Below are 57,671 nucleotides of genomic sequence, written 5' to 3' on the forward strand. Positions count from 1 at the left end.
ATATGCAGGGAAGGGGTATCACGAACGCGACCGTAGTGATCAACCACCGTGGTGGGCCGTGTACCGGTGCCTTCTCCTGCACAAGTGCAGTGGCCGCCATCCTGCCCGTGGGCTCGACGTTGACGGTAATGTTCCCGGATGGACAAGGCGGTGTGACTCGTACTCCACTGCACGGCAGACGGCGTTGACGCCGCATCGAGCATGGGAGTGAATACGGTGATCCTGAGTGTTGGCATCGGCGGTGCGTGGCGCTATGCCGGGACATCGGAGGAGAAGAGCCGACTGGTCGGAGAAGTTATGGAGAGCCTCGAGGGAGAGGCGGGAGAAGGCCGCGACTGGTCTCCTGGCCAGGACGCCTGGCTCAGCCTTGCCGAGGAGCGGCACAGCGGTGACAATCCGGTTGCGGACAACTTTCTCCGACTAGCGGTGAATCGAGCGACGGGCTTTGGCGCACTGATCTGGTTCGTCGCGGATGACAGCCCGCGCCTCGGGGGCGTCTACGAGCAGGTCTGGGTGTCGGACAATCCTGAACCGCCAGGGGCCGACCCCCGGGTGGTCTCGGACCCCGGCTACCCGCTCTTCCACGACTCCAGCAGCGCTCTGCCTCTAGCGCGAGTCCGTGCCGCCGTTGAGGAATTCTGGCGAATCGGAACGGGGGACAGGCCCGAGTGCATCGATTGGGTGCCTGGCCACATGAACGGTCAGCGACTTGACAGGCCTTCTGTCGTGGAGACGGTGGGGGCGGTGGATCCATTCGCCTAGCAAATCGGCTCAGGCGCTCCCGGGACAGTCGAGTGGTGACCGCCCAGTCCGGTGCAGTTGCGGCGACCACGTCCTGTTCTCGGCCACCACGTGGCCGTGGACGTCCAATGTCCCTTCCGTTCCCTCGGGGGCGCAGGCATAGGCGCGCGGCACGGCCCCCGAGGGAGGAAGCGCGGGGCGCCGTCAGTCGAAGATGAACGGGCCCGGGGACTGGGGGCCGGTGGCCGTGCAGGTGATGGTGATGAAGCCGAAGACGGTCATCTTCAGGGAGCCGCCGTACGCCTCCAGCGAGTCGCCGGGGGCGACCGTGCCGGTGAGCGGGCCGACCGTGACGGGGTCGCCGGCCGCCATCGCCGGGTTCTTGGTGCCGGTGAACGACGTGGTGCCGCCGCCCGCCTTGACCAGGGTGAGGTTCGAGGCGATCGAGTCCGCGCCCAGGGCGAGCGGTGCGGTCATCGCGTTCGTGGTGAGGGTGACGGTGGCGGTGGTGCCGTCCTGCGTCGCGGTGAGCGTGCTCGGGCCGCCTCCGTAGCTGCCGCAGTCGGCGGTGATGGTCGCCGTCTCGGGGGTGACGGCATGGGCCGTGGGGGCGAGGGCGAGCCCGGCGACCGCGAGGGTCCCGGCCGCCAGTGCCGCACCTGTTCCTATCCGCTTGCCTCTCATGGGATCCGGCTCCCTTCCCGTGGGGGGAATGTGGGGATGGTCGGGAGGTAGGCGTCCCCGGGCCGTCCGCCGCGCGTGCGTGGTGCGGAACGCGACGCGAGGCCGGATTCTGACGGCCCGTCGGAACTACCGGTTCCATTGATGCGCGGGGGGCACGGGGCGGCAAGGGCGAAATCCAGCCTTCAACAAACCGCCTCGCCGGCCCACCACGCCCCCAGGACACTCAACGCTCCTCGGCAGCCCCCCGCTCCTCGGCAGCCCCCCGCTCCTCGGCAGCCGCCTCCGTCAGCCCGCGGTCACCGTCCCGCGCACCGTGCCGTCCGGACCGGCCACCAGGACCGGAGTCTCGGGGCCGCCCAGATCCCGGACCGCCGCCCGGTCCTCCGGTGCCGCCTCCTCCGCCTCCGTCACCACGGCCGCGGCCTCCAGCGACGTCGCCCCCGACGCCACCGCCATCGCCACCGCCGTCCGCAGGGCACTGAGCTTGAGCGAGTCCAGGGCGACCGTCCCGGCGACATAGGTGCGGCCGGTCTCGTCGCGTACCGCGGCGCCCTCGGGCACGGCGTTGCGGGCCCGCGCGGAACGGGCCAGGGTGACGATCTTGCGGTCCTCGGGGTCGAGGCCGGCGGTGTTGTCGGTCATAAGATCCGAGCATACGGCGCGCGCGGCGGCGGGTGCTGGTGGCCGCCGGTCTGCGCACCGGGCGCCGGAAGGGCTCAGGGGCGGTCGAGGCGGAGCCGGTCGGCCCGCGGTAGACCGGCCACCACCAGGTCGTACGAGTCCTCGACGAGCTCCCGGACCAGCCCCTCCGGGAGCTCGGGGCCGACGGTCACCGTGTTCCAGTGCCGCTTGTTCATGTGCCAGCCGGGCACGATCAGCCCCGCGTACTCGCGGCGCAGCCGGATCGCGTCGTCCGGGTCGCACTTGAGGTTGACGGTGAGCGGGCGCGCGTCCAGCGCGGTCAGCGCGAACATCCTGCCCAGCACCTTGAAGACCGACGTCTCCGGGTTGAACGGGAAGTCCTCCACCGCCGCGCCGAAGGACAGGCAGAACGCGCGCAGCTCCTCGGGTGTCACTCCGGTCCCGTCTCCTCGGGCCGGTCCGCCGGCGCCACCGGCTCCGCCAGCACGGTCACGATCTTGTTCCGGCGGCCGGCCGCCGCCTCCGCGGTCAGCCGCAGCGCCCGCCCGTCGGGCAGGTCGACGACCGACGACGCACCGGCGATCGGCACCCGGCCCAGCGCCTTCGCCAGCAGCCCGCCGACGGTCTCCACGTCCTCGTCGTCGAATGCCTCCAGGCCGTACAGCTCCCCGAGGTCGCCGATGTCGAGCCGGGCGGTGACCCGGAACCGGTCCGCGCCGAGCTCCTGCACGGGCGGCAGCTCCCGGTCGTACTCGTCGGTGATCTCACCGACGATCTCCTCCAGGATGTCCTCGATGGTGACGATGCCGGCCGTACCGCCGTACTCGTCGATCACCACGGCGACGTGGTTGCGCTGCTTCTGCATCTCGCGCAGCAGATCACCGGCGTTCTTGGTGTCGGGCACGAAGTGGACCGGCCGCATCGCCGTCGACGCCAGCTCGTTCTCCGCGTCCCTGCTGATGTGCGTCTTGCGGGCCAGATCCTTCAGGTACACGATCCCGACGACGTCGTCCTCGCTGTCCCCGGTCACCGGGATCCGGGAGAAACCGGAGCGCAGCGCGAGGGACAGTGCCTGCCGGACGGTCTTGTACCGCTCGATGGCGACCAGGTCGGTGCGCGGCACCATCACCTCCCGCACCAGGGTGTCGCCCAGCTCGAACACCGAGTGCACCATGCGGCGCTCCTCGGCCTCGATGAGGGACTCCTTCTCGGCCAGGTCGACCAGCGCCCGCAGCTCGGCCTCGGAGGCGAACGGGCCGCGCCGGAAGCCCTTTCCAGGGGTGAGCGCATTGCCGATGAGGATGAGCAGGGACGGGATCGGGCCCATGACCCGGGCCAGCGGCACCAGCACGTACGCCGCCACCGTCGCCGTGTTCATCGGGTGCTGCCGGCCGATGGTGCGCGGCGAGACCCCGACGGCGACGTACGACACCAGCACCATCACCGCGATGGCGATCAGCAGCGCCTCGGTGGTGCTGGAGAACTCCTGCAGACAGGCGTAGGTGACCATTGCCGCCGCCGCCATCTCGCAGGCGACGCGGACCAGCAGCGCCACGTTCAGATAGCGGGTCGGGTCCCCGGCGACCTTGGCGAGCTTCTCGCCACCGCGCCGCCCGGACCGTACGGCCTCCTCCGCCCGGAAGCTGGAGACCCGCGCCAGGCCCGCCTCCGCGCAGGCGGCGAGCCAGGCGACGACGACCAGGGCGACGGCACCGAGGATCAGCGGCAGGCTCATGAGACGGTCGGGGCCGGGGACGGGCCGGTCCGGCCCTTCTCCGCACGCCAGCCGTCCACGATGGCCGACTGCAGGCCGAACATCTCGGCCTTCTCGTCCGGCTGCTCGTGGTCGTAGCCGAGCAGGTGCAGCACACCGTGGACGGTCAGCAGTTGCAGCTCCTCGTCCATGGTGTGCTGCGTCGGGGCCTCCTTGCCCTGCCGTTCGGCGACCTCCGGGCAGAGCACGATGTCGCCGAGCAGGCCCTGCGGCGCCTCGTCCTCGTCCTTGGCCGGCGGCCGCAGCTCGTCCATCGGGAAGGACATGACATCCGTGGGGCCCGGCAGGTCCATCCACTGGATGTGCAGCTGCTCCATGGCATCGGCGTCCACGACGATCACCGAGAGCTCGGAGAGCGGGTGGATGCGCATCCGCGCGAGCGCGTAGCGGGCGATGTCGAGGATCGCCTGCTCGTCGACCTCGGTGCCGGACTCGTTGTTGACGTCGATCGACATGGTCGTGCTGGTCTACTTCCCCTTGGAACGCTTGGCGCCGGACGGTTTGCCGTGGTGCTTGTGGCCGACGTTCTCGGTGCCGTGCTGGTTGTCGAACTGCTCGTACGCGTCGACGATACGGCCCACCAGCTTGTGCCGTACGACGTCGTGGGACGACAGCCGGGAGAAGTGGACGTCCTCCACACCCTCCAGGATCTCCTGCACCTGCCGCAGACCCGACTTCTGCCCGCCGGGCAGGTCGACCTGCGTCACATCGCCCGTGATCACGATCTTCGAGTCGAAGCCGAGCCGGGTGAGGAACATCTTCATCTGCTCGGGGCTGGTGTTCTGCGCCTCGTCCAGAATGATGAAGGCGTCGTTGAGGGTTCTGCCACGCATGTACGCCAGCGGGGCCACCTCGATGGTCCCGGCTGCCATCAGCCGCGGGATCGAGTCCGGGTCGATCATGTCGTGCAGCGCGTCGTAGAGCGGGCGCAGATACGGGTCGATCTTCTCGTAGAGCGTGCCGGGCAGGAAGCCCAGGCGCTCGCCGGCCTCGACCGCCGGGCGGGTCAGGATGATGCGGTTGACCTGCTTGGACTGCAGGGCCTGCACCGCCTTGGCCATCGCCAGATAGGTCTTGCCGGTGCCCGCGGGGCCGATGCCGAAGACGACCGTGTGCTTGTCGATCGCGTCCACGTAACGCTTCTGGTTGAGTGTCTTGGGGCGGATCGTGCGCCCGCGCGAGGAGAGGATGTTCTGGGTGAGGACCTGGGCCGGGGTCTCCTCCGGGCCTTCGCCGTTCTCGCTCGCCTTGAGCATGGCGATCGAGCGTTCCACTGCGTCCTCCGTCATCGGCTGTCCGGTGCGGAGCACCAGCATCATCTCGTCGAACACGCGCTGGATGAGGGCGACGTCGTGGGTGTCGCCGACCGCGCTGATCTCATTGCCCCGGACATGGATGTCGGCCGCCGGGAAGGCCTTCTCTATCACGCGCAGGAGGGAGTCTCCGGACCCCAGCACGGTGACCATGGGGTGCTGGGCGGGGACGGTGATCTGTGCTCTCGACTGCCCCTGCGCGGAGGTGTGAGCTGTGGGTGTCTGAGTCATGGGCCGGCGCTTGAGGCCTGCAGGTCCTCCTCTGCGGCTGTGCCGCGTGACAGGCGTGGTCTGACGCCTCCAGCGTACGACTCCCCGCCGACGGCGCCGAGGGCTTTTCCGTCCCCGCCTGCCGGCGGACCCAAGGCGTTCACCTCACCCGGCGGACCCGGGCCGTCACCTGGTATCGGACCGTCACCATGTGCCACGGAACGCATCCGCGTGACACGGGTCGTACCCGCGTGGCACGGAACACATCCGCGTGACACGGGTCGTACCCGAGCGCCGCGGACCGTCACCGCACGCCCCGGATCCGCACCACCAGCACCGCCCCCGCCAGCCCGATCCCCGCCGCCACCAGGTACAGCACCCGGTAGCCGCCGAGGTGGGTCACGATCGGCGCGGCCAGCGCGGGCGCCGCGACCTGCGGCAGCGCGTTGGCGATATTGATCATCCCGAGATCCTTGCCACGGTCCAGCGCCGTCGGCAGTACATCGGTCATCAGCGCGAAGTCCACGGAGGTGAACACCCCGAAGCCGATGCCCAGCACCGCCGCCGCGACGATCGCCCCGGGCCAGGTCTGCCAGCCCGACAGCAGCGCCGTCGCGGTCGCCATCAGCACACCCGCACCGATCACGAACGGCTTGCGCCGGCCCACCCGGTCCGACCAGACACCGCCGACCACGACGGTGGCCAGCAGCGTCGCCCCGTTCACCGCGGTCAGGATCAGCACACCCGTCTCCGGGTCGTCGTGGTGGAGACGGTCCCGCAGGTAGTAGAGGAGGTACAGCAGCACCAGCGCGTTGCTGAGGTTGATCAGGAACCGGGTCAGCCAGGCCCACCCCAGGTCCGGAAAGCGGCGCGGGCTCAGCCAGAAGCCGCGCGCGAACGCCCGCCAGGACCAGGGCGGCCGGTGCGCCCGCTCCAGCCGCAGATCCCTGTGCCGCAGCACGTACGGCAGTACGCCCAGCACCACGAACACGGCGCACGCCGTGTAGCCCGCCGTGATCCCGCCGGCCGCCGTGGCCAGCCCGGTCCCGCCGACCACTCCCAGCAGCTGCGCCGCCCCCAGCCACCCGCCCACCGCGCCGCGCTGCAATCGCGGCACCCGGTCCGGGACCGCCGCCGTCACCGCCGCGAAGGCCGCGTTCAGCGTCAGCTGCACCAGCCCCCAGCCCACCGCCATCAGCACCGGCCCGCCCGCCCCCGCGAGCAGCAGCAGGGCCAGCGCGCCGCCCGCCGCGCCCGCCACGATCCACGGCGTACGCCGGCCGGAGCGGGCCGTGGTGCGGTCGGACAGCGCGCCGAAGAACGGGTTGGCCAGCAGCGACACCGCCGCGCCCACGCCGGTCACCCAGGCCAGCAGCGTCTCCTTCGACATGCCGGTGCCGGGCGCGAAGTCCTCCGCCTGCGAGGCGAGCAGGATCTGCAGCGGCCCGTACCAGCCGACCCAGATCGCCCCGTTGGCCAGCGACAGCGCGGCGATCCAGCCGCCGCCGACCCGGGCCGTCGGCTCGGCGAGCGCGGAGCCGGGGGCGGGGGCGGAAGCGGGGCCCGGGGGAGCAGAAGCCGGAGGAGACGAGGGATCGTGGGCGTCGGGGTCCCGGGCGAAGGTCATCCCTGCGCTCGCAGCACGTCCCGGAACCAGCGGTACGACGCCTTCGGTGTGCGCTTCTGCGTCGCGTAGTCCACGTGGACCAGCCCGAACCGGCGGGCGTACCCCTCCGCCCACTCGAAGTTGTCCATCAGCGACCACACGAAGTAGCCGCGCACGTCCACTCCGGCGGTCAGCGCGTCGTGCAGGGCGCGCAGGTGGCCGTCGAGGTATGCGATGCGGTCCTGGTCGTCGAGCCCCTCGTAGCTGCACCCGTTCTCGGTGATCACCACCGGCGGGAGGCGGTCGCCGTAGCGGTCGCGGAATCCGGTGAGCAGCTCCGTCAGCCCCTCCGGTACGACCGGCCAGCCGAAGTCGGTGCGCGGCCGGCCCTCGATCTCGTGCACCGAGAACGGCAGCTCCGCCGGCAGCGGCACCCCGCCGAACTCGCTCGCCTCGCCGCCCGGGGCGCCCACCCTGGCAGGCGCGTAGTAGTTGATGCCGTAGAAGTCCAGCGGCTCGGCGACGATCTTCAGGTCGGCCTCCGCGTCGCCGGGCATCAGCTCGCCGATGCCGTCCGGGTAGCGGCCCAGCAGCATCGGGTCGGCGAAGAGCCGGTTCAGCAGCACGTCGTAGAAGTCGGCCGCCTCCCGGTCCGCGGGGTCCCGGGAGGCCGGCCAGGTCGGCCCGTGCGAGTTGGCGACACCGATGTCCGTGGCGCCCGCCGCACGCAGCGCCCGTACCGCCAGGCCGTGGGCGAGCAGCTGGTGGTGGGCGACCGGCAGCGCGTCGAAGAGCAGCCGTTCGCCGGGTGCGTGCACGCCCAGCGCATGGCCCAGCAGGGTGTGCTCGGCGGGCTCGTTGAGGGTGATCCACTTGCCCACGCGGTCGCCGAGCCGGCCGGCGACCACCGCGGTGTACTCGGCGAACCGGTCCGCGGTGTCCCGCTGCCGCCAGTCCAGCTCCGCGGGCAGGTCCCAGTGGAAGAGGGTGGGCACCGGGCGTACGCCCGCCGCGCACAACGCGTCCACCAGCCGGTCGTAGAAGTCGAGGCCGCCGGGGGAGTTCACCCGCGGCCAGGAGACCGAGAAGCGGTACGCGTCCACCCCGAGGCCGGCCAGCAGGGCCACGTCCTCGGGGTAGCGGTGGTAGTGGTCGCAGGCCAGGTCCGCCGTCGAGCCGTCCTTGACCCGTCCCGGCTCGGCCGTGAACGCGTCCCACACCGATCGCTCGCGCAGCTCGACGGCGCCCTCGATCTGGTGGGCGGAGGTCGACACGCCCCACAGGAAGCCGTCGGGGAACCGGGGTAGCGGATGTGTCGCCGCACGGGGATCAGTCGCCATGCGCGGATCATCCGTACCACCGGTAACCCAAGTCAACGCCCGTGCACGAGAACGAAGTCGAGCGCCATCCTTGCGTCGTTACGCGCCCTCCTTGAGCACCCACGAGATCAGCTTCCGCTGCTCGTCCGTCAGCCGGGGATCGGCGGCGTACACCGTCCGGCCGTCCACGGTGATCTGGTAGCTGAACCCGTCCGGCACCCCGACCGGCGGTGTGCTCCGGCCCGCGGCCACCGCCTGCTCGGCCAGGGCGTGCCACTCCTGCGCGTCCGCGCGGCCCGTCGTGTCCACCTCCGCGTGGCGGTCGATGCCCGCGAAGCCTCCTGTACGCCTCACCTGAATCCGCATGGGTCCGTGTCTAGTACGGAACTACAGCAGGCGCACCCCGACCTGCTCCCAGGCCTTGCGCACCGCCTCCAGCTCCTCCGCGTCGCCGTACCGCTCCCGGGCCGCCCGCACGGTCAGCGTGGCGAAGTCCGGGAACAGCGCGTCCTGCCGCAGCTCGCCGCCGGTCAGCACGTCGTACCAGATCTGCCCGGCCCGCTCCCAGGCATGGCCGCCGAGCGCCGTGGCGGCCAGGTGGAAGGCGTGGTTGGGGATGCCGGAGTTGATGTGGACACCGCCGTTGTCGCGGCCGGTGCGCACATAGTCGTCCATCGTCGCCGGCTGCGGGTCCTTGCCGAGCACGTCGTCGTCGTACGCCGAGCCCGGTTCCTTCATCGAGCGCAGCGCCACGCCCGTCACCCGGGGTGCGAGCAGCCCGGCGCCGATCAGCCAGTCGGCCTCGGCGGCGGTCTGCCCGAGGGTGTACTGCTTGATCAGCGCGCCGAAGACGTCCGAGACCGACTCGTTCAGCGCGCCGGGCTGGCCGAAGTAGGTCAGGTTGGCGGTGTGCTGGGTGAGGCCGTGGGCGAGCTCGTGGCCGATGACGTCGATCGGGATGGTGAAGTCGAGGAAGATCTCGCCGTCCCCGTCGCCGAACACCATCTGCTCGCCGTTCCAGAACGCGTTGTTGTACTCGCGGTCGTAGTGCACGGTCGCGTTCAGAGGCAGTCCGCTGCCGTCGATCGAGTCGCGGCCGTACGCCGACAGCAGCAGCTCGAAGGTGGCCCCGAGGCCCGCGTAGGCGCGGTTGACGGTGGCGTCCTGGCCCGGCTCGTCGCCCTCGCCGCGCACCTTCCGCCCCGGCAGCTCGGTGCCGTGCAGGGCGTCGTACACGGTCCGGCGCGGCTCGGCGGTCCCCGCGTCGTCGGGGGGCGGGACCGCGGCCGCGGCGCCGATGACGGTGGTGAGCCGGCGGTGGGTGCGCTCGAAGGCGTCGCGTTGCAGGGTCCGGCGTGCGGGCCCGGCGACCACCGGGTCCTCGGCCTGCGCGAGCCGGTCGAGGACGTGAGGCGGGACGATGCTGCAGAAGACGGGCTCGTGGCCCCCGTTGACGGTCATGCCGAGAACCCTCGCACTGAGTGATGTGGCTGTCACCACCTGCAACCATGATCGGTGAATTGCCGCGCGGGCGGCGGCCCGTGGGCGGCGTGGCGTGGTACCGCGCGGCGCGCGATGCGTAGTGACATGGAGCACTCTCTGCCCTGGTTGTCCCGGTTTTCCCCCTGGTCCCGCATACTGATACGGACCCGCGTATCCGGCACGGCTCGGCTAGGCTGCGGAGCACCATGCGTTTCGGGCTGCTTCTTCTTAGCTGCCGCGGCGAGGGCCTGTAGTCGAGGCCGACTCCCTCCCCGCGGAGCTTGGCGTTGCCGTCGGCCGTCCATCCGGATTCCCGCGACTCCCCGCGGACACCCAGAGGAGCCCACGCCACCATGGCGAACCGCCAGCAGCCCAGCCCCATGCCGATCAGCAAGTACCGCGGCTACGAGCAGGTCGGCATCCCCGACCGCACCTGGCCGAACCAGCGGATCACCCAGGCCCCCCGCTGGCTCTCCACCGACCTGCGCGACGGGAACCAGGCCCTGATCGACCCGATGTCGCCCGCCCGTAAGCGCGCGATGTTCGACCTGCTGGTCAGGATGGGCTACAAGGAGATCGAGGTCGGCTTCCCCGCCTCCGGCCAGACCGACTTCGACTTCGTACGGTCCATCATCGAGGACCCGGACGCGATCCCCGACGATGTGACGATCTCCGTGCTGACCCAGGCCCGCGAGGACCTGATCGAGCGCACGGTGGAGTCCCTGCAGGGCGCCAGGCGTGCCACCGTCCACCTGTACAACGCCACGGCCCCGGTCTTCCGCCGGGTCGTCTTCCGCGGCTCCAAGGACGACATCAGGCAGATCGCGGTGGACGGCACCCGCCTGGTGATGGAGTACGCCGAGAAACTGCTGGACGACGAGACCGAGTTCGGCTACCAGTACTCCCCGGAGATCTTCACCGACACCGAGCTGGACTTCGCGCTGGAGGTCTGCGAGGCGGTGATGGACGTCTGGCAGCCCGGCCCCGGCCGCGAGATCATCCTCAACCTGCCCGCCACGGTCGAGCGCTCCACCCCGTCCACGCACGCCGACCGCTTCGAGTGGATGCACCGCAACCTCTCCCGCCGTGAGCACGTGGTGCTGTCCGTCCACCCGCACAACGACCGCGGTACGGCGGTCGCGGCGGCCGAGCTGGCCGTGATGGCCGGCGCCGACCGCGTCGAGGGCTGTCTGTTCGGGCAGGGGGAGCGCACCGGCAACGTCGACCTGGTCACCCTGGGCATGAACCTGTTCTCCCAGGGCGTGGACCCGCAGATCGACTTCTCCGACATCGACGAGATCCGCCGTACCTGGGAGTACTGCAACCAGATGCAGGTCCACCCGCGCCACCCGTACGTGGGCGACCTGGTCTACACGTCCTTCTCCGGTTCCCACCAGGACGCCATCAAGAAGGGCTTCGACGCGATGGACGCCGAGGCCCGGGCGCAGGGCGTCACGGTCGACGACATCGAGTGGGCGGTCCCGTACCTGCCGATCGACCCCAAGGACGTCGGCCGCTCCTACGAGGCGGTCATCCGGGTCAACTCGCAGTCCGGCAAGGGCGGTGTCGCCTACGTCCTGAAGAACGACCACAAGCTGGACCTGCCCCGCCGGATGCAGATCGAGTTCTCGAAGATCATCCAGGCGAAGACGGACGCCGAGGGCGGCGAGATCACGCCGAGCGCCATCTGGGCGGTCTTCCAGGACGAGTACCTGCCCAACCCGGAGAACCCCTGGGGCCGCGTCCAGGTCCGGAACGGCCAGTCCACGACCGACCGCGACGGCGTCGACACTCTCACCGTCGAGGCCGAGGTCGACGGTGTGGAGACCACCCTGGCCGGCACCGGCAACGGTCCGATCTCGGCGTTCTTCCAGGCCCTGCAGGGCATCGGCATCGACGCCCGGCTGCTGGACTACCAGGAGCACACCATGAGCGAGGGCGCCTCCGCGCAGGCCGCCTCCTACATCGAGTGCGCGATCGGCGACAAGGTGCTGTGGGGGATCGGAATCGACGCGAACACCACGCGCGCCTCACTGAAGGCGGTCGTCTCCGCCGTCAACCGTGCGGCTCGCTGACCAGCCGAATCGGTGATTCAGCGCCCCGCCCTCCGCAGACCGGCGGGCGGGGTTCCGTCGTATACCGGCCAGATATGCGCACAGGTCACGGAAAGGTCTCGTACGAGGTACTGACTCCACGTCCGCAATGTGGCTAGCATCACGCCAACGCGGCGATGTCGCCGCGCGGCTACGGAGGTGCGACGTGCTGCCTGGACCGGGACGAAACGGCCGAGCTGCCCTGCTGCCGCGCATCCTGGGCACCCGCACCGCGTGGACCGCCGTCGGCGACGGCGAGTTCTTCTGCCCCGGCTGCGGGGGCGACCGCAACTACCAGCGCCTCTCCGGCCGTCGCCGCCTGACCCTCCTGGGCCTGCCGGTCCTGCCGCGCGGTGTGTGCGGCCCGGCCGTCGAGTGCGCGGCCTGCCGCCGTCACTTCGGCACCGACGTCCTCGACCACCCCACCACCACGCGCTTCTCCGCGATGCTCCGCGACGCCGTCCACACCGTCGCCCTCGCGGTGCTCGCCTCCGGCGGCACCTGCTCCCGTACGGCACTGGAGACGGCCGCCGCCACGGTGCGCGCGGCTGGCTTCGACGACTGCACCGAGGAGCAGCTCGACGCCCTCGTCACCGCGCTCGCCGCGGACACCGGCCGCTTCCACGGCGAGCCGTGCGTGCCCGGCCTCGCCATAGAGCTCCACGAGGCCCTGGACCCGCTCGCCCCGCACCTCGCCGCCCCCGGCCGGGAAACGATCCTGCTCCAGGCCGCCCGCATCGCCCTCGCCGACGGCCCCTACACTCCCGCCGAACGCGACACCCTGGCCACGGTCGGCGCGGCCCTCACCATCTGCGCGACCGACGTCACCAGACTGCTGGCAGCGGCGCGCACGCCGTCCTGACGCCGACGGGAGACCGCCGACCGCGATCGCCGTCACCGACCACGGCCGGACCGTCGCGGTACCGGTCAGCCGCCGCCGACGCCCTCGAACTGCAGGAGCTGAGGCACTGGCCTGACCGGGTCAGCGTGCGGCGCCCGCGGGGCCGCCACGGTGCGTACCCCATCTCGCAGTCGGCCCGCTCCAGTTCCGCCGCGTGCGCCAAGTACTCCGCGTACCGGTGTTCCTTGATGAGCTTCCGCCGCAGTCGTCGGCAAAAGCCGTCGGTTTGCAGTGAACCGTCGATCCGCTGCGCCTTATCCGGCTGTGGTTTCCGAATCGCCTGTTCGAACTGGCCGTTGCAGCCGCCCGAGACGAATATCCGGGTTCCCGGTTCCGCCTCGGGAGCGTCGGTCACGGCCGACCACCTTCCCCGGAACCCCGCTTGTCGTGCACGGACTCCCGCCGAGTGTACGAGGGGAGGGGCACCGTGGAGGGGCGAAGAGTGAAACCCGGAGGGAAAGGGGAGCTGCCAGGAGGAACAGCGGGAACAGCAGGAACAGCGAACCCGGGAGCAGCACTCGGCGTTCTGCGTCGAAGAAGCGGAGGAAACCGTGAAAGAATTGCGGGCGGCACTCGCCGAGGCCGGAATTGTTCTGCCGTCGCTCGGGATCGACCCGGTGAGTATGGCGCGGGAGACGCCCGGTCCGCTCCTCGAACCGGGGAGGTGTTCCGTCGCCGTCGCCGAGCGGTCGGCCGCGGCGGTGGCGCGATGAGGCCCGGCGTCGGCGCGTACGTGGTGGACACGCGCACCGGGCGGGTCGGGATCGTCATGGGGCACGAGGGGCCGTACGTGCAGCTGCGCCCGTACGGCGGCGGCAAGGAATGGGACGCCGAGCCGGGAGCCGTCCGCGTCGCCACCGCCGCCGAGCGGCTGCGTGCGGCGACCGCCTACGCGAACGCCCGCAGTCGCGGTGAGGTGCCTTGAACGTAGGCGACAATGGGCGGCATGAGTCTGTTCCGTGACGACGGCATCGTGCTGCGCACCCAGAAGCTGGGTGAGGCGGACCGGATCATCACGCTGCTCACCCGCGGTCATGGACGGGTACGTGCCGTAGCGCGGGGTGTGCGGCGGACGAAGTCGAAGTTCGGAGCGCGGCTGGAGCCGTTCTCCCATGTCGACGTGCAGTTCTTCGCCAGGGGCGGCGAGCTGGTCGGGCGCGGGCTGCCACTGTGCACGCAGAGTGAGACCATCGCGCCCTACGGTGGCGGGATCGTGGCCGACTACGCGCGGTACACGGCCGGGACGGCCATGCTGGAGACCGCGGAGCGGTTCACCGATCACGAGGGGGAGCCGGCCGTGCAGCAGTACCTGCTGCTGGTCGGGGGACTGCGGACGCTGGCCCGGGGCGAGCACGCCCCGGGGCTGGTCCTGGACGCGTTCCTGCTGCGCTCCCTCGCCGTGAACGGCTACGCCCCGACCTTCGGGGACTGCGCGAAGTGCGGGATGCCGGGGCCGAACCGCTTCTTCTCCGTCGCCTCCGGCGGCTCCGTCTGCGTCGACTGCCGGGTGCCCGGCAGCGTCGTACCCTCGCCGCAGGCCCTGGAGCTGCTCGGTGCGCTGCTCACGGGAGACTGGGCGACGGCGGACGCGTGCGAGCCGCGGTACGTCCGGGAGGGCGGCGGGCTGGTGTCCGCGTATCTGCACTGGCATCTGGAGCGCGGGCTGCGCTCCCTTCGATACGTCGAGAAGTAGCCCCGTAGACGAAACAGACCCGTACACACTGAGGGACCGAGGGAGACGAGAGAAAGATGGCCGTACGCGGGATCCTGGGGCGGCAGCGCCGGGAGTACAGGACGCCGGAGCCGCACCCGTCCGGCGCACGGCCCCCGAAGCTCCCCGGTGAGCTGGTACCGGGTCATGTGGCGATCGTGATGGACGGCAACGGCCGCTGGGCCAAGGAGCGCGGGCTGCCGCGCACCGAGGGGCACAAGGTCGGTGCCGAGCGGGTGCTGGACGTGCTCCAGGGCGCGGTCGAGATGGGTGTGCGGAACATCTCCCTGTACGCCTTCTCCACCGAGAACTGGAAGCGGTCGCCCGAGGAGGTGCGCTTCCTGATGAACTTCAACCGGGACTTCATCCGCAAGACCCGCGACCAGCTCGACGAGCTGGGGATCCGGGTGCGCTGGGTGGGGCGCATGCCCAGGCTGTGGAAGTCGGTGGCCAAGGAACTGCAGGTCGCCCAGGAGCAGACCAAGGGCAACGACCGGCTGACTCTCTACTTCTGCATGAACTACGGCGGCCGGGCCGAGATCGCCGATGCCGCGCAGGCGCTCGCCGAGGATGTGCGGGCCGGTCGGCTGGACCCGTCGAAGGTGACCGAGAAGACCTTCGCCAAGTACCTGTACTACGCGGACATGCCGGACGTGGACCTGTTCCTGCGACCCAGCGGCGAACAGCGCACGTCCAACTACCTGCTCTGGCAGAGCGCGTACGCCGAGATGGTCTTCCAGGACGTGCTGTGGCCGGACTTCGACCGGCGCGACCTGTGGCGGGCCTGCCTGGAGTACGCCTCCCGCGACCGGCGGTTCGGCGGGGCGATCCCGAACGAGGAGCTGCTCGCCATGGAGGGCCGCGAGCAGTAGTCGCCCGGCGCCCGGCACTGCGCTCGGGTGCTTCGGCCGCGTGTCCGCTCCCGCCTGCGAGGGCCGTCGGGCGGGGCTGCGCACACTTGCGGGATGTCCGAAGTGTCCCCGCCCGAGGTCCGGCGTACGGCCGTCATGGCCGGGCTCACGGTGCTCGCCGGTGCCGTCGACGCCGTCAGCTTCCTGACCCTGGGGAAGGTCTTCTGCGCGCTGGCCACCGGCAACGTGCTCTTCCTGGCGTTCGCGCTGGCCGGGGAGGGCGACGTCCCGGTGGCGCGACCGGCCATCGCGATCGGCGCGTTCCTGGTCGGTATCGCGGTCGGCACGGGAGCGCTGGAGCGGCTGCAGGCGCGACGGCGGCCCTGGTTCCCGCTGGTCCTGGTCTGCGAGGCGGTGCTGCTGGCGCTGGCCGGTGCCCTGGCCCTGTGGCGGCACGGCACCGGGTCCCTGAGCGACGAGCCGGACGGTGCGATCGTCGGGATGGTGGCGATGGCGATGGGGCTGCGGGCCGCCAACGCGCTGCGGGCCCACGTGCCGGGGATGCCGACGCTGCTCAGCCAGATGGCGTTCGCGGCACTCATCGACGACGTGGTGAAGCGGCCGCGGGTGACCCTGCGCGGGCTGACCGGCCGGGAGCGGCTCGCCCGGGGGCGGTGGAGCGCCACGGTGGGCGGGATCTTCGTCGGCGGGGTGCTCGGCGCCGTGCTGCTGGTGCCGCTGGGCAGTGGCCGGGCACTGCTCGTCATCGCCGCTCTGGTGCTGATCCTCGCGGCGGCCTCGCGGCTGCTTCCTCAGGGAGAACGGCCGGACTGAGCCGGGCTCCGGCCGGAAGCGGCTGGAGGCCTGCTTCCGGTGCAGGCCCCCGGCCGAGAGCCGGAGGGCTCGGCTCTTCGGGCTTGCCTCCCGGCCTGCGCGTCAGGCTTGCTTCCCGGCCTGCGCGCACTCCGCGCACGTGCCGAAGATCTCCACCGTGTGCTGCACATTGACGTACCCGTGCTCCGCGGCGATGGCCTCCGCCCAGCGCTCCACGGCCGGGCCCTCGACCTCGACCGCCTTGCCGCAGGAGCGGCAGACCAGGTGGTGGTGATGGTCGCCGGTGGAGCAGCGGCGGTAGACGGACTCACCGTCGGCGGTGCGCAGGACGTCGACCTCTCCGGCGTCGGCGAGGGACTGCAGGGTGCGGTAGACCGTGGTCAGGCCGACCGAGTCGCCCTTGTGCCTGAGCATGTCGTGCAGCTCCTGGGCGCTGCGGAACTCCTCGACCTCTTCGAGGGCCGCCGCCACGGCGGCGCGCTGCCTGGTGGCCCGGCCCTTCACGGGCGGTCCAGCGGTGGTCACCGGTTGCCTCCTCACATCTGCTCCTGCCGGGCCATTGTGCCAGCCCGGTCCGGCAGCGGTCAGGTGCCGAGCCCGCCGCCGGAGGCCCGGCCGGCCGGAATCGCGCACTCCGCCGGGTCCGGGGCGGGCCCGTCCGAGGAGGCCGTCCCGGCACGTCGCCGGGCCAGCGGGGCCGCCAGCGCGGTCAGGACGAAGAACGCGCCGATGGTGAGCAGCACGATGGTCGCGCCGGGCGGCACGTCCTGGTGGTACGAGGTGACCGTGCCGCCGAGGGTGACGCTCACCCCGATCGCGACGGAGATCGCGAAGGTGGCCGCGAAGCTGCGGCTGAGCTGCTGCGCGGCGGCCACCGGCACCACCATGAGCGCGCTCACCAGCAGCAGGCCGACCACGCGCATCGCGACGGTCACGGTGACGGCGGCGGTGATCGCCGTCAGCAGGTTCAGCGCGCGCACCGGAAGACCGGTGACGCGGGCGAACTCCTCGTCCTGGCTGACCGCGAAGAGCTGGCGGCGCAGTCCGAGGGTGACCAGCACCACGAACGCGGCCAGGATGCAGATCGCGGTGACGTCGGACTCGGAGACGGTCGACAGCGAGCCGAACAGGTACGAGGTGAGGTTGGCGTTGGAGCCGCCCGGCGCGAGGTTGATGAACATCACGCCGCCTGCCATACCGCCGTAGAAGAGCATGGCGAGGGCGATGTCGCCGCGGGTGCGGCCGTACCAGCGGATCAGCTCCATGAGGACCGCGCCGAGGACGGAGACCAGGGTGGCCATCCACACCGGGGACCAGGAGAGCAGGAAGCCGAGGCCGACGCCGGTCATGGCGACGTGGCCGATGCCGTCGCCCATCAGGGCCTGGCGGCGCTGCACGAGGTAGATGCCGACGGCGGGGGCGGTGATGCCGACCAGGACGGCCGCCAGCAGCGCCCGCTGCATGAAGGCGTAGTTCAACAGTTCCATCGGATCAGCTCAGCAGTCCCAGTCCGGTGCGGATCGGTTCGGCGCCCGCCGGGGCGTGCGGGTGTACGTGGTCGTGGCCGGGCAGGGCGTGCTGGCCGACCGCCTTCGGGGGCGGGCCGTCGTGCAGGACGCAGCCGTCGCGCAGGACGACGGCGCGGTCGATCAGCGGCTCCAGCGGGCCCAGCTCGTGCAGGACGAGGAGGACCGTGGTGCCCGCCGCCACCTGGCCGCGCAGGGTCTCGGCGAGCACCTCCTGGCTGGCCAGGTCGACGCCGGCCATCGGCTCGTCCATGATCAGCAGTTCGGGTTCGGCGGCGAGCGCGCGGGCGATCAGTACCCGCTGGTGCTGGCCGCCGGAGAGGGCGTTGACCGAGTCCTTGGCGCGGTCCGCCATGCCGACCAGGTCCAGGGCCCGGCGTACGGCCGCGTGGTCGGCCTTGCGCAGCAGTCCGAAGCGGGTCCGGGAGAGCCGGCCCGAGGAGACGACCTCGGTGACGGTCGCGGGCACGCCGGAGGCGGCCGTGGTGCGCTGCGGTACGTAGCCGATGCGCGCCCAGTCGCGGAACCGGCGCCGGTCGGTGCCGAACAGCTCGATCCGCCCGGCGGTGGCCGGGACCTGGCCGATGATGCCGCGTACGGCGGTGGACTTGCCGGAGCCGTTGGCGCCGAGCAGGGCGACCACCTCGCCGCGGTGCACGGTGAGGTCGATGCCGCGCAGCACCGGGCGCGAGCCCAGCTCGGCGCGGACCCCGCGCATGGCTATGACGGGGTCGGTGCCGGTGCCGGTGCTGGTGCCCGTGTCGGCCCGGACCGCGCCGCCGCCCTCCGGTGCGCCGGTCATTCGGCGCCCAGTGCCTTCTGCAGGGCCTCGAGGTTGGCCTCCATCACCTGGAAGTAGTCGTCGCCGCGGGACCTGTCGGTGATGCCCTCGATCGGGTCGAGGACGTCCGTCCTGAGGTTCGTGTCGGTGGCGAGGGTCTTGGCGGTCTTGTCGCTGACGAGGGTCTCGTAGAAGACGGTGGTGACGCCGTCGGCCTCGGCGGTCTGCTGCAGCTCCTTGATCCGGGCCGCGCTCGGCTCGGACTCGGGGCTCAGGCCGTTGATGGCCTCCTGGGTCAGGCCGTAGCGCTCGGCGAGGTGGCCGAATGCGGCGTGGGAGGTGATGAAGACCTTGCCCTCGGTGTTCTTCAGCCCGTCGGCGAACTCGGTGTTCAGCGCCTCGAGCTTGCCGACCAGGGCGGCGGTGTTCTTCTTGTAGTCGGCGGCGTGGTCGGGGTCGGCCTTCTCGAAGGCCTTGCCGACGCCCTCGGCGACCTCGGCGTACTTGACCGGGTCGAGCCAGATGTGGGGGTCCTTGCCGTCCAGCGCCTCGCCGTGGTCGTGGCCATGGTCGTCCTCGGCGGCGTGCTGCTCCTCGGCGGCGTGCTCTCCCTCGTGGCCGCGCTCGTCCTCGGTGCCGTGGCCGTGCTCGTCCCCGGCCGCGTGCTCCTCCTCGTGCCCGTGGTCGTGGCCGCCTTCCTCGGTACCGTGCACCTCGAGGGAGGTCAGCGTGGTCGCGTCGATCTTGGTCTTGACCCCGGACTGGGCGATCGCCTCGTCGACGGAGGGCTGCAGGCCCTTGAGGTAGACCGCCGCGTCGGACTCCTGGAGCTGCGCGGTCTGTTTGGCGCTGATCTCCAGGTCGTGCGGCTCCTGGCCGGGCTCGACCAGGTTGGTGACGTTGACGTGCTCGCCGCCGATCTGCTCGGCGAGGAACGCCATCGGGTAGAAGGAGGCGACGACGTCGAACTTGTCCGTGTTGCCCGTGTTGTCGGCTGCTGCGCTGCCGTCCCCGCAGGCGGAAAGGGTCGTGAGGCCGAGTGCGGTGGCCGCTGCGACCGCTATGCCGGATATGCGTCGTCGTCGTACGTTCATGACAGTCATTTTCAACAAATCTGGAAACGGTTGTCAACAAGCCTTCGCGTCGGCCCCCGGGGGTGCCCCGATTTGATTGAGGGGGAGCCCGCGCCGGTAACCTGAAGCATTCGCTGGAAGTATCTCGCTTCGCCCGCCCGTCTCCCGACCACCACCCCTCATCGAGGCGCTACGCGCCGCACCCGTCAATGTTCGTCGTCGTAATGAAGAGAGCACCGTGGCCGCCGACAAGATCGACACCATCGTCAGCCTGAGCAAGCGCCGTGGCTTCGTATTCCCGTGCAGTGAGATCTACGGCGGCCAGCGTGCCGCCTGGGACTACGGTCCGCTGGGTGTCGAGCTCAAGGAGAACCTCAAGCGCCAGTGGTGGCGCTACATGGTGACGTCGCGCGAGGACGTCGTCGGTATCGACTCGTCCGTGATCCTGGCCTCCGAGGTCTGGGTGGCCTCGGGCCACGTCGCCACCTTCACGGACCCGCTCACCGAGTGCACCTCCTGCCACAAGCGGTTCCGCGCGGACCACCTGGAGGAGGCGTACGAGGAGAAGAAGGGCCGCGCCCCGGAGAACGGCCTCGCGGACATCAACTGCCCCAACTGCGGCAACAAGGGCCAGTTCACCGAGCCCAAGCAGTTCTCCGGTCTGCTCGCCACCCACCTCGGCCCGACCCAGGACAGCGGCTCCGTCGCCTACCTGCGGCCGGAGACCGCGCAGGGCATCTTCACCAACTTCGCCCAGGTGCAGACCACCTCGCGCCGCAAGCCGCCGTTCGGCATCGCCCAGATGGGCAAGTCGTTCCGCAACGAGATCACGCCGGGCAACTTCATCTTCCGCACCCGCGAGTTCGAGCAGATGGAGATGGAGTTCTTCGTCAAGCCGGGCGAGGACGAGAAGTGGCACGAGTACTGGATGGAGCAGCGCTGGAACTGGTACACCGGCCTGGGTCTCCGTGAGGAGAACATGCGCTGGTACGAGCACCCCAAGGAGAAGCTCTCCCACTACTCCAAGCGCACCGCCGACATCGAGTACCGCTTCTCCTTCGGCGGCAGCGAGTGGGGCGAGCTGGAGGGTGTCGCCAACCGCACCGACTACGACCTCGGCGCCCACGCCAAGGCATCCGGCCAGGACCTCTCCTACTTCGACCAGGAGGCCGGCGAGCGCTGGACGCCGTACGTCATCGAGCCCGCGGCCGGTGTCGGCCGGGCGATGCTCGCCTTCCTGCTCGACGCCTATGTCGAGGACGAGGCGCCCAACGCCAAGGGCAAGATGGAGAAGCGCACCGTGCTGCGCCTGGACCACCGCCTGGCGCCGGTGAAGGTCGCGGTGCTCCCGCTGTCCCGCAACCCCGAGCTGTCGCCGAAGGCCAAGGGCCTCGCCCAGGCGCTGCGCCAGCACTGGAACATCGAGTTCGACGACGCCGGCGCCATCGGCCGCCGCTACCGCCGTCAGGACGAGATCGGCACTCCGTACTGCGTGACCGTCGATTTCGACACCCTCGACGACAACGCGGTGACGGTGCGCGAGCGCGACTCGATGAAGCAGGAGCGGGTGTCGCTGGACCAGATCGAGGGCTACCTGGCCTCGCGTCTGATCGGCGCCTGACCGCTCGCGGGCCGAACGGCCCCCGGCACCGGACCTGGGGTGGTCCGGTGCCGGGGGCCGTTCGCGTTCCCGGGACCGCCGTACGGCCGGCCCGGCCGCAGCGGGGCCTCGCGTCTCCCGGTCACGGCGGGCGTCACCGGCCCTGCAGTGCCGCGACGTTGTCGCCGAAGGTCCAGTTCCTCGAGCCGTCCCAGTTGACCGACCAGGTCATCAGGCCCTTCAGGGCGCCGCCGTAGTGGTTCCAGGCCTGGGCGACCCGGGACGGTGCCATGTGACCGCCGCCCGCGCCCGGCTGTGCGGGCAGCCCGGGCACCTGCTTGTCGTACGGCACCCGGATCGTGGTGCCCTGGACGACCAGACCCCGGTCCAGGCAGTCGGTCTGGGCGACGAAGCCCTGCACGGTGCCGGCCGGGTACGAGTCGCCGGAGCAGCCGTACATGCTGCCGTTGTAGTACTGCATGTTCAGCCACCACAGCCGCCCGTTGTCGGCGTACTTCTTGATGATCGGCAGATACGCGCCCCAGATCGATCCGTAGACGACGCTGCCGCCGGTGACGTAGGCGGTCTCCGGGGCCATGGTGAGGCCGAAGTCCGACGGCATACGGGCCAGGACGCCGTCGATGATGCGGATCAGGTTGGCCTGGGACGTGGACAGCCGGCCGATGTCTCCGCTGCCTGTCAGACCGGTCTCGATGTCGATGTCGATCCCGTCGAAGTTGTAGGTCCTGAGGATCGGCGCGATCGTCTCGACGAAGCGGTCGGCGACGGCGGACGAGCTGAGGTCGATCCCGGCCGTCGCCCCGCCGATGGACAGCAGGATCGTCTGCCCGGCCGCCTTGGCCGCACACATCTCGGCGGGCGTCGCGACCTTCACGCCCCGGTCCATGCCGTCCTCCCACAGGGCGGTGCCGTCGGGGAGGATCACCGGGAACGCCGCGTTGATCACGTTGTACCCGTGTGCGGCGATACGGGGGTCGGTGATCGGGGTCCAGCCGAACGGCGGGTGGACGCCGTTGGCGGCGCCGTCCCAGTTCTCCCAGTAGCCCTGGAGGACCTTTCCGGAGGGCTTGGACCGCACGGCGCAGGAGTCTTCGGCCGAGGCGGATCCGGTGGCGGGGACGGCGGGGGCGGCGGACGCGGCGATGGTGGCCAGTGGGGTGAGCAGTGCGGCCGCCAGCGCGGCGGCGAGCAGGCGGATTCTGCGGCGGATCATGCGGTTGCCTCCCGTGGGGTGAGGTGGCGCAAGCATGACAATCCTCTGGTCCAGACCTTTCGTCAATGGGGCTGGACCGGAGGGGGTCGCGGTGCATTGTGGCTCACTGACAAGTCAATGAATGACAGATATTGAAATCTGTCATTCGTCATGTCATCGTGGAGGGCATGACGACACAGACACGCACCCTCGGAACCACCGGCCCCCGGGTCTCCGCCCTCGGCCTCGGCTGCATGGGCATGTCCGCGCTGTACGGCGAGGCGGACCGGACCGAGTCGATCGCCACCGTCCATGCCGCACTCGAAGCCGGCATCACCCTGCTCGACACGGGCGACTTCTACGGCATGGGCCACAACGAACTGCTCATCGGCGAGGCTCTGCGCACCGCCCCCGCCGCCCGCCGCGAACAGGCGCGGATCAGCGTGAAGTTCGGCGCCCTGCGCGACCCGGACGGTGGCTGGTCCGGATACGACGGCCGCCCCGCGGCGGTGAAGAACTTCGCCGCGTACTCGCTGCAGCGCCTCGGCGCCGACCACATCGACGTCTACCGGCTCGCCCGCCTCGACCCCGACATCCCGGTCGAGGAGACGGTCGGCGCCATCGCGGAGCTCGTCGAGAAGGGGTACGTGCGGCACATCGGCCTCAGCGAGGTCGGCGCGGAGACCGTCCGCCGGGCCGCCGCCACCGCGCCGATCTCCGACCTCCAGATCGAGTACTCCCTGATCTCCCGCGGCATCGAGGCCGAGATCCTGCCCGCCGCCCGTGAGCTGGGCATCGGCATCACGGCGTACGGAGTGCTGTCCCGCGGGCTGATCTCCGGCCACTTCGCCGCCGACCGGCAGCTCGCGGCCGACGACTTCCGCGCCCACTCCCCGCGCTTCCAGGGCGACAACCTCCGGCACAACCTGGACCTGGTGGAGGCGCTGCGGAAGATCGCCGAGAGCAAGGGCGTCAGCGTCGCCCAGATCGCGATCGCCTGGGTGCTGTCCCGCGGTGCGGACGTCGTCCCGCTGGTCGGCGCCCGCCGCAGGGACCGGCTCACCGAGGCCCTCGGCGCACTGGACGTGACCCTCGACGAGACCGACCTGGCCGCGATCGAGGAGGCCGTGCCCGCCGGTGCCGCCGCAGGGGACCGCTATCCGGCGGCGCAGATGGCCCACCTCGAGCGCTGAGCCCCGCCGGGTACGGTCTAGAGCATGACACCGACCTCCGAGATCCTGACCGCCGAGCGCATCCTCGAGGCCACCGAGGAGGTGCTGCGCCGCCACGGCCCGGCCAAGGCGACCGTGGTCGACGTGGCCCGCGCGCTCGGTGTCAGCCACGGCAGCGTCTACCGGCACTTCCGGACCAAGGCGGCGCTGCGTGAGGCGGTGACCAAGCGGTGGCTGGACCGCACCTCCGAGGCGTTGTCCGGGATAGCGGCCGAGGGCCGCGATCCGGAGGCCCGGCTGCGGGGGTGGCTCGCGGCCCTGTTCGAGGCCAAGCGCCGCAAGGCCGGCGACGACCCGGAGCTGTTCGCCACCTACACGGTGCTGACCGGCGAGAACGGCACCGCGGTCGGCGAGCACCTCGCCGACCTCACCGCCCAGCTCACCCGGATCATCCGCTCCGGCGTCGACACCGGCGTCTTCACCGCCGACGACCCGGAGGCCACGGCCCGCGCGGTCTTCCAGGCCACCGGCCGCTTCCACGACCCCGGCTATGCGCGCGAGTGGGGGCTGCCGGGCGTCGAGGAGGAGTTCGCGGCGGTGGTGGAGCTGCTGGTGCGGGGGCTTCGGGCCTGAGCGGAGGTACGGGCGTCCGGGCCGGGGTCCGCGGCGGGCCCACGGCCGGGCTCCGGAGCGTCCGGGACCGTCAGACCAGGGTCTCCTTGTAGTAGACGCTCGCCCGCTTTCGGGAATCCGTTTCCGAGGTGACCGACGCGAATCCCGCACACAGGCGCACCGCCTGCGGGTTGGCGGGGTCCGGTACCTGGATGGCCATGCCCTCCGGCTCTCGGTAGGGCAGGCTGTACCCGGCCCTGGTCAGCTCCTGCTCCACCACGCTGCCGCTGTTCCAGTCGATGCACGTGATGAAGGTGTTGCCGATCGGGCTGACCGACCCGTCCTTCCCGTACTGGGTGCCGGCGAGGAGGTACAGGAAACTGCCGAACGTGGCGAACCCCTGGAAGGTGTCCGGGTGGCCGGGCTGGAGATCGGCGGGCTGGGCGACATCGGCCAGCGTGGTCCGGTCGCCGGACTTGAACGCCTCCAGGTCGTACAGGCGGTAGCGGAAGGCTCCGCCGACGCGGCAGCGGACCGTGAGCCGCTGGTGCACCGGGTCCAGTGACACGGTGGTGCGGTCGACGCCCTCCTCCAGCAGGTACTGCACGAGGGCCGGGGAATCCGGCGTGAGGACCGTCCCGTTCGCAAACTTGAACCGGGCGAGACGGCTGCCCCAGCCGGTCTGGGTGCCGTCCGGGTTCTGCGACTGGACGGCCTCGGTCTCCGTCCACAGATAACTCCCGGACGCGGTGGATTCCACGCCGATCTGCACACCGTGCCCGAATCCCTTGAGATACATGGCGCCCATGATGTTCCCGGCGAGGTCGGTGCGGGTGACGCAGAGGTCGCCATTGGCGCCGCGCTCGGTGCCGGAGTAGGCGCGGGATTCTCCCGGAAGCTGCCGGCCCCCGTCCACGAGCTGCACGAAGAAGATGTGCTTGCGGGAATTGTCGAAGGCCAGCGACTGCAGGACCCGGGTCTCGTTGAGGCGTATCTCGCGCAGCAGCCGCTCGGAGGGCGCGGTGAGGGCGAAGCGCGGCGACGCGGGCACCGCACCGGCGGTGGCCTCGGCCCCGGAGCCGTCGGCGGGCTGGGCGAATCCCCGCGCGGCCAGGGCGACCGCCGGGACCGTGGCGGCGGTCGCCGCGAGGCCCGTGAGCTTCAGAATCCGTCGGCGCTCAAGCATGTGCGTGAAACCCCTAGAAAAGGATGAGTGTCGCCGTCATGGACCGTTGCGCAGGAAAAGGGACATCTCGAGCATCGAGGTCCGGACGACATGTGGTCGGTCATTAAAGCACCCGGAGGGCGAGAGCCGGACGGGGTTGGATTCGGCCAATCCCTTGGTTATTCTCCGGTCGCCTGTCCGCTCACCCTCGGGTCGCTTTTCCGCTGCCATGCGTGAGGGAATGTGGTCGTGATCCTGCGCTGCCGGATCGTGTCGTGTTTCGGTTCGATGGGGTGGGGTTTTCGTGCGCGCATTCAGACGCGGCGTGGTGCTGGGTGCTTCCGGTGCACTGCTGGCCGGTCTTCTGTCGGCACCTGCGTTCGCGTCGGTGGCCTCGGCCGCCTCCGCCGCCGCGGCCCGGCCGACGGACCGGACGGCCGACGTCCCCTCCCGGTCCGCGCAGGCCGTCCCCGAGCAGCAGGCGGAGCCGACCGCGACCCGGGCGCCCGGCGTCGACTGGCCCGAGCCCGCCCACGGCCGGGTCGACCTGACCCGCACGAAGCCGGGCGAAGCCCTCGCGGTGACGCCGTCGGGCGGAGTCGTCGACGCCGACGCCGCCGGCAAGGCGGCCGAGTCCGCGGTCGTCGCCGTCCGGACGCCGAGCACCGCGCAGATCGCCGCCGCCGGCACACCCCCGCAGCACGAGCTCGCACCTCCGCAGCGGTACAAGTCCACACCCCCGTCCTCGATGCGCTCGGCCCCCGGGCTGCTCCCGGACGCCGGGCTCATCGCCCCCGCCGGGCCCAAGCCCGACGCGGTCGACGTCGAGGTCCTCGACCGCACCGACGTGAAGCCGGTCGGCGGGGTGGGCCTGGGCCTGAAGGTGACCCGCGCCGACGGCGGCACGGCACCCGGCCCGGTCCGGGTGGACATCGACTACTCCGGCTTCCGCAACGCCCACGGCGGCGACTTCGCCTCCCGACTGCGGCTGGTGCAGCTGCCCGCGTGCGCGCTCACCACCCCTGAGAAGGCCGGTTGTTCCCCGGACCACCGCCGCTTCATCGACGCCGACAACGACGAACGGACGGGCACGCTGTCCGCGACGGTCTTCGCCGACGCCGACCCGGCCGCGGTGACCGCCGCAGACAGCGGCGGCCCCCGGCTGAGCTCGTTCGCGGCCCCCGCCACGACCTCCGGCGCCACCGTGCTGGCCGTCACCACCGGTTCGTCGTCCGACGAGGGCGACTACCGGGCCTCCGCACTGAACCCGTCCGGATCCTGGGACGTGTCGGTCGGCTCCGGCGCGTTCACCTACGACCTGCCGCTGCGGCTGCCCGAGGCCCCGACCGGGGCGACGCCCTCGCTGAGCCTGTCGTACAACTCGCAGTCCGTGGACGGACGTACCTCGGCCACCAACAACCAGGCGTCCTGGGCGGGCATGGGCTGGGACCTGGAGGTCGGGTTCATCCAGCGCCGCTACCAGAACTGCACCCAGGACGGCCACCCCACGTTCGGCGACATGTGCTGGGACTCGCCCAACTCCGGCATGGAGCCGGACGGCGCCATGTACGTCATCAGCCTCAACGGCGTCACCTCCCAGCTGATCCAGGACGACGACGGCACCGGCTCCTACCACCTGCAGGACGACCCGGGCTGGCGGGTCCAGCACCTGTGGGGCGGGCACGGCAGCGACGACGAGTACTGGGTGATCTCCAGCCAGGACGGCATGCGCTACTACTTCGGCTGGGGGCGTGACGAACGCACCAGGAGCGCCACGGACTCCGTGCTGACCGTCCCGGTGGTCGGCAACGACACCGGCGAGCCGTGCCACGCCCAGTTCCCCGAGCCGTGCACCCAGGCCTGGCGCTGGAACCTCGACCGTGTCGTCGACCCCAACGAGGTCGAGAACGCCTACTTCTACGACAAGCAGAAGAACCACTACCGCTCCGTCGTCAACGCCGACAAGGCCCGTCCCTACGACGCGGGCAGCTATCTGACCCGCATCGAGTACGGCTGGGCGTCCCAGATCCCCGGCGCCCAGCTGCCCGCCAAGGTCGAGCTGAAGCACGTCGGCCGCTGTGTGGAACGGATGGCCGAGAAGGACCCGCTCACCACCGAACCCGCGGCCTGCCCCGGCATCTCCGGCAACCCGGAGTCCTACCCGGACGTGCCCACCGACCTGATGTGCGACGGCACCGCCGGGGACAACCACTGCGCGGGCATGACGTACTACCCGACGTTCTTCACCACCGACATGCTGTGGGACGTCAAGACCTACGTCCGCAACGACGACGCCTCCGCCTGGGCGCCGGGCATGCAGTACCAGATGAAGTACGGCCTGCCGAACCCGGAGGGATCGGTCGGCAAGACCCTCTGGCTCGACTACGTGCAGCGCAAGGGCTACGGCGACGGCCCCGACCTGCGGCTGCCGGTCATCAACTTCAACGGCGAGTGGAAGGACAACCAGGTCGGCTCGGGCCTGCTGAACTTCCGCCGGGTCACCGAGGTCCACGGCGACCTCGGCGCCGTCACCCGCGTCACCTACGGGCAGCCGGACGCCTGCGACATCAACAGCCTGCCCAGCCAGTCCTCCAACACCCAGCCCTGCTTCTGGCAGAAGTGGACGCCCGAGGGCGAGACCGAGGCCCGCACCGGCTGGTTCAAGAAGTACGTGGTCACCCAGGTCTCCGAGGACCCCGGCGTCGGCCAGGGCGCGGGCAGCGACGGCGACCCGACCATGACCACGCGCTACGAGTACAACGGCGGCGCCGGCTGGCGGTTCCCCAACGACCCGCTGACCAAGGACGAGGACGAGACCTGGTCCGACTGGCGCGGCTACCAGCAGGTCGAGGTGTTCACCGGCACCAAGAGCAACGCCGCCTCCACCTACCACTGGCTCTACCGCGGCCTGGACGGCGACCGCACCTCCAAGACCGACTCGTCGGCCACCCGCAGCGTCAAGGTCAAGGACGGCTTCGGCACCGAGTACACCGACTCCGCCTGGCTCGCCGGGCGCACCATCGAGACCAGCAAGCGGGACGGCGGCGGCAGCTCCCACGAACGGACGCTCAAGGAGTACTGGGTGCACAACACCGCCCAGTACGACGGCCTGCCCGACGCCCGGTTCGTCCGCGACAGCAAGACCTCCACCCACCAGAAGACCTCCACCGGATGGCGGGTGCACACCGTCAAGGACGAGTACGACAGCTCCTCGGCCACCAGCACCACCTACGGCCTGCCGCTGCGCACGAACGACTGGGGACTGGAGAACCACGGCGACAACCGGTGCACCACCTACGGCCGCGCCTACCAGACCGCCAACTTCCCGGGCTCCGACGTCAAGCGCTGGATGGTGCTGGAGGACGAGCGGCGGCACTACGCGGCCGACTGCGCCGATCGCTCGGCGGCCAACCGGGACGCCTACGCGGTGACGCTGTACGACGGCGCCACGTCCGTCGCCGGCAACGATGCGGCGCTGGCCGACGGCAACATCACCGAGCAGCGCGTCCACACCGACGCCACGCACTACCGCAGCACCAAGAAGGAGTACGACGCAGGCGGCCGGGTCACCGCGACCGTCGACGGCGAGGGCAACCGGACCACGACCACCTACTCGCCGGCCACGTCCTGGCCGGTCCAGGGAGTCAAGGTCACCACACCCGACCCGGACGGCACCGGCCCCGGTACGGCGATGTCCACCACCACCTGGTCCTCCCGGCTGTGGGGCACCCCGTACCGCGTCCTCGACGCCAACGGCCGCACCGCCCGCGTCGTCCACGACTCCGTCGGCCGCTTCAGCCAGGTGTTCAAGCCGACCGAGATCGGCAACTACCCCGGCGGCAACCCGTCGATGACGTTCGACTACACCATCCCCACCGACACCAGCTCCGCGGGCGTGCCCGACACGGTGACCGGGCCGCCGCGCGTCACCACCGGCGTCCTGCAGTCCGGCAGCAGCTACGTCAAGGAGTACACCTACCTCGACGGGCTCGGCCGTGAGCGGGAGACCCAGAAGACGGCACCGGACGGCACCGGGCGCACCGTCGTGTCCACCCGCTACGACACCTCCGGCAACAACACCGGCACGTCCGCGCCCTTCTACAACTCCGGCGCGGCCGGCTCCGGAATGGTCCTGCCCACCGTCGCCGACCTGCCCTCCTACACCGACCTGATCATCGACTTCGCCGGGCGGACCACCGAGTCCCAGATCCTCGTCGGCGGCGAGGTCCAGGCCGCAGGCCACACGCGGACCTACCACCACGGCGACCACACCGTCGACGTGCCCGCCTCCGGGGAGCGCAAGGAGACCCACTACGACGTGTTCGGCCAGGTCACGAAGGTCGTCGAGCACGGCCCGACGGGCCCGGCGACGACGTCGTACGAGTACACCCGGAGCGACGGCCTCAGGAAGATCACCGACGCCAAGGGCAACACCACCGAGTACACCTACAACTGGCTCGGCGAGCGCGTGACGACCGACGACCCCGACACCGGAGCGTCCACGACCACGTACGACGGCAACGGGAAGATCGCCACCACCACCGACGCCGAGGGCCGCACCCTCACCCACGAGTACGACGCGCTGCAGCGGCTCACCGCGGTGAAGCAGGGCGCGGCCACCCTGTCGACGCTCACCTACGACACCGCGCCCGGCGGAAAGGGCGAGTCGGCGTCGTCGACGACGTACGCGAACGGCAAGGCCTACACGCAGTCCGTCACGGGCTACGACGACCGCGGCCGGATCACGGGCAAGCGGACCACCGTCCCCGACGACGGCTCCGGCCTGGCCGGCACCTACACCTTCGGCTACGGCTACGACCTCGCCGACCACATGACCAGCGTGCAGCTCCCGGCGATCGGCGGACTCCCCGCCGAGACGGTGACCACCGCCTACACCGCCCAGGGCAACCCCGCCACGGTCACCAGCCCGCTGGCCACCTACCAGTCCGCCGTCGGCTTCGACCGCCTCGGCCGCATCGACGCCCGTACCTACGGAACGTCCGGCGGATCCGGCGCGACGGTGAACCGCGCCTACACGTACCACGACGCCGACGGCACCGGACTGCTGTCGACCGTGCAGAGCACGACCACGGTCGGCGGCACCACCGAGCAGGTCCAGGACGACACCTTCACCCGGGACCTCGGCGGCCAGCTCGTCGACGCCCACGACGCGCTGACCGGACAGAGCGAGTGCTTCGCCTACGACGAGCTGAACCGGCTCGCCCGGGCCTGGACCACCCAGGACACCGACGGCTGCGCCGGCGCCGCGACCCCGGACCTCGGCAGTGCACTCGACCCGTACGACACCGCGTACACCTACGACGAACTCGGCAACCTGCAGGCGGTCCGGGACACCACCGACGCGGGCACGGCCGTCCGGGATTACACCTACCCGGGCTACAGCGCGGACGAGTCCGCCTACACGCCCGGTCAGCCCAGGCCGCACGCCGTGACCAAGGCCGGAGCCGACGTCTTCGGCTACAACGACGCGGGCCAGATGACCAGCCGCACCGTCGACGGGATCACCTCCGCGCTGGAGTGGAACGCCCAGAACCGCGTCACCGGCGTCACCGGCGGCGGACCGGGCGGCGACGAGGTCTCGTCGTACGTGTACGACGCCCAGGGCAACGTCCTGCTGCGCACCTCACCCGACGAGGCCGTGCTCTACCTCGACGGTCACGAACTGCACCGGACCGAGGCCGGGGGCGTCCGCGCCGCGCGCTTCTACTCCGCCGCGGGCACCGCCGTCGCGATGCGCGTCGCCGACGGATCCGCCGAGGGCGAGCTGACCTGGCTGCTGACCGATGCACAGGCCTCCACCTCGCTGCTGGTCTCCACGGCCGGCGTGGTCACCCGCCGCCGCTACGCCCCCTTCGGCGAACAGCGCGGCACCGCGGGGAGCCTGCCGTCCGGCGTGGACAAGGGCTTCCTCGGCAAGGCCGAGGACGACTCGACCGGGCTGTCGCTGCTCGGCGCACGGATGTACGACCCCGCCCTGGGGCGCTTCATCAGCCCGGACGAGCTCAGCACCCCCCAGGATCCGCAGAACCTGAACGCGTACTCCTACTCGGCCAACAACCCGACGAACTTCAGCGATCCCTCGGGGCTGCAGATCGCCGGGATTCCCAGCTTCGTCGTGGAGAGGGGCATCCAGGAGTCGATCGCGGCCGGCGAGCTGCCGCCGCCCGACACTGGCGGGGACGCCGTCTACTTCGTCGTCCACGACTTCTCCACGGCCGGCACCTGTGTGGGCAAGGTGTGCGGGCCCACCGCCAAGGTCGTCAAGTTCACCCCGGACGACGGGGAGTACCAGATCTTCGCGACGATGAAGAAGATCGCGTACTGCATCGAGAACTGGGACTCCGACGAGTGCTTCCCCTGGGAGCAGGTGGCGGCGATCCACGACGCCATCGACAATGGCGAGATCCACCCCTGCACCGGCGGGATCGACTCCTCCGGGCAGTGCCGTCAGCTGGGCGACGCCTACTCCGCCGGCCTCGCGCCCTGGCTGTCGGACACCATCACCAAGGGGCAGTACGGGACGACGTTCTGCTTCGTCGTCTGTACGGGCCCGTCCGTCGCCGGTGACGGCAAGGCGTACTGGAACGTCGGTGCGGTCGGGTTCGGCAACATCGGGCACGCCGGCGGCTTCAGCTCCGCTCCCAGCAGCGAGCAGTCCTACTTCAGCCTCATGGGCTGCGCCAGCCTCGGCGTCGGCGCGTGCGGCGTGGTGGGGACCCGCTCCAACCCCGACCTCAGCACCTGGTCCCCGGACCAGGCCAGCACGCACAACTACTGGTACGGCGCGAACTTCGCTCCGGGCGAGGGATGGTTCGCGGGGATCAACATCGCCATCCCGCTGAACTAGCGCGTGTCGCTGCCGACGGGCCGGACAGCCGCAGGCCGCCGTGACGGGCGGCCTGCGGCTGTCGCCCGGCAGCGTGTCTCAGTGGGTCAGCTGGAAGTTGTTGCGGTTGTTGGTGACGGTGCCGTGGCTGTTCTCGTTCTTCGTGATGTTGATGTTGTTGTACATCGGCAGCAGGCCGTCCAGGGTGATGGGCACCAGGGTGTCGCCACCCCCGTCCCCGTTGCCGTCCCCGTTGCAGTCCCCGCCCGTGAGCATGGTGGGATCGCTCGCCTCCGCCGGGCCGCTGCCGCCGCCGGTGACGGTCGCCGTGTTGACCAGCGAGCAGGGGGCGTCCGGGGCGACGTCGACGACCAGCGTGATCGGGTCGTAGCTGGTGCCCGGATCCAGCGGGTCGCTGCGGAAGCACTCGAACGACTCGGCTGAGATATCGCACTCCCAGCCGGAGCCGCCGACGTCGTCCACGGTGAGCCCGGCGGGCAGTCCGTCGGTGACCCGCACGCGTCCCAGGGTCGGCCCGGCGTCCGCCGCGTTGGTCACGGTCAGCACGTAGGTGCCGGTGCCGCCTCTGGGGAAGTTCCCGCTGTGTTCCTTGGTGAGGGAGAGCAGCGCCGGCCCGGCAGGATCCTCGATCGGGGCGGTGTGCGTGGCATCCTGCGGGACGTTGACGGCATCGCCGCCGTCGACCGTGGCGATGTTCGTGACGCTCGGCGGCGCGTCGTCGGGGATGAGCACGGTGACCGACAGCGTGGTGGTGTCCCCGGGGGCGAGTGGGGTGCTGCGGGTGCAGGTGAAGGTGCCGACGCAGTTCCAGGACCCGTCGGGGATGACGATGCCGTTGAGGGTCAGGCCCGCCGGAATCGGGTCGGTCAGCACGATATCCCCCGAGGTCGGCGCCTCCCCGGTGTTCGTGACCTGGATGATCCACTCGCCGAACTGACCGCGGATGAAGGGTCCGCCGGCGGTCTTCGTGATCGACAGCTCGGCCATGTTCTGACGCGCGGCGTGCGCCGGGCCGGGCATGGCCGCCATCGTCAGTACGACCCCCAGCGCCACCGCCACGCAGGCCAGCCAGCGTCTCAGGCTCTGATGTGTCATGTCTCACATCCTCTGTCCGTGGAAGTCCGTCGCCTGCCTCCGAACGGCGGTCAACGGGCGAAACGTCCCTCGGACAACGACGCTCCGTCCTCCCGGAGGCACGGCCCCGCCACGGCATTCACCCGGTCGCCCCCCACGATGCCGCCGAGGAGCCGACAGATCACGGCCCCGGGGCCGGCCCGGTGCGGCCCGACGGGTCAGCCGGTCAGGTCGGGGTCCGGTCCGCGGTGATCTGCCAGAAGGCGCGCATCAGCGGCGTCGGGCGCGGGTCGTCCATCGCGACCTGCGTCAGCAGGATCGCGGTCGTGCCGGTGGCCGGGACGATGTGCGCCGTGGTGCCGGTGCCGCCGGTCCAGCCGTAGCGGCCGGGGACGTTCCACGGCTCGGCTGTGGTCAGGTCGACCTGACCGCCGTAGCCCCAGCCCTGGCCGTCCAGGAACAGCCGGCCGATCCCGCGCTGGCGGCCGGTCAGATGGTTGACGGTCATCCGGCGCACCGAGGCGGGGGAGAGGACCCGCCGCCCGTGCGCCGTGCCGTCGGCCAGCAGCATCCTGGCGAAGGCCAGCCAGTCGCCGGCCGTCGAGACCAGTCCTCCGGCCCCCGAGGGAAAGGCCGGGAGGGTGCTCCACTGGCCGTCGGGGGCGTCGGCGAGTTCGAGTGTGCGGTCCTGGGCGATCCCGTAGTAGCTGGTGAACCTGGCCCGCTTCGCCGCCGGGACCGCGAAGCCCGTGTCGGTCATGCCCAGCGGCTCGAACAGGCGCTCACGCAGCACCTCGGGCAGCGGCCGGTCCGTGACCCGGGCGATCAGCAGGCCCTGGAGATCCGAGCAGGTGTTGTACAGCCAGGCCTCACCCGGCTGGTACAGCAGCGGGACGCCGGTGAGGGCCGCCAGCCACTCGTCCGGCGCAGCGACCTGCTGCGGGCTGCGGCCGTCCTTGTGCACCGCGAACAGCGGCTGCACGGCGGGCGAGGAGAAGTCCGACGGGAAGCCCCAGCCCGCCCGGGAGCTCAGCAGGTCCTCCACCGTGATGGGGCGGGCGGCCGGGACCACGTCGTCCGGGGGAGCGGACGGGGTGCGTACGACCGTCGGCTTCGCCAGCTCCGGCAGCCACGCGTCGACCGGGTCGGCGAGCCCCAGCCGCCCCGCGTCCACCAGCGTCAGCAGGGCCGCGGCCGTGATCGGTTTGGTCAGCGACGCGATCCGGAACAGGGAGTCGCGTGTCATCGGGGCGGTGCCCGCTGCGTCCGTATGGCCGACGGTCACCACCTCGACGTCGTCGCCGCGGGCCAGCAGTCCCACGGCTCCCGGTACCGCTCCCTCGTCGACGTGCCGTCGCAGGGTGGCGTCCAGTGCGGTCGGTTCGCTCATCGGCGGGCCCTTCGCGCTCACGGTCGTACCACGGTCACTCCGTACGACTGCCGCGGCGGTCCGAAGTCATCGGTGGCGTGCAGCCGCAGCCGCTGCACGCCCCTTCCCCGGAACGCGGGCCGGGGCACCGGGATGGGAGCGTCACCGGGATGAGCGCTCGAAGTGCGGGAACCCGGGCCATGACGGAAGGTGATGTTCTCATCGGGCGAGACGGTCACGGAGGACGGTCATGGCTGAGCAGCAGTCGGCGCGGACGCTTCCGCAGCCCCTGCACGCGGCCGCGTCGGCACTGCAGAAGGTGCCGGGAGCCGGAATGGTCGGCAGGGCGGCCGGGGAAGCGCTGGACAGGATCGGAGCCGTCTCGCCGCGCGGACGGCGGATCGCGGTGTACACGGGGGCAGGGGCACTGGGCCTCGCGGGGCTGGTCGAGTGGCCCGTCGCGGTCACCGGAGCGGCGGTCGCCTGGCTGACGCAGTCGCGATCGCGGGACGGCGCGGAGGCGGAGGCCGCGGGAGAGACGGGCGCGCAGGAGCGTGGCAGCACGGAATCCGGTGGCGCCGACGGTGGTCGGAGCGCGGGCGCGAAGAAGACGGCGGCGGCCGGGAGGACGGCCTCCGCGACGAAGACAGCCTCCGCGAGGAAGACGGCGTCTGCGAGGAGGACGGCGCCTGCGAAGAAGGCCCCGTCCGCGCGGAAGACGGCCTCCGCGAAGAAGACGTCGCCCACGAAGAAGTCGGCGTCCGCGAAGAAGACGTCGCCCACGAAGAAGACGTCCCCCGCGAAGAAGACCGCCTCCGCCCGCAAGTCGGCACCGGCGAAGACGACGGCAGCAAGGAAGACGGCCTCGGCGAAGAAGACGTCCCCCGCCAGGAAGTCGGCGTCCGCGCGCAAGAGCACGTCCAGGCCCCCGAGCACCGCCCGGAAGACGTCCGCGTCGGCGACGCGGGCGCGCAGCGGAAAGGCGGGCTGAGGGGCCACCGACGGGTGTGGGACTACCGATGGGCGTGGCGCTGCTGAGGAGCGTGGGCGCTACCGATGGGCTTGGGGTTTCCGATGGGCTTGGGACTGTCGACGGGCGTGGGACTTCTGACCCGTTCCTCCGACCTCGTCACCGACGTCGCGCTGGCCGGGCCCCGGCTGCTGGCGCGCGGGACCGCGCCCGCGGTCGGGGCCGCGGCCGGCGCGGTGGCGGGCACGGCGCGGGCCGGGGTACGGAGTGCGGACTTCGCGGCGCGGGCGGCCAGGGCGGCCCGCGCCGCGCTGCCGGGTGGCCCCGGGCACTGGCGGGCCGGGTCCCGCGCCCATCTCGCGCTGGCGCCCACCGCGCCGGACCGGGTGCGCCGGGCCGGCGGTACCCCGCGTGTGGCGCAGCGGGTGGCGACGGCGCTCGCCGACCACCCCGACGTGGCCTTCGCCTACTGGGACGCCGGGCTGGCCCGGCTGGTGGTGGCCGCCACCGAGGACGCGCTCACCGACCGGGTCGTGGACCGGGCCGACGAGGTCGCCGCCGAGCACGGGCTGCGGCGTGCCGACGATCTGGTGGAGGAACTGGCCCACCCCGGCGACCCGACCTCGGTACGGGTCGCCGCGACCGCGCTGGGCGCCGACGTGCTGGGCGTCGCCGCGGGGCTGGCCGGCTCCGCGCTGCGGCTGCCGCCCTCGCCACGGCTGGTGACCGCCGTGGCGACGCTGCTGCGCGAGAACCCCGCCTTCCGGGCCCGGCTGCGCGAACGGCTTGGTGCCTCGGGGATGGATGTGGCGCTGGCCGTCGGCAACGCGGCCGTGCACGGCGCCGGGCAGTCCCCGACCTCGCTGGTGCTCGACGGGGTGCTGCGCATCAGCCAGTTGGGGGAGGCGGTGGCACGGACGGCGGCGTTCGAGGCCGTGCACGACCGGCTGTGCGCCCCGGGCCGGGACAGCCTGCCCGCCGACCCGTCGCTCCGGCCGCCGCTGCGCTCCGCACCGGCACAGGAGTATGCCGCCCACGCCTCCACCGGCAGTGTCGCGGGCGCGGTCGCCACCCTGCTGGTCAAGCACGACCTGAACGAGGCGGCCGAGGCGGTGCTGGCCGGTTCGCCGAAGGCCGCGCGGTACGGGCCGGCCGTCTTCCAGGCCGTGCTGAGCGCCGCACTGTCCCGTACCGGTGTGCTGGTGCGCGACCCGGAGCGGCTGCGGCAGCTGGAGATGGCCCGCACCGTCGTCCTGCACCCCAGCGCGCTGCGCCGGCCCGGCGAGAGCGCGGATCCGTGGACCGAGGACGTGCTGGACGCGGCGCGGCGCGCCGGGCTGCGCGTGGTCATGGTGCAGGACCCGGCGCTGGCCGACTTCACCGGCCTCGCCGACCAGGTGGTACCCGCCCGGCGGCCGCTGCCCGAGGTGGTCCGGGCGCTGCGTGCCGAGGGCGGCGTCATCACCGTCGTACGGCCCCGGCCGGGCGACGACCCCGTGGTACTGCACGGGCTGCTCGCCGGCGACGTGGCCATCGCGCCGACCGACGCGGACGCCGCGGTGGCGTGGGGCGCGGACGTGCTCGCGCCGCACGGGCTGGCCGATGTGTGGCGGGTGCTGCGGGCGGTGCCGGCGGCGCGTACCGTCGGCCGCCGGTCGCAGACGCTGGCCCGGTCCGGGGCGGCGCTGTCCGGGCTGCTGGTGGCCGTCGGCGAGGCCCGCCGGGGCCGGGGGCAGGGCCCCTCGTCGCTGCTGGCCAGGCGGCACGCACCGGTGGACGCGAGCGCGGCGGCGGCGCTGTTCTCCGGCACCCGGGCCGCGCTCGGCGTGGCGCTGGCCCGGGCCCCGCACCCCCGGCCCCGGGTGGCGTGGCACGCGCTGGACGCGGCGGGCGTACGGAAGCGGCTGGACCGGGAGAAGGAGCCGGAGCCGACCGCCGTCGAACAGCTCACCGCCCGGATCCGGGCGGTGGCCGACCGGGCGGGCCGGATGCCCCCGCTGGCGCCGGTGAAGTGGACCTGGCAACTGGGGCGGGCCGTGCGCGGGGAGCTCGACGACCCGCTCACCCCGGTGCTCGCGGTCGGCTCGGCGGCCGAGGCGATCCTCGGCTCCGCCATGGACGCGCTGCTGGTCGTCGGTGCCCTCGATCTGAACGCTCTGGTCGGCGGCTTCCAGCGGCTGCGGGCCGAGCGGGCGCTGGCCGGGCTGCTCGCGCAGCAGAAGCAGAAGGCGCGGGTCGCCGACGAGGAGACGCACGACGCGTCCGCCCCGGCGCCCCCGGCGCATGTCGTGGACGCGGCCAAGCTGCACCCGGGCGACATCATCGAACTCAACACGGACGACGTGGTGCCCGCCGACGCCCGGCTGCTGTGGGAGGACGGCCTGGAGGTCGACGAGTCCGCACTGACCGGCGAGTCCCTGCCGGTGGACAAGTCGGTCGACCCGGCGCCGAGCGCCCCCGTGGCCGAGCGGTACTGCATGGTCTACGAGGGCACCACGGTGGTGGCCGGCCGCGCCCAGGCCGTCGTCGTGGACATCGGCGACCACACCGAGGCGGCCCGCGCCGTGTCGCTGGCGGCGCGTATCCCGGCCGCCGCGGGTGTTCAGGCCCGGCTGCAGGAACTGACCCGCAAGGCGCTGCCGCTGACGATGGCGGGCGGTGCGGCGGTGATCGGCCTGTCGCTGCTGCGCGGGGCGCCGGTCCGGCGGGCGGTCAGCGGCGGCGTGGCGGTGGCGGTGGCAGCGGTGCCGGAGGGGCTGCCCCTGGTCGCGACGGTGGCCCAGCTGGCGGCGGCCCGCCGGCTCGGCCGCCGCGGCATGCTGGTGCGCACCCCGCGCACTCTGGAGGCGCTGGGCCGCATGGACACCATGTGCTTCGACAAGACCGGCACCCTCACCGAGAACCGGCTGCGGCTGGTGAAGGTGTCCACCGCCGACGGCTCGGTGTACCGGCCGGGCGCGGACGAGGCCGCCGACACGGTACGGGCCGCGGCCCGCGCCTGTCCCCGGTTCAACGGCGACGGCGGCACCAGGCCCACCCATGCCACCGACGAGGCGGTGCTGGCCGCCGCGGGACCCGACCCCGGCTGGACCCAGGACGGCGGGCTGCCCTTCGAGACCTCCCGCGGCTATGCCGCCGCCGTCGGCCGGGAGACGGGCCGGCCGCCCGTCCTGGTGGTCAAGGGCGCCCCGGAGACGGTGCTGCCCGCATGCACCGGACTGACCGACGACGCCACCGAGGCGGCGCACGGCCTGGCCCGCTCCGGGCTGCGCATCATCGCGGTGGCCCAGCGCAGGCTGACGGACGGCGAGGAGGTGGAGGATGCACTGGAACAGCCGCCCGGCAAGCTGGAGTTCACCGGGCTGGTGGCGCTGTCCGACGTGGCGCGCGAGACGTCCCCGGCGCTGGTGCGCGGGCTGCGCGAGACGGGCGTACGACCGGTGGTGCTGACCGGCGACCATCCGCAGACCGCCCGTGCCATCGCCACCGACCTGGGCTGGCCCGAGGACGCGGTCGTGGTGACCGGTGACGAGCTCGCCGCCGCCGACCGGTCGCAGCGCTCCCGGATGCTGCGCGACGCCGATGTGGTGGCCCGGGTGGCGCCCGAGCAGAAGCTCCAGGTGGTGGAGTCGCTCCGGGACGCGGGCCGGGTCGTCGGCATGGTCGGCGACGGCGCCAACGACGCCGCCGCGATCCGCGCCGCCGACATCGGCGTCGGCATCAACGCCCGCGGCTCGGCCGCCGCCCGCAACGCCGCCGACCTCGTCGTCACGGGCGACGACCTGCTCGTCCTGACGGAGGCGGTGCGCGAGGGCCGGGCCCTGTGGCACAGCGTCGCCGACGCCATCGCCATCCTCATCGGCGGCAACGCGGGCGAGGTCGGCTTCGGTCTGCTCGGCACGGTCCTCGGCGGGTCGGCGCCGCTGTCGACCCGGCAGATGCTGCTGGTGAACCTGTTCACGGACCTGTTCCCGGCCATGGCGGTGGCGGTGACGTCCCTGGAGGAGGCGGACGACGCGGGCCGCACGGACGACGCGGGCCGCACGGACGGCCCGCAGGACGGCGGGAACGGCGGGAACGGCGGGGACGGTGCGAGCGGCGGGAACGGTGCCGGCGGCGGGAGCGGCGCGCCCGCGACCGATGCGCCGCTGGGCACCGCGGTCCTCGGGGAGCCGCTGATCCGGCAGATCCGGCACCGGGCGCTGACGACCTGTCTGGGCGCCACCGTGGCCTGGCTGTTCGGCCGGTTCACGCCGGGCACGGAGCGCCGCGCCACCACCATGGCGCTGTGCGCGGTGGTCGGCACCCAGCTCGCCCAGACCCTCGCCGACCGCCGCGGCAGCCGCCTGGTCCAGGTCACCTCCCTGGGCTCCGCCGCGGCCCTCGTCGCCCTCGTCCAGACCCCCGTCGCGAGCAACCTCTTCGGCTGCACCCCCCTCGGTCCCCTCGCCTGGACCGGCGTGGCCCTCGCCATCACCGTCGCCCTGGCCGGCCAGCGCGCCGTGCCACGGGTGGAGGAGGCGGTGGCCAAGTGGTGGCCGGTGGTGGCGCAGCGGCTGCCGGAGCCGGTGCGGCTCACCGCAGGGTGAGCGCCGTCTCCGACTCGACGCGGGTCAGCTTCTCCGGGTTGCGTACGTAGTAGAGGCCGCTGATGCGGGCGTCCTCCACCCGGATCGCCAGGATCCCGTCGAGCTCGCCGTCCACCCGTACGACAAGGGCCGGGTTGCCGTTGACTACGGTGAGCTCCGTGCTGATCCGTCCCGAGGTCCTCCGTATGCCGCCGATGTAGAAGCGGGTCACCTTCTCGGCACCGGCCACCGGCCGCAGCGCCGCCTGCTTGATGCCGCCGCCGTCGCCCACCAGGACGACGTCGGGGGCGAGCACGTCCAGCAGGCCCTGCGGGTCCCCGGTCTCCAGCGCCTGCCGGAACGACTCCACCACCGCCCGCGACTCGCTCGGCGAGACCGTGTGGCGGGGCCGGCGGGCGTCGACATGCCGACGGGCGCGGTGCGCGATCTGGCGGACCGCCGCCGGGCTCTTGCCGACGGCGGCGGCGATCTCGTCGTAGCCGACGTCGAAGGCCTCGCGCAGGACGAACACGGCCCGCTCGGTCGGCGAGAGCGTCTCCAGGACCAGCATCAGCGCCATCGACACGCTCTCGGCCAGCTCGACGTCCTCGGCCACGTCCGGCGCGGTCAGCAGCGGCTCCGGCAGCCACTGGCCGACGTACGCCTCCCGGCGGCGCTTCATCACGCGCAGCCGGTTCAGCGCCTGCCGGGTGGTGATCCGTACCAGGTAGGCGCGGCGGTCGCGGACCTTGCCGAGGTCGACGTCGGCCCAGCGCAGCCAGGTCTCCTGCAGCACGTCCTCGGCGTCGGCCGCCGAGCCGAGCATCTCGTAGGCGACGGTGAAGAGCAGGTTGCGATGGGCGACGAAGGCCTCGGTCGCCGGGTCGGTGGTGCCGTGGGCGCTCATCGTTGCCCCCGCGTCTCTCGTCCGCCGCCCCGGGTCACTGGGCGATCTCTGCCCCGGCGGGAGCCGGAGTCCCCTGGTCCTGCAACAGCTTCCGCCGCTTGGCGCCGCCCGGGACGCGGTGCAGCCGGTACGCGCCGGGCTTCTGCGCCTCACCGGCCAGCTGCTTGATGACGCTCCGGCACACCATCTCCTTCAGCCGCGCTCCGGGCCGGCCGCCGACGTGGAACCCGACCGCGACGTCGTGCCGGTGGGCGAACTGGAAGATCCCGGCGCCCCGGCCCAGGCTGATGCACTGGCCGGAGAACATCTCGTTGAGGGGCGCGGGCCGGTCACCCGCGATCCGGCTGAGCACCGTGTCGGCGGCACGCGCACCCAGCGGGATCGCGGCCTGGCAGCTCATCCGCAGCGGCAGCCCGGACGGTGCCGCCGAGTCCCCGGCCGCGACGATCCTCCCCTCGTCCACACTGGTCAGCGTCTCGTCGGTGACCAGACGGCCCAGGGCGTCGGTGGTCAGCCCGCTGCGCACGGCCAGGTCCGGCACCCCGAACCCCGCGGTCCACACGGTCACCGAGCTCGGCAGCTCGCGCCCGTCACCGAGCCGCACCGCATCCCGGGTCACCGCCGTCACCTTCGCCTCCGGGCCGGCCAGCACGGTCACGCCGAGGCCGGCCAGCCGCGCGGCCACCGAGCGCCGCCCGCGCGGATGCAGATACGGGCCGAGCACGTCGCCGCAGACCAGGGTCACCGCGCGGCCCGTCTCCGCCAGCTCGGCTGCGGTCTCGATACCGGTCGGACCGGCCCCGACGACGGTCACCGTGGCGGCGGGTGCGGCGTCCAGCACCGGCCGCAGCCGCCGCGCCTCCTCGAGGCCGGCGATCGGGTACGCGAACTCGGCCGCGCCGGGCACCCGCGGATCGGCGCTGCCGCTGCCCACCGCGTACACGAGGTAGTCGTACGCCACCGCGCCACCGCCCGTCAGCGTCACCTTGCGCCCGGCCGTGTCGATCCGCTCCACACTGCCGACCACCAGCCGGACCCGCTCGCCGAGCACCTCCCGGAAGTCGACGACCGCGTCGCCGGACCCGCTCACCAGCTGGTGCAGCCGCACCCGGTTGACGAACTCCGGGCGCGGGTTGACCAGCGTCACCTTCACATCGTCGCGCCGCGTCAGCCGATTGGCCGCCATCACGCCGGCATACCCGCCGCCGACCACGATCACATCGGTCACATCGGTGTTCTCAGTCATGGTGTTTCTCCTGTGCTCAGAGGCCTACGCCCTCCAGACACCGCAGGGCCGCCGATTGTGACACCCGCTGCCGCGGCGGTTTCGCGGCATCGGACGCGGCGCGGGTGCCGCAGCGGGTTCGTGAGGCGCGTCACGCCGTCTGCCGGCCCTTCCGCCCACCTCGGGGCACCGTTCGGCGCACGGCACAATGGAGGGATGTCCACCTCGTCCACGCCCACCGCTCACCCGTCGCTGCTGATCGGCCCGCACGCCGTGCAGCCGCCCGTCGTCCTGGCCCCGATGGCCGGGATCACCAATGCGCCCTTCCGGACCCTGTGCCGGGAGTTCAGCGGCGGCAAGGGGCTGTTCGTGAGCGAGATGATCACGACGCGGGCGCTCGTCGAGCGCAACGAGAAGACCATGCAGCTGATCCACTTCGACCCGACCGAGCGGCCGCGCTCGATCCAGCTGTACGGCGTGGACCCGGCCACCGTCGGCAAGGCCGTCCGCATGATCGCGGAGGAGGACCTCGCCGACCACATCGACCTGAACTTCGGCTGCCCGGTCCCGAAGGTGACCAGGAAGGGCGGCGGATCCGCCCTCCCCTACAAGCGGAACCTGCTGCGCGCGATCCTCCGCGAGGCGGTCAGCGGCGCCGGTGACCTCCCGGTCACCATGAAGATGCGCAAGGGCATCGACGACGACCACATCACCTACCTCGACGCCGGCCGGATCGCCGTCGAGGAGGGCGTGACCGCCATCGCGCTGCACGGCCGCACGGCGGCACAGCACTACGGCGGCACGGCGGACTGGGACGCCATCGCCCGTCTGAAGGAGCATGTCCCGGAGCTCCCGGTGCTCGGCAACGGCGACATCTGGTCGGCCGACGACGCCCTGCGGATGGTGCGCGAGACCGGCTGCGACGGCGTCGTCGTCGGGCGCGGCTGCCTCGGACGCCCGTGGCTGTTCGCGGACCTGGTGGCCGCCTTCGAGGGGCGCCCCCGGGACACCGCGCGGCCCACGCTCCGCGAGGTCGCCGACGTCATGGTCCGGCACGCCACGCTGCTCGGCGAGTGGATCGGCGACCGGTCCCGCGGCGTGATCGACTTCCGCAAGCACGTCGCCTGGTACCTGAAGGGCTTCGCGGTCGGTTCCGAGATGCGCAAGCGGCTGGCTGTCACGTCCTCGCTGGACGAGCTGCGGGCCGGGCTGGACGAGCTGGAGCTCGACCAGCCCTGGCCGGACGGCGCCGACGGCCCGCGCGGCCGTACGTCCGGCAACAACCGCGTCGTCCTGCCCGACGGCTGGCTGAAGGACCCGTACGACTGCGCGGGCGTCGGCGAGGATGCCGAGCTGGACACCTCCGGCGGCTGACCGGCACCCCCCGGCTCAAGGCCCGGACGGGTGCGGGGTCGAGCCGTACGCCGTCAGGAAGCGGTCGCGGAAGGCGTCCATCCGCCACACCGGGGCGTCCTGCGCGGGGCGCAGCCCCTCGGACCAGTCCCAGTCGTCGATCCGGTCCAGCACCTGCGGGTCCTTGGCGACGATCGTCACGGGGACGTCCCGGCTCGCCCTGAGGCCGGTGACCCGGGAGCGCGGCTGGTGGTCGCCGAGGAACACGAGCACGGTGTCGTCCTGGCCGTAGCGCTCCAGCCACTGGGTGAGGCTGGTCAGCGAGTACTCGACCGACTTTCCGTACTCCTCGCGGGACCTGGTGGTGTCCGCGATGACGTCGGCCGGGTCCTCGCCCGCCTTCTCCATGGGCCCGAAGATCCGCCCGTCGCCCAGCTCGTCCCAGCCGACCATGCCCGGGATCGGCGCCCACGGCTGGTGGCTGGAGGTCAGGATGACCGCCGCCATCAGGTCCCGGTCGCGCTCCCTGCCGTGCTCGAGCCGCTGGAACGCCTCCAGCGTGTACTGGTCCGGCATCGTCGACCAGCTGAACTTCGGGCCCCGGTAGCCCAGTTCGAAGGCGTTGTAGACGTTGTCCAGGCCGTAGAACTCCGCCTCCGGCCAGGCCTTCTGCACGCCCGGCATGACCCCGACGGTGTCCCAGGCGCCCGTCCTGCCGAACGCCTTGGTCAGGCTGAGATGGTCACCGGCCATGACGGTGCGGTAGCGCTGCTGGCTGTCGATCCACAGGCCGGACATGAACGTGGAGTGGCCCAGCCAGCTGCCCCCGCCGAAGGTCGACGAGGTCAGCCAGCCGCTCCTGGCCCGGTACCCGGCCTCCGCCAGCGCCTCGTTGCCCGCCTCCAGCGTCCGGCCGACGCCCGGCGCGATCAGCGGGTCCTCCAGGGCGCTGCGGCCGTAGCTCTCGATGAACGTGAAGATCACGTCCTTGCCGCGCAGACCGGTGAGCAGCTGGTCGCCGGGCGTGGCCCCGAAGGTGTCCCGCTTCGCCTCCTCCGCGAACGCCGCCTCGTCGCGCAGGGTGTCCCTGGTCAGCTCCACCTGTCCCTTGACCATGTCGGCGGCCCGGTCGGCGGCGAGCGGTGCGCCGAAGAGCTGCACGCCCAGCGCCGAACACGTGATCCACACCGTGCCCGTGGCCAGCGCGCCCCGCGTCGCACGGGTCCGGTGCGCGGCCAGCAGCCGGGCCAGCCGCACCGTCGCCAGCGCGGTGAGCAGCGGCAGCAGCAGCGCCAGCACCACGGCGCCGACGGCCGCCAGGGCCGCGGTCGTCCCGCCCATCGCATCCGCCACGAACGCCTGGGCGTCGTCCAGCAGCCCCCAGTCCAGGATGGGATTGAAGCCACGGCCGAGGTACTCCCGGAACCCCATGTCGAGCAGGTTGAGCAGGGTCAGTACGCCGAGGGCGGTGCCGCTGAGCACCGCCGCCGCGATCCGCGCCCGGCGCGGCAGCGCGAGCAGCAGCGCGGCCCCGATGACCGCCTCCCCGGGCAGCCGCAGGAACCGCGTCGCGCTCAGCTCGGCCAGCGTGTTCGGCAGCAGCAGCGAGCCGAGGACCAGCAGCGCGGCCAGGACGGTCACGGACACGCCCAGTACCCGGGCGGCCAGGGGGTACCGCGTCCGCCGCTCCCGCACCGCCCGCACCAGCCGCCGCCACGGCGCCGGTGCGGCTTCCGGGTCCGGGTCCGTGTCCGGGACCTGGGCCTCGTCCTGGTCCGCCGGGCCCCGGACCCGGTCCGGGGACGCAGGGGTCCGGTCCGGCGTGTCCGGCGTCGCCCGGTCCGCGGTGGCCGAGGGCTCGTCGGGTCCTTCGTCCGGTCGGTCCGGTCGGTCCGGTCGGTCCGGTCGGTCCGGCGCTCGGGCTGCCGTGCCGGTCGGCACGTCGGCCGCCGCAGGGGTCTGGTCCGACTGCTCCACTTGCTCCGGCGGGCGGTCTGCCGTGTCCGGCGCTCGGTCGGCTGTGAGCGATGGGTGGTCCGGTTGGCCGGTGGACCGCTGCCGGTCCTCGTCCGCCTGCCGGTCCGCCTCCGGCGTGGCATCAGGCCTGTGCTCGGGCGTCTGCTCGGTGGTCGGCTCGGGCGTGTGCTCGGGTGCGTGGTCGGTCGCGGACCCGTTCTCAGGCGCGGATGCGGCCTCGGGCGCGGTGCCGGATCCGCGCTCGGGGCCGCGTGCGGGGTCGGCCGCGGGTGGGCTGTACGCCCCGGGTTCGCGGTCGGACTCGGCTCTGGGCTCGGCTGCGGGCCTGGACGGGCCGGCTGCGCCGGGTACGAATGCGGTCGGGTCCACGGGCGCGGGCGCGGCCTCGGTGTCCGGTTCGGGCCCGGGTGTGGGCTCGGGGCGGTCTGTCGCGCCGGGTGTGTGGTCGGGCTCGTGCTCGGCCTCGGGCTCCCCTTCCGTCTCGTGTCCGTGTCCGTGTCCGTGTCCGTGCCCGTGCCCGGGCTCGGGGTCGGCTCCGGTCCCGGGCCCGGAGCCGACCCCGTTCCCCCCGTTCCCCCCGGCTTCGTCCGCCTGGCCCGTCCCGTCGGGGGCGGTGGGGCGGTCCTGGTCCGGTGTCCTGTGCAGGCGAGTGAAGACTGGCACCCGAAGGTCCTCCGTACGAGCCCGGCGCGGCGACTGGTCACCTTCCCGTACGGCCACCCCGTCGGCTCCGTTCAACGTCGGGTTCAACAAAGCGATCTTTGTGACCTACCCTCCGCCCACCGCCGTCAGCAGTGCCAGCGGGGCCGCCGCCGAGCGGGACTCGCGCTCGCAGGCGTGCGGGTAGGGCACCGGTTCGGCGTGGGTGTCGCGGCCGTAGCCGGCGAGTGCCTCCGGCAGCCGGTGGCCGGTCGCGGTGGCCGCGTCCACCAGGGCGTGTGCGACCGTGCGGGCCTCGTCGTGCAGCCCGTAGCGGGCCAGGCCCAGCACGATCAGTGCGTTGTCGTGCGGCCACACCGACCCCCGGTGGTACGACAGCGGGTGGTACGCCGGCTGCCCGGCGGCCAGCGTCCGCACCCCCCACCCGGAGAAGAAGTCCGGCTCCAGCAGCCGCCGGCCCACCGCCTCCCCGTACTCCTTGTCCAGCAGCCCGGACCAGAGCAGATGCCCGGCGTCCGAGGCGAGCGCGTCGACCTGGCGGCCCTCTCCGTCCAGGGCGAGCGCGGGGAAGGAGTGCTCCCGCATCCAGAAGTCCCGCTGGAAGCGGTCACGCAGGTCGGCGGCGGCCTGCTCCAGCAGCGTCGCGTACACCGCGTCCTGCCACACCGTGCGGGCCAGCTGGGCGGTGCGGCGCAGCGCGTCGTACGCATAGCCCTGGGCCCCCGCCGCCATCACCGGGCCGGAGGGGCGGGTGCCGTCGGCCGAGCAGATGGCGCCGGGGGAGTCCTTCCAGTTCTGGTTGGCCAGGCCGCCCCGGTCGGCGCGGTAGACGAGGTAGCCGCGCGAGGTCAGTCCGCCGTGGTCCAGCATCCAGCCGACCGCGGCGCGGGCGTGCGGCTGGAGGCGGCGGGCCGTGTCCGTGTCCCCGGTCTGCTCGACGTACGACCCGAGCAGCACCAGGAACAGCGGGGTGGCGTCCACCGACCCGTAGTAGCGGCCGAAGGGCACCTGCCCGAAGTGGGCCAGCTCGCCGTGGCGCACCTCGTGCACGATCTTGCCGGGCTGGGCCACCGACTCGGCACGCACCCCGGTGGCCTGCGCCGCGGCGAGCGCGAGCAGGGTCGCGGCGGCCGGGCCGGGCCGGTAGGGGAGGGTGAACAGGGAGGTCAGCAGCGAGTCCCGGCCGAGCAGGGCGAGGAACCAGGGTGCCCCGGCGGCGGGGACGCTGAGCTCCTCGCCGTCCGGTCCGCGGGCGGGCACCTGCAGCGCGGCCAGATCGGCGAGGCCCCGTACACAGGCCGCGGCCAGCTCCGGCCAGCCCGTGGGGAAGGCCACACCGTGGGCGAACTCGCTCTCCCGGGCCTGCAGCCGTTCGCGCAGCGCGGCGGGGGAGCGCGGCACCCGCAGGGCCCGCTTCTCGCCGTGCGGCCGGGCCAGTACCCGCAGCGTCAGTTCGGTGGTGCCGTGCGGCGGCAGGTCGAGGGCCCAGACGAGGCGGCGGGCGCCGGTGCCGGTCTCCTCGACCGCGTGGGGGGCGGGTTCGGCGGTCACGGTGGTCGTGGAGCGCCACTCGCCGCGCCGGTAGGCGAACTCCACGCCGTCGTCGAGGATCTGCCGGGAGCGGACGGTGCCGGTCTTGGCGTACGTGCGGTGGTCGGCGCGCAGCTCGAACTGGTCGGCGAAGTCGGCGTCGACGGTGACGGCGAGGTGGACCGTGGTGGCCGCCGGACGGTTGCCGGTGACCCGTAGCGACTCCACGAACGAGCCGTCGCCGACGGCCTGTTCCCGGAAGAGCGTGTATGCGGGCGGTTCCTGCCGGCTGCCGCGCGGGACGAGGACGCAGCGCACCCGGTCCGCGTCGGCGACCGGCGCCAGCGTCTCCGGCACGGCGCCGTCGACGGTGAGCTGCCAGCGGCTCAGATGCCGGCCGTCCCGGACGAACATCCCCTCCGGGGAGCCGCCGTGCCGTACTCCGCTGATGTTCCCGCTGTCGTCGACGGCGGCGAACGTCCCGCCGTGCACGAGCAGATGATGCCGGTCCGTCATGCCCGGTCCCCTCCCCTGATCTCCGTGACCCTCTCGGTGGCCGGTTCCCCGGTCTGCGTGGCGTTCTCGACGGCCGTCTCCGGGGCGCCCGCCGTGCCGTGCGCGGACCCGGACCCGTCGTGCAGCAGGTCCAGTGCGAGCGCGGCGGTCCAGCCGAAGCCGGCCGCTCCGCAGGGCTCTCCGGTGTACGGGTCCACGTACTCGGCGTATCCGGAGGCATCGGCCAGTTCCACCACGGCGGCCCGCAGCGCGTCCGCCCGCGCCCGCTCGCCGTGCGTGCGCAGCCCCCGCTCCAGCAGCCAGCCGGTGTTGAACCAGGCCGGCCCCCGCCAGTACCGGTGCGGGTCGAAGGACTCGCCGAGCAGGTCGTAGCTCGGTACGAGGCGAGTGCCGCCGCCCAGGCCGAAGTGCGGCCCGGTCAGGGTGCGCACCAGCGCTGCGGTGACCTCCCGCGGCAGCGTCGGCAGCAGCAGCGGGACCAGGCCGGAGACGCCGCGCTCGGGGATCAGAGCACCGCCGCGCACGTCGCGGCAGAGGAACATGCCGGCCGCCGGATCCCACAGCCGGTCGATCAGTGCCGCCGTCAGCCGCTCCGCGCGCGCGTGCCGGGCGGTGCCGGTCGCGCCCAGTTCGCCCGCGATCCGGGCCAGGGCCTGTTCGGAGGCGATGAGCAGGGCGTTGAACGCCGGGTCCTCGACGGCGAACGCGCCCGCCCCGTCGGCGTATCCGCCGTCCCGGTAGTCGGCCGCAAGCCGCACGTACCGTCCGTAGTCGAGATCGGTGGGCCGGTCGCCCTCGGCGCCGTGGGTGAGGTCGGCGCGGCGGAAGGAGCGGGCCGGGGCCGGGGTGACCCGGCTCAGCGGGGCGTCCCAGCAGGGGCTGTTGTCCATGCCCTGCTCCCAGGGGTGCACCACGGACGCGAGCGAGCCGCCGCCGAGGTCGCGCCGGTGCAGCAGATAGCGGTGCCAGGCGGCCAGCCGCGGGTACACCCCGGCCAGGAAGCCGCGCGCCCGGGACAGCCCGGGGTCGGCGCGGTGCACCAGCCAGGCCGCCAGCGCGTGCACCGGCGGCTGCACGATCCCGGACGTCTGCACGGTGAGCGGGGCGCCCGCGGCCCGCCCGGCGGTGGAGGAGCGCCAGAAGTCGGGGCTGGGGAAGTACGCGCCGAGCGGGACGGACGGGTTGAAGACGATGTGGGGGATCCGCCCGTCGCGCCACTGGGCGGCCAGCAGCGTCTCCAGCTCGGTCTGGGCCCGTAACGGGGAGAGATGCCTCAGGCCGATGGCGATGAACGCGGAGTCCCAGGACCACTGGTGCGGGTACAGCCCGCGCGAGGGCACCGTGGAACCGCCGGTCCAGTTGTCCGCCAGGACGCGTGCCGCGCGCCCGTGCGGGTGGTCCCACGCCGGGAGCGGCGTCGCGGATCCGGAGGTGAGCCGTTCTGCAGGGGTGGTGGGACGGGTGGTGAGTCGGGCGGTGAGTTGGGTGGTGCGATCCACTCGGGGCTCCCCGAAAGACGTCCGGCCGGAGCTGGTTCGGCCATGACTGACGTAGAGTTACGTCTATTTAACACGCAAAACCCAATATGTAATGCAGACTTGAGAAACACAAGGGGGTGCGCATGGCCGGGCGGAGCGGAACACCGGGCGGGACGCGGAGCGGATCACCGAGCGAGGTTCCCGGCGGATCTCCGACCGGGGAACCGGGCGGGGTGCGGAGCGGCGTACCGGGCGGAGTGCCGGGCCGACCGCCGGGCGGTACGAGGCGCGCGTCGCGGGGCGGGGCGCGGGGCGGGTCCCGTGGCGGGTCGCAGACGAGCGCCGGTGAGCTGCTCGACCTGGTGCGCAGCGGCCGTGCCACCACCCGGGGAGCCCTCCAGCAGGCCACCGGCCTCTCCCGCGCCACCGTCGGCCAGCGCCTGGACCGCCTCTTCCGGGCTGGCTGGCTGCGCGAGGGCGCCGGCGGCCAGGTCGGCTCGCCGCTCGGCGGCCGGCCCTCGATCACCCTGGAGTTCGACGACGCGCACGCGGTCGTCCTCGCCGCCGATCTCGACACCCGGCACGCCCGCGCGGCCGTCCTCTCCCTGGGCGGTGAGATCCTCGCCGAGCACGGCGGCGCCCTGGTCGTGGAGGACGGCCCGGAGCCGGTCCTCGCCGAGCTGGGCCGCTGGTTCGCCGAGCTGCTGACCAAGGCGGGCCGTCCGGCCGCGGAGGTCTGCGGCATCGGCGTCGCGGTGCCGGGGCCGGTCGACAGCGACAGCGGCCGGGTGGTGCAGCCGCCGATCATGCCCGGATGGGACGGCTACGACATCACCGGCCGCCTGGCCCGCGCCTTCGCCGACCACACGGACGCCCGCACGCAGGTGCCGGTCCTCGTCGACAACGACGCCGACGCGATGGCGTACGGCGAGCAGCGCACCGGCCACCCGGACTGCTCCGCCTTCGTACTGATCAAGGTCTCCACCGGCATCGGCGCCGGGGTCGTGGTGGACGGCGCGGTCTACCGGGGCATCGACGGCGGCGCCGGGGACATCGGCCACATCCGGGTCCCCGAGGGCGCGCAGGCGCTGTGCCGCTGCGGCTCCTACGGCTGCCTGGCGGCCGTCGCGAGCGGTGGCGCGGTGGCCCGCCGGCTGGCCGAGGCCGGGGTGCCCGCGGCCTCCGGGGCGGATGTGCGGGACCTGCTGGCGTCGGGGCATCCGCAGGCGGCGGCGCTGGCCCGGGAGGCGGGGCGCAGTGTCGGGGAGGTGCTGGCGACGGTGGTGACGCTGCTGAACCCGGGGGTGCTGATGGTGGCCGGGGACCTGGCGGGCACGCCGTTCCTCACCGGGGTGCGGGAGCTGCTGTACCAGCGGGCGCTGCCGCGTTCCACGGCCCATCTGGAGGTGGTCACCTCGCGGCTGGGGGAGCGGGCCGGGCTGGTCGGCGCGGGGGCGCTGGTGGTGGAGCACCTGTACGCCCCGGAGCGGGCGGAGGAGAGGCTGCGGGCGCTGGGCGTGTGACGGGTGTGTTTCCCCTCGTCGCGCTGTCCGCGCCGCGGTCCGCATGGTGAAATCCGGGCGCCTGTGGCAGCGTGATTCTCGCCACCCTTGATAAGGGCTGTGCTCAGATGAGCGGAATCTGGGCGACTGCACTTCTCCAAGGAGTGGCACTCAGTGCCAGACGCTGATCGTTCATCGAGCAAACTCAAACGTGGCGAAGGCTGCTCATTTGAGCAGCAATGCGAGTCTACGGGAGTTGATTCGTTCAAGAAGTGAAAACATAACCGTCCGGTCGCTTGCCAAGCCTTGACTTTCGATCCGCTGGCGGACGAGTGGTTACAGGCGCATGACGCGCAAGTGGACGTACCCAGGTGCCTTTGATCTGGGTACATTCCTCGCCGTCAGGGCAGCCACCGCGTCCTCGAGGAGTCGAGACCCGTGTCGGAAAACAAAGATCCCCACGTAGCCACGTCGCGCGGGAGCGTTGAGGGCGTGAAGTTCGTTTACGACTTCACCGAGGGCAACAAGGACCTCAAGGACCTCCTCGGCGGCAAGGGTGCCAACCTCGCCGAGATGACCAACCTGGGCCTTCCGGTCCCGCCCGGCTTCACCATCACCACGCAGGCCTGCAAGGTCTACCTGGAGAGCGGCGAGGAGCCGGCGGCGCTGCGTGACGAGGTGAGTGCGCACCTCGCCGCCCTCGAAGAGGCCATGGGCAAGAAGCTCGGCCAGGCCGACGACCCGCTCCTCGTGTCGGTCCGCTCCGGGGCCAAGTTCTCCATGCCGGGCATGATGGACACCGTCCTGAACATCGGCCTCTCCGACAGGTCGGTGCAGGGCCTGGCCAAGCAGGCCGGCGACGACCGCTTCGCCTGGGACTCCTACCGGCGGCTCATCCAGATGTTCGGCAAGACCGTCCTCGGCGTCGACGGCGACCTCTTCGAGGAGGCGCTGGAGAAGGCCAAGGCGGCGAAGAAGGTCGCGGTCGACACGGAGCTGGAGGCCGCGGACCTCAAGAAGCTGGTCACCACCTTCAAGAAGATCGTCAAGAAGGAGGCCGGCCGGGACTTCCCGCAGGACCCGCGCGAGCAGATGGACCTCGCCATCAAGGCGGTCTTCGACTCCTGGAACGGCGAGCGCGCCAAGCTCTACCGCCGCCAGGAGCGCATCCCGCACGACCTGGGCACCGCCGTCAACGTCTGCTCCATGGTCTTCGGCAACCTCGGCCCCGACTCCGGCACCGGCGTCGCCTTCACCCGCGATCCCGCCTCCGGCCACCAGGGCGTCTACGGCGACTACCTGCAGAACGCGCAGGGCGAGGACGTGGTGGCGGGCATCCGCAACACCGTGCCGCTCGCCGAGCTGGAGTCGATCGACAAGAAGTCGTACGACCAGCTGATGCAGATCATGGAGAAGCTGGAGAACCACTACAAGGATCTCTGCGACATCGAGTTCACCATCGAGCGCGGTGTGCTGTGGATGCTGCAGACCCGCGTCGGCAAGCGCACCGCCGGCGCCGCGTTCCGCATCGCCACCCAGCTGGTGGACCAGGGCCTGATCGACGAGGCCGAGGCGCTCACCCGGGTCAACGGCGCCCAGCTCGCCCAGCTGATGTTCCCCCGCTTCGACGAGGACGCCAAGGTCGAGCAGGTCGGCCGGGGCATCGCGGCCTCACCGGGCGCGGCGGTCGGCAAGGCCGTCTTCGACTCGTACACCGCCGTCAAGTGGTCCCGCTCCGGCGAGAAGGTCATCCTGATCCGCCGGGAGACCAACCCCGACGACCTGGACGGCATGATCGCCGCCGAGGGCATCCTCACCTCCCGCGGAGGCAAGACCTCCCACGCGGCCGTGGTCGCCCGCGGTATGGGCAAGACCTGCGTCTGCGGTGCCGAGGAGCTGGAGGTCGACACCAAGCGGCGCCGCATGACCGTCCCCGGCGGGCACATCGTCGAGGAGGGCGACGTGGTCTCCATCGACGGCTCGTCGGGCAAGGTCTACCTGGGCGAGGTCCCGGTGGTCCCCTCCCCGGTGGTCGAGTACTTCGAGGGCCGCATGCACCCGGGCGCCGACGACGCCGACGAACTCGTAGAGGCCGTCCACCGGATGATGGCCTTCGCCGACCGCAAGCGCCGGCTGCGGGTCCGCGCCAACGCCGACAACGCCGAGGACGCGCTGCGCGCCCGCCGCTTCGGCGCCCAGGGCATCGGCCTGTGCCGCACCGAGCACATGTTCCTCGGCGACCGCCGCGAGCTCGTGGAGCGGCTGATCCTGGCCGACACGGAGGCGGAGCGCGAGGAGTCCCTGAAGGAACTCCTCCCCCTCCAGAAGCAGGACTTCGTCCAGCTCTTCGAGTCGATGGACGGCCTCCCGGTCACCATCCGCCTCCTGGACCCCCCGCTGCACGAGTTCCTGCCGGACATCACCGAGCTGTCGGTCCGCGTCGCGCTCGCCGAGTCCCGCCAGGAGCCGCACGAGAACGAACTCCGGCTCCTCCAGGCGGTCCACCGCCTGCACGAGCAGAACCCGATGCTCGGCCTGCGCGGCGTCCGCCTCGGCCTGGTCATCCCCGGCCTGTTCACCATGCAGGTCCGCGCCATCGCGGAGGCGGCGGCCGAGCGCAAGGCGGCCAAGGGCGACCCGCGCGCCGAGATCATGATCCCGCTGGTCGGCACGGTCCAGGAGCTGGAACTGGTCCGCGACGAGGCCGACCAGGTCATCACAGAGGTCGAGGCCGCCTCGGGCACGCAGCTGAAGCTGTCCATCGGCACCATGATCGAGCTGCCCCGCGCCGCGCTGACCGCCGCTCAGATCGCCGAGGCCGCGGAGTTCTTCTCCTTCGGTACCAACGACCTCACCCAGACGGTCTGGGGCTTCTCCCGCGACGACGTGGAGGCCTCGTTCTTCACGGCCTACCTGGAGAAGGGCATCTTCGGCGTCAGCCCGTTCGAGACGATCGACAAGGACGGCGTGGGCTCCCTGGTCGCCGCCGCCGCGAAGGCCGGCCGCGAGACCCGCCCCGACCTCAAACTCGGCGTCTGCGGCGAGCACGGCGGCGACCCGGAGTCCGTCCACTTCTTCCACGAGGTGGGCCTGGACTACGTCTCCTGCTCCCCGTTCCGCATCCCGGTCGCCCGCCTGGAGGCGGGCCGCGCCGCGGTCACGTCGCAGGGCAGCGACCACCGCTGAGCCCCTCTGCGGGGCCACCGAACCCCGGAGCCGTCGTCTGTCACCCGACCACCCTCACCGATCGGCGGCGGCTCCGGACCACGAAGAGAGGGCGGCACCCGTGCGGGGGTGCCGCCCTCTTCGGCGTGCTCTGCTGAGCTACGTCAAGTGGTTCAGGGCGGATCGCCGTCGCGGTCTGGGTGAGCGCTCTGCCCCGGCTCCAGCGCGGCGAGCCCTGGTACGACATCGGTGTCGACGACCCGCACTGCCTCCGGCGGCGCTACCTCGAACCGGCCGGGCGCTGACGGCACAGGTATTCGCGAGACCAGCACGCACGGCCGGAGGTCTCGCCCGTTCGAGAGAACAGGCGGCTCGTCACTTCGGCCGGTATGGCTGACGACTGGCGGGCCCCAGGCGGAGGCCAGCCCAGAGAGGTACCAGCTCGGCGACACCGTCGACATCAGCGCCGGCGGCAACGACTTCTCGGCGGCTGCACTCGCGTTCGAAGACAAGGGCATCACCGGTGGACCGGGGCTGCTGTCCGAGGGACAGAAGTGGGCCGTCGTCGAGGTGAAGGTGTGCAACAAGGGCGACGAGGCGATTCAGGTGGGTCCGTTCGTGTGGACGTTGGCGTATGCGGACGGAGCGCGGATGGAGCCGACCCACACCAGCGGGGGCGCGCTGCCTCAGCCGCTCTATCCGCTGGAGGCGAAGGTGCGGGGCGGTGACTGCGTCCGGGGGAAGGTCACGTTCCAGGTGCCGGAGCAGGGACGGGCGGAACGGGTGCTGTACTCGCCGACGGATCTGGATGAGCCGGTGGAGTGGGCCGTGCCGAAGGCCTAGCCGGAAATAGCCCCCAGAGACGGCGTGACGGCCGTCCCGGGGGCTCCAGTGTGTCCAGGCTCAGTCCTCGAGCGGCTCGGCTCCGTGCGCCCGGGCGATGGCGTCAATACGCTCCGCCAGATCGAAGTCCGCCCCGGTCAGCTTGTGCCCTGCATCGTGCGTAGTGACGGCGAACCGAATCCGACCCCACCGCAGGTCGATGTCCGCGTGGTGGCCCACCAGCCGCTCGACATCGGCCACGTGCACGATCATCGCCACACCTCCGTGGTAGCGGATCCCGTAGGTGCGGGTGATCTCATCGCCCTCACGCTTCCAGCCGCGCACCTTCTGGAGCGCAGCTCCGATCTGCTCCTCGGTCAGCGGCACCGCTGCCTCTGCCACGCTCAGCTCCCCTCGATCACGGACGCCAGGACCTCGGCGAGGCCCCGGCAGACCGGGGCATCCTGCCACGGCCGCATCGCACGCTGCAGGGTGGCCAACTCCCGGTGCATACGCGCCGACCGGGTCTCCACAGCAATGGCCGCCACCCCGCGCGCAATCTCCAGCGCCTGCTCCGGCTCACCCGCCCCGGCCGCCGCAGACGCGTGCCGCGCCAGGTACACCCCGCGATCGCGGCGCGCCGTGTCCGGCACCACCTCGAGGACCTGCGACCACAAAGACACCGCCTCCGGTCCCAGGCCGAGCCGGCCGTAGCAGGTGGCCCGCTGCACCTCCAGATAGCCCGGAGTACGCCGACAGGCGTTCCCCCACGGCAGATCGTCGTCGACATGGGCCAGCAGCCGGTCCGCCTCGTCGATCAGTCGGTCCACCGCGCTGCGGTCCAGGGTGAGGCTCGCCCCGTGCGCCTGCTGCTGCATCGCCATGATGCGCACCTTCGGCGCCAGACGACGGGAGTCGTCAAGGGCCGCCTCGCACAAGTCGATGACCGCGTACCCGTCGCCCAGGTCGGTACGCACCTGTGCCTGGTTGACCAGGCTGTAGCCGATCAGGTGCGCATCCCGGGACCGCATCGCGATCTCCTGCGTGACACCGCGCCAGAACGCCGCGGCCTCCATGTCGCCGGCGTCCTGGTACAGCCAGCCCACCAGGGCGGCATAGGCGGCACCGACCCGAAGCAGCCCTCTGCGGGTCTCGCCCTTCGCCGACCGCACCAGCTTGTCGATGAGCTGGTACTGCGCGGACACGGTGCCGATCAGGTCGTGCGGGCCGAGGAACATGTCCGCCCGGTAGTGCCCTTCGAGCTGCGCCTGGAAGTAGTCGATCAGGGCGGGGTCTACGTGCTGCGGGACGGTGGGTCCGGCGACGAGCGCGGCGGCGGTGGCGGAGACGAACGCGCGGCGTTTCACATCGGCCCCTTCGCGGTGCTCGGGGCGGATCCATCCCGGGGGCGTGGTGAATCCGAGGTCCTCGGGCCAGCGGCCCAGAGCGTCGTGCAGGACGATCGCCGTCTCCCCCGCGGGCCAGCCAGGGCGTTCGCCTTCCCAGCGGCGCCAGGTGCGCGGTGACACGTTGAACTGGCGGTCGTCGAGGAGCTGCTGCCCGTGCCCGGTGAGCCCGGCCGCGGCCTGCTCGACGGTGCGCCAGCCGACGCGCAGCCGCGCGGCTCTGAGTGCGTCGTTCCGGCTCATTCGCCCAGTCTGAGGTGTCATAGGGCTCGTTCCCGCCTGTGGCCGCCACGTGGCCGCGAGTGGCCGCGAGTGGCCGCGCCACGGCCTGTCCGCGTCTTGGCGTGCACGCCCATCATCGCGGTGTGACTACGAGACGTACACCGAACGCGACAGAAGACGCAGCGGTGACACAGCACGACCAGCGACCGCTGGACATCGACACGATGCGGACCAGCGCACACCGCCTGCTCGCCGGGGACGCCGAACCCCCGACGCCGGACGAGCTGGAGACCCTCACCCTCCAGCTGCGCGGGCACATCATGCTCGCCATCCCCGAGATCGCGATGGCCGCCGCCCGGCTGCCTGACGACGACGTGCCCCGGGTGTGTGCGCTGGCCTCCATCGCAGAGGCCCGGATGCGGCTGAGCATCGAAGCGCACTCTTCGCTGCCCGCCGGGATCGCGCACGCCCAACGCCTCGCCCGCTCCGTGAACGCCCTCGCCGACCACTACGAGAACCTCGGCGCGCCTCACCCCGCACGGCCCGACGAGACACCGGAGCATGCGGCATACCGGCGCATGCTGGAGCACGGCTCAGCATGCCCGTTGTGCAGGGGTGTGAACGAGGCAGGGCAGAACACCACGGCCTCCTGCGAAATCGCAGGCAGGCTGTACGAGTCGTACCGGAACGCGCACCGCGATTCCGTCGCCACGCGCTGACCGGCCCGTGGCCCGGGCGCCGGCCTCGGATCAGGGT

The 57,671-nt window shown here is 72.1% G+C and carries 44 protein-coding genes and 1 pseudogene; 18 read left to right on the top strand and 27 right to left on the bottom strand.

Annotated features, from left to right (window positions below):
- Positions 1–2: 2 nt before the first annotated feature.
- Positions 3–188: a DddA-like double-stranded DNA deaminase toxin gene (locus V5O46_RS31960; protein WP_408649015.1), complete on the top strand. Its 186-nt coding sequence runs from the start codon at positions 3–5 to the stop codon at positions 186–188.
- 28 nt (positions 189–216) lie between these two features.
- Positions 217–762, top strand: coding sequence for an Imm1 family immunity protein (locus V5O46_RS18835; RefSeq protein ID WP_332885788.1), 546 nt, complete (start codon positions 217–219; stop codon positions 760–762).
- A 183-nt stretch (positions 763–945) separates the two neighbouring features.
- Here V5O46_RS18835 and V5O46_RS18840 read toward each other — a convergent pair whose 3' ends face one another.
- The 10 genes from V5O46_RS18840 to V5O46_RS18885 form a co-directional block, all read right to left on the bottom strand.
- Entirely contained in the window at positions 946–1,425 is a 480-nt protein-coding gene (locus tag V5O46_RS18840) for a hypothetical protein (RefSeq protein WP_332885789.1), read from the bottom strand.
- A gap of 285 nt (positions 1,426–1,710) precedes the next feature.
- Positions 1,711–2,067 (bottom strand): cytidine deaminase, encoded by a 357-nt coding sequence (locus tag V5O46_RS18845; RefSeq protein WP_332885790.1) that lies wholly within the window; start codon positions 2,065–2,067, stop codon positions 1,711–1,713.
- 74 nt (positions 2,068–2,141) lie between these two features.
- The gene (locus V5O46_RS18850) at positions 2,142–2,501 is read right to left on the bottom strand and encodes an MmcQ/YjbR family DNA-binding protein (RefSeq protein WP_332885791.1); all 360 of its coding nucleotides are present in this window, start codon (positions 2,499–2,501) and stop codon (positions 2,142–2,144) included.
- Complete coding sequence (locus V5O46_RS18855; protein WP_332885792.1) at positions 2,498–3,802, bottom strand: hemolysin family protein; 1,305 nt, start codon at positions 3,800–3,802, stop codon at positions 2,498–2,500. Before V5O46_RS18855 ends, V5O46_RS18850 begins: the two co-directional genes overlap by 4 nt.
- Positions 3,799–4,296 (bottom strand): rRNA maturation RNase YbeY, encoded by a 498-nt coding sequence (ybeY, locus tag V5O46_RS18860; RefSeq protein WP_332885793.1) that lies wholly within the window; start codon positions 4,294–4,296, stop codon positions 3,799–3,801. The genes V5O46_RS18855 and ybeY overlap by 4 nt, the downstream gene beginning before the upstream one ends.
- Positions 4,297–4,308: 12 nt before the next feature.
- Entirely contained in the window at positions 4,309–5,385 is a 1,077-nt protein-coding gene (locus V5O46_RS18865) for a PhoH family protein (RefSeq protein WP_332885794.1), read from the bottom strand.
- A gap of 283 nt (positions 5,386–5,668) precedes the next feature.
- Positions 5,669–6,991, bottom strand: a complete 1,323-nt coding sequence (locus V5O46_RS18870; RefSeq protein WP_332885795.1) for an MFS transporter — start codon at positions 6,989–6,991, stop codon at positions 5,669–5,671.
- The gene (locus V5O46_RS18875; protein ID WP_332885796.1) at positions 6,988–8,310 is read right to left on the bottom strand and encodes a GH1 family beta-glucosidase; all 1,323 of its coding nucleotides are present in this window, start codon (positions 8,308–8,310) and stop codon (positions 6,988–6,990) included. The genes V5O46_RS18870 and V5O46_RS18875 overlap by 4 nt, the downstream gene beginning before the upstream one ends.
- 78 nt (positions 8,311–8,388) lie before the next feature.
- Positions 8,389–8,655 carry a protealysin inhibitor emfourin gene (locus V5O46_RS18880; protein ID WP_332885797.1) on the bottom strand — a complete coding sequence of 89 codons (267 nt, stop codon included), beginning with the start codon at positions 8,653–8,655 and terminating at the stop codon, positions 8,389–8,391.
- 21 nt (positions 8,656–8,676) lie between these two features.
- Positions 8,677–9,750 (bottom strand): M4 family metallopeptidase, encoded by a 1,074-nt coding sequence (locus tag V5O46_RS18885; RefSeq protein WP_332885798.1) that lies wholly within the window; start codon positions 9,748–9,750, stop codon positions 8,677–8,679.
- Between the two features lie 374 nt (positions 9,751–10,124).
- Between V5O46_RS18885 and leuA the strand changes: the two genes are divergently transcribed.
- On the top strand, positions 10,125–11,846 hold the full coding sequence (gene leuA, locus V5O46_RS18890; protein WP_332885799.1) for a 2-isopropylmalate synthase: 1,722 nt from the start codon (positions 10,125–10,127) through the stop codon (positions 11,844–11,846).
- A 184-nt stretch (positions 11,847–12,030) separates the two neighbouring features.
- On the top strand, positions 12,031–12,726 hold the full coding sequence (locus V5O46_RS18895; RefSeq protein ID WP_332885800.1) for a tellurite resistance TerB family protein: 696 nt from the start codon (positions 12,031–12,033) through the stop codon (positions 12,724–12,726).
- Positions 12,727–12,901: 175 nt separating this feature from the next.
- Here V5O46_RS18895 and V5O46_RS18900 read toward each other — a convergent pair.
- Positions 12,902–13,105, bottom strand: a pseudogene (locus tag V5O46_RS18900) (transcriptional regulator); the annotation flags it as partial.
- Between the two features lie 369 nt (positions 13,106–13,474).
- Here V5O46_RS18900 and V5O46_RS18905 point away from each other — a divergent pair.
- From V5O46_RS18905 to V5O46_RS18920, 4 genes are all read left to right on the top strand, one after another.
- Complete coding sequence (locus tag V5O46_RS18905) at positions 13,475–13,690, top strand: hypothetical protein (RefSeq protein ID WP_332885801.1); 216 nt, start codon at positions 13,475–13,477, stop codon at positions 13,688–13,690.
- 21 nt (positions 13,691–13,711) lie between these two features.
- Entirely contained in the window at positions 13,712–14,458 is a 747-nt protein-coding gene (recO, locus tag V5O46_RS18910; RefSeq protein ID WP_332885802.1) for a DNA repair protein RecO, read from the top strand.
- Between the two features lie 56 nt (positions 14,459–14,514).
- Positions 14,515–15,348, top strand: coding sequence for an isoprenyl transferase (locus tag V5O46_RS18915; protein ID WP_332885803.1), 834 nt, complete (start codon positions 14,515–14,517; stop codon positions 15,346–15,348).
- Positions 15,349–15,441: 93 nt separating this feature from the next.
- A complete protein-coding gene (locus V5O46_RS18920; RefSeq protein ID WP_332885804.1) occupies positions 15,442–16,161 on the top strand; it encodes a YoaK family protein in 720 nt (239 codons plus the stop codon).
- A gap of 102 nt (positions 16,162–16,263) precedes the next feature.
- On the opposite strand, the gene V5O46_RS18925 is transcribed toward V5O46_RS18920, so the two are convergent.
- The 4 genes from V5O46_RS18925 to V5O46_RS18940 form a co-directional block, all read right to left on the bottom strand.
- Positions 16,264–16,686 carry a Fur family transcriptional regulator gene (locus tag V5O46_RS18925; protein WP_332885805.1) on the bottom strand — a complete coding sequence of 141 codons (423 nt, stop codon included), beginning with the start codon at positions 16,684–16,686 and terminating at the stop codon, positions 16,264–16,266.
- Between the two features lie 59 nt (positions 16,687–16,745).
- Positions 16,746–17,648, bottom strand: a complete 903-nt coding sequence (locus V5O46_RS18930; protein WP_332885806.1) for a metal ABC transporter permease — start codon at positions 17,646–17,648, stop codon at positions 16,746–16,748.
- Positions 17,649–17,652: 4 nt separating this feature from the next.
- On the bottom strand, positions 17,653–18,405 hold the full coding sequence (locus V5O46_RS18935) for a metal ABC transporter ATP-binding protein (RefSeq protein WP_332885875.1): 753 nt from the start codon (positions 18,403–18,405) through the stop codon (positions 17,653–17,655).
- Between the two features lie 80 nt (positions 18,406–18,485).
- Positions 18,486–19,562 carry a metal ABC transporter solute-binding protein, Zn/Mn family gene (locus V5O46_RS18940; protein ID WP_332885807.1) on the bottom strand — a complete coding sequence of 359 codons (1,077 nt, stop codon included), beginning with the start codon at positions 19,560–19,562 and terminating at the stop codon, positions 18,486–18,488.
- 217 nt (positions 19,563–19,779) lie between these two features.
- On the opposite strand from V5O46_RS18940, the gene V5O46_RS18945 reads away from it, so the two are divergent.
- Positions 19,780–21,162, top strand: coding sequence for a glycine--tRNA ligase (locus tag V5O46_RS18945; protein ID WP_332885808.1), 1,383 nt, complete (start codon positions 19,780–19,782; stop codon positions 21,160–21,162).
- Positions 21,163–21,295: 133 nt separating this feature from the next.
- Here the strand turns inward: V5O46_RS18945 and V5O46_RS18950 are convergent, their stop codons facing one another.
- Positions 21,296–22,375 carry a chitinase gene (locus V5O46_RS18950; RefSeq protein ID WP_332885809.1) on the bottom strand — a complete coding sequence of 360 codons (1,080 nt, stop codon included), beginning with the start codon at positions 22,373–22,375 and terminating at the stop codon, positions 21,296–21,298.
- Between the two features lie 167 nt (positions 22,376–22,542).
- Between V5O46_RS18950 and V5O46_RS18955 the strand changes: the two genes are divergently transcribed.
- Both V5O46_RS18955 and V5O46_RS18960 read left to right on the top strand, forming a co-directional pair.
- Entirely contained in the window at positions 22,543–23,547 is a 1,005-nt protein-coding gene (locus tag V5O46_RS18955) for an aldo/keto reductase (protein WP_332885810.1), read from the top strand.
- 24 nt (positions 23,548–23,571) lie between these two features.
- Entirely contained in the window at positions 23,572–24,159 is a 588-nt protein-coding gene (locus V5O46_RS18960) for a TetR family transcriptional regulator (RefSeq protein ID WP_332885811.1), read from the top strand.
- Between the two features lie 70 nt (positions 24,160–24,229).
- On the opposite strand, the gene V5O46_RS18965 is transcribed toward V5O46_RS18960, so the two are convergent.
- Positions 24,230–25,324 carry a phage baseplate protein gene (locus V5O46_RS18965; RefSeq protein WP_332885812.1) on the bottom strand — a complete coding sequence of 365 codons (1,095 nt, stop codon included), beginning with the start codon at positions 25,322–25,324 and terminating at the stop codon, positions 24,230–24,232.
- A 283-nt stretch (positions 25,325–25,607) separates the two neighbouring features.
- Here V5O46_RS18965 and V5O46_RS18970 point away from each other — a divergent pair, with 283 nt between their 5' ends.
- On the top strand, positions 25,608–32,171 hold the full coding sequence (locus V5O46_RS18970; RefSeq protein ID WP_332885813.1) for an RHS repeat-associated core domain-containing protein: 6,564 nt from the start codon (positions 25,608–25,610) through the stop codon (positions 32,169–32,171).
- A 78-nt stretch (positions 32,172–32,249) separates the two neighbouring features.
- On the opposite strand, the gene V5O46_RS18975 is transcribed toward V5O46_RS18970, so the two are convergent.
- The 3 genes from V5O46_RS18975 to V5O46_RS18985 all read right to left on the bottom strand — a co-directional run bounded on the left by V5O46_RS18975 (position 32,250) and on the right by V5O46_RS18985 (position 35,613).
- Positions 32,250–33,266: a COG1361 family protein gene (locus V5O46_RS18975; protein ID WP_332885814.1), complete on the bottom strand. Its 1,017-nt coding sequence runs from the start codon at positions 33,264–33,266 to the stop codon at positions 32,250–32,252.
- A gap of 205 nt (positions 33,267–33,471) precedes the next feature.
- Positions 33,472–34,635: a serine hydrolase domain-containing protein gene (locus V5O46_RS18980; RefSeq protein ID WP_332885815.1), complete on the bottom strand. Its 1,164-nt coding sequence runs from the start codon at positions 34,633–34,635 to the stop codon at positions 33,472–33,474.
- A gap of 198 nt (positions 34,636–34,833) precedes the next feature.
- On the bottom strand, positions 34,834–35,613 hold the full coding sequence (locus tag V5O46_RS18985) for a hypothetical protein (RefSeq protein ID WP_332885816.1): 780 nt from the start codon (positions 35,611–35,613) through the stop codon (positions 34,834–34,836).
- Positions 35,614–35,688: 75 nt separating this feature from the next.
- Here V5O46_RS18985 and V5O46_RS18990 point away from each other — a divergent pair, with 75 nt between their 5' ends.
- A complete protein-coding gene (locus tag V5O46_RS18990; protein ID WP_408649016.1) occupies positions 35,689–40,173 on the top strand; it encodes a cation-translocating P-type ATPase in 4,485 nt (1,494 codons plus the stop codon).
- Here the strand turns inward: V5O46_RS18990 and V5O46_RS18995 are convergent.
- Together V5O46_RS18995 and V5O46_RS19000 are read right to left on the bottom strand one after the other, a co-directional pair.
- Positions 40,160–41,059, bottom strand: a complete 900-nt coding sequence (locus tag V5O46_RS18995) for an RNA polymerase sigma-70 factor (protein ID WP_332885818.1) — start codon at positions 41,057–41,059, stop codon at positions 40,160–40,162. The genes V5O46_RS18990 and V5O46_RS18995 overlap by 14 nt on opposite strands.
- Positions 41,060–41,093: 34 nt before the next feature.
- Positions 41,094–42,305: an NAD(P)/FAD-dependent oxidoreductase gene (locus V5O46_RS19000; protein ID WP_332885819.1), complete on the bottom strand. Its 1,212-nt coding sequence runs from the start codon at positions 42,303–42,305 to the stop codon at positions 41,094–41,096.
- Between the two features lie 195 nt (positions 42,306–42,500).
- On the opposite strand from V5O46_RS19000, the gene dusB reads away from it, so the two are divergent.
- On the top strand, positions 42,501–43,658 hold the full coding sequence (dusB, locus tag V5O46_RS19005; protein WP_332885820.1) for a tRNA dihydrouridine synthase DusB: 1,158 nt from the start codon (positions 42,501–42,503) through the stop codon (positions 43,656–43,658).
- 15 nt (positions 43,659–43,673) lie between these two features.
- Here dusB and V5O46_RS19010 read toward each other — a convergent pair whose 3' ends face one another.
- The 3 genes from V5O46_RS19010 to V5O46_RS19020 all read right to left on the bottom strand — a co-directional run bounded on the left by V5O46_RS19010 (position 43,674) and on the right by V5O46_RS19020 (position 49,819).
- Positions 43,674–45,344: an alkaline phosphatase family protein gene (locus V5O46_RS19010; RefSeq protein WP_408649017.1), complete on the bottom strand. Its 1,671-nt coding sequence runs from the start codon at positions 45,342–45,344 to the stop codon at positions 43,674–43,676.
- A 1,038-nt stretch (positions 45,345–46,382) separates the two neighbouring features.
- Complete coding sequence (locus V5O46_RS19015; protein ID WP_332885821.1) at positions 46,383–48,320, bottom strand: amylo-alpha-1,6-glucosidase; 1,938 nt, start codon at positions 48,318–48,320, stop codon at positions 46,383–46,385.
- Positions 48,317–49,819: an MGH1-like glycoside hydrolase domain-containing protein gene (locus V5O46_RS19020; RefSeq protein WP_332885822.1), complete on the bottom strand. Its 1,503-nt coding sequence runs from the start codon at positions 49,817–49,819 to the stop codon at positions 48,317–48,319. Before V5O46_RS19020 ends, V5O46_RS19015 begins: the two co-directional genes overlap by 4 nt.
- A 341-nt stretch (positions 49,820–50,160) precedes the next feature.
- Between V5O46_RS19020 and V5O46_RS19025 the strand changes: the two genes are divergently transcribed.
- The 3 genes from V5O46_RS19025 to V5O46_RS19035 all read left to right on the top strand — a co-directional run bounded on the left by V5O46_RS19025 (position 50,161) and on the right by V5O46_RS19035 (position 55,308).
- Complete coding sequence (locus V5O46_RS19025; RefSeq protein WP_332885823.1) at positions 50,161–51,321, top strand: ROK family protein; 1,161 nt, start codon at positions 50,161–50,163, stop codon at positions 51,319–51,321.
- A gap of 417 nt (positions 51,322–51,738) precedes the next feature.
- Positions 51,739–54,486: a pyruvate, phosphate dikinase gene (gene ppdK, locus V5O46_RS19030; RefSeq protein ID WP_332885824.1), complete on the top strand. Its 2,748-nt coding sequence runs from the start codon at positions 51,739–51,741 to the stop codon at positions 54,484–54,486.
- Between the two features lie 228 nt (positions 54,487–54,714).
- Positions 54,715–55,308 (top strand): DUF4352 domain-containing protein, encoded by a 594-nt coding sequence (locus V5O46_RS19035; RefSeq protein ID WP_332885825.1) that lies wholly within the window; start codon positions 54,715–54,717, stop codon positions 55,306–55,308.
- Positions 55,309–55,368: 60 nt separating this feature from the next.
- Here the strand turns inward: V5O46_RS19035 and V5O46_RS19040 are convergent, their stop codons facing one another.
- Together V5O46_RS19040 and V5O46_RS19045 are read right to left on the bottom strand one after the other, a co-directional pair.
- Positions 55,369–55,689 (bottom strand): 4a-hydroxytetrahydrobiopterin dehydratase, encoded by a 321-nt coding sequence (locus V5O46_RS19040; protein ID WP_332885826.1) that lies wholly within the window; start codon positions 55,687–55,689, stop codon positions 55,369–55,371.
- Between the two features lie 2 nt (positions 55,690–55,691).
- A complete protein-coding gene (locus V5O46_RS19045) occupies positions 55,692–56,936 on the bottom strand; it encodes a Twin-arginine translocation pathway signal (protein ID WP_332885827.1) in 1,245 nt (414 codons plus the stop codon).
- A gap of 164 nt (positions 56,937–57,100) precedes the next feature.
- Between V5O46_RS19045 and V5O46_RS19050 the strand changes: the two genes are divergently transcribed.
- Positions 57,101–57,634, top strand: coding sequence for a DUF6415 family natural product biosynthesis protein (locus V5O46_RS19050; RefSeq protein ID WP_332885828.1), 534 nt, complete (start codon positions 57,101–57,103; stop codon positions 57,632–57,634).
- The last annotated feature ends 37 nt before the right edge of the window (positions 57,635–57,671 follow it).

The sequence above is a fragment of the Streptomyces poriticola genome (genome assembly GCF_036689765.1).
GTDB lineage: Bacteria > Actinomycetota > Actinomycetes > Streptomycetales > Streptomycetaceae > Streptomyces > Streptomyces poriticola.

Bases quoted from the DNA above. Each gene is read 5' to 3' on its own strand.
- V5O46_RS18875 (WP_332885796.1), bottom strand. From the start codon at position 8,310: ATGGCGACTGATCCCCGTGCGGCGACACATCCGCTACCCCGGTTCCCC.
- V5O46_RS18930 (WP_332885806.1), bottom strand. From the start codon at position 17,648: ATGGAACTGTTGAACTACGCCTTCATGCAGCGGGCGCTGCTGGCGGCC.
- V5O46_RS18915 (WP_332885803.1), top strand. From the start codon at position 14,515: ATGGCCGTACGCGGGATCCTGGGGCGGCAGCGCCGGGAGTACAGGACG.
- dusB (WP_332885820.1), top strand. From the start codon at position 42,501: ATGTCCACCTCGTCCACGCCCACCGCTCACCCGTCGCTGCTGATCGGC.
- V5O46_RS18920 (WP_332885804.1), top strand. From the start codon at position 15,442: ATGTCCGAAGTGTCCCCGCCCGAGGTCCGGCGTACGGCCGTCATGGCC.
- V5O46_RS19000 (WP_332885819.1), bottom strand. From the start codon at position 42,305: ATGACTGAGAACACCGATGTGACCGATGTGATCGTGGTCGGCGGCGGG.
- V5O46_RS18865 (WP_332885794.1), bottom strand. From the start codon at position 5,385: ATGACTCAGACACCCACAGCTCACACCTCCGCGCAGGGGCAGTCGAGA.
- V5O46_RS18940 (WP_332885807.1), bottom strand. From the start codon at position 19,562: ATGAACGTACGACGACGACGCATATCCGGCATAGCGGTCGCAGCGGCC.
- V5O46_RS18880 (WP_332885797.1), bottom strand. From the start codon at position 8,655: ATGCGGATTCAGGTGAGGCGTACAGGAGGCTTCGCGGGCATCGACCGC.
- V5O46_RS18960 (WP_332885811.1), top strand. From the start codon at position 23,572: ATGACACCGACCTCCGAGATCCTGACCGCCGAGCGCATCCTCGAGGCC.
- V5O46_RS18950 (WP_332885809.1), bottom strand. From the start codon at position 22,375: ATGATCCGCCGCAGAATCCGCCTGCTCGCCGCCGCGCTGGCGGCCGCA.
- leuA (WP_332885799.1), top strand. From the start codon at position 10,125: ATGGCGAACCGCCAGCAGCCCAGCCCCATGCCGATCAGCAAGTACCGC.
- V5O46_RS18935 (WP_332885875.1), bottom strand. From the start codon at position 18,405: ATGCGCGGGGTCCGCGCCGAGCTGGGCTCGCGCCCGGTGCTGCGCGGC.
- V5O46_RS18990 (WP_408649016.1), top strand. From the start codon at position 35,689: ATGGGCTTGGGACTGTCGACGGGCGTGGGACTTCTGACCCGTTCCTCC.
- V5O46_RS19015 (WP_332885821.1), bottom strand. From the start codon at position 48,320: ATGACGGACCGGCATCATCTGCTCGTGCACGGCGGGACGTTCGCCGCC.
- V5O46_RS18870 (WP_332885795.1), bottom strand. From the start codon at position 6,991: ATGACCTTCGCCCGGGACCCCGACGCCCACGATCCCTCGTCTCCTCCG.
- V5O46_RS31960 (WP_408649015.1), top strand. From the start codon at position 3: ATGCAGGGAAGGGGTATCACGAACGCGACCGTAGTGATCAACCACCGT.
- V5O46_RS18995 (WP_332885818.1), bottom strand. From the start codon at position 41,059: ATGAGCGCCCACGGCACCACCGACCCGGCGACCGAGGCCTTCGTCGCC.
- V5O46_RS18965 (WP_332885812.1), bottom strand. From the start codon at position 25,324: ATGCTTGAGCGCCGACGGATTCTGAAGCTCACGGGCCTCGCGGCGACC.
- ybeY (WP_332885793.1), bottom strand. From the start codon at position 4,296: ATGTCGATCGACGTCAACAACGAGTCCGGCACCGAGGTCGACGAGCAG.
- V5O46_RS18905 (WP_332885801.1), top strand. From the start codon at position 13,475: ATGAGGCCCGGCGTCGGCGCGTACGTGGTGGACACGCGCACCGGGCGG.
- V5O46_RS18885 (WP_332885798.1), bottom strand. From the start codon at position 9,750: ATGACCGTCAACGGGGGCCACGAGCCCGTCTTCTGCAGCATCGTCCCG.
- V5O46_RS18980 (WP_332885815.1), bottom strand. From the start codon at position 34,635: ATGAGCGAACCGACCGCACTGGACGCCACCCTGCGACGGCACGTCGAC.
- V5O46_RS19045 (WP_332885827.1), bottom strand. From the start codon at position 56,936: ATGAGCCGGAACGACGCACTCAGAGCCGCGCGGCTGCGCGTCGGCTGG.
- V5O46_RS18845 (WP_332885790.1), bottom strand. From the start codon at position 2,067: ATGACCGACAACACCGCCGGCCTCGACCCCGAGGACCGCAAGATCGTC.
- V5O46_RS18975 (WP_332885814.1), bottom strand. From the start codon at position 33,266: ATGACACATCAGAGCCTGAGACGCTGGCTGGCCTGCGTGGCGGTGGCG.
- V5O46_RS18840 (WP_332885789.1), bottom strand. From the start codon at position 1,425: ATGAGAGGCAAGCGGATAGGAACAGGTGCGGCACTGGCGGCCGGGACC.
- recO (WP_332885802.1), top strand. From the start codon at position 13,712: ATGAGTCTGTTCCGTGACGACGGCATCGTGCTGCGCACCCAGAAGCTG.
- V5O46_RS18855 (WP_332885792.1), bottom strand. From the start codon at position 3,802: ATGAGCCTGCCGCTGATCCTCGGTGCCGTCGCCCTGGTCGTCGTCGCC.
- V5O46_RS18955 (WP_332885810.1), top strand. From the start codon at position 22,543: ATGACGACACAGACACGCACCCTCGGAACCACCGGCCCCCGGGTCTCC.